This window comes from Paenibacillus diazotrophicus, from assembly GCF_042610465.1.
The window spans coordinates 519,043-576,713 of the sequence record NZ_JBGJZN010000002.1 but is presented as its reverse complement, the minus strand read 5'-3'; the positions used below and the strand labels follow the sequence as shown (position 1 = coordinate 576,713).

At 48.7% G+C, this 57,671-nt stretch carries 34 protein-coding genes and 1 pseudogene (2 of these 35 only partly in view); 7 read left to right on the top strand and 28 right to left on the bottom strand.

Features of this window, described 5'->3' with window-relative positions:
* From ACAN54_RS13905 to ACAN54_RS13865, 9 genes are all read right to left on the bottom strand, one after another.
* Positions 1-326 carry the 5' portion of an endo-1,4-beta-xylanase gene (locus ACAN54_RS13905; protein ID WP_379155660.1) on the bottom strand. It extends 694 nt beyond the left edge of the window, so 326 of the gene's 1,020 nt are visible here — the first part of the coding sequence; it begins with the start codon at positions 324-326; the stop codon falls past the left edge of the window.
* Between the two features lie 96 nt (positions 327-422).
* Positions 423-1,949, bottom strand: coding sequence for a response regulator (locus ACAN54_RS13900; protein ID WP_379155657.1), 1,527 nt, complete (start codon positions 1,947-1,949; stop codon positions 423-425).
* Positions 1,942-3,750: a sensor histidine kinase gene (locus ACAN54_RS13895; RefSeq protein WP_379155654.1), complete on the bottom strand. Its 1,809-nt coding sequence runs from the start codon at positions 3,748-3,750 to the stop codon at positions 1,942-1,944. The genes ACAN54_RS13900 and ACAN54_RS13895 overlap by 8 nt, the downstream gene beginning before the upstream one ends.
* A 26-nt stretch (positions 3,751-3,776) precedes the next feature.
* Positions 3,777-5,303: a response regulator transcription factor gene (locus ACAN54_RS13890; protein WP_379155651.1), complete on the bottom strand. Its 1,527-nt coding sequence runs from the start codon at positions 5,301-5,303 to the stop codon at positions 3,777-3,779.
* A 132-nt stretch (positions 5,304-5,435) separates the two neighbouring features.
* A complete protein-coding gene (locus ACAN54_RS13885) occupies positions 5,436-6,347 on the bottom strand; it encodes a carbohydrate ABC transporter permease (RefSeq protein ID WP_379155647.1) in 912 nt (303 codons plus the stop codon).
* Positions 6,348-6,361: 14 nt separating this feature from the next.
* Positions 6,362-7,348: an ABC transporter permease gene (locus ACAN54_RS13880; RefSeq protein WP_379155644.1), complete on the bottom strand. Its 987-nt coding sequence runs from the start codon at positions 7,346-7,348 to the stop codon at positions 6,362-6,364.
* 98 nt (positions 7,349-7,446) lie between these two features.
* The gene (locus tag ACAN54_RS13875; protein ID WP_379155642.1) at positions 7,447-9,117 is read right to left on the bottom strand and encodes a type 2 periplasmic-binding domain-containing protein; all 1,671 of its coding nucleotides are present in this window, start codon (positions 9,115-9,117) and stop codon (positions 7,447-7,449) included.
* Between the two features lie 155 nt (positions 9,118-9,272).
* Positions 9,273-11,519 (bottom strand): glycoside hydrolase family 95 protein, encoded by a 2,247-nt coding sequence (locus tag ACAN54_RS13870; protein ID WP_379155639.1) that lies wholly within the window; start codon positions 11,517-11,519, stop codon positions 9,273-9,275.
* A 125-nt stretch (positions 11,520-11,644) separates the two neighbouring features.
* Positions 11,645-13,072 (bottom strand): family 43 glycosylhydrolase, encoded by a 1,428-nt coding sequence (locus tag ACAN54_RS13865; RefSeq protein WP_379155636.1) that lies wholly within the window; start codon positions 13,070-13,072, stop codon positions 11,645-11,647.
* A gap of 263 nt (positions 13,073-13,335) precedes the next feature.
* On the opposite strand from ACAN54_RS13865, the gene ACAN54_RS13860 reads away from it, so the two are divergent.
* Complete coding sequence (locus ACAN54_RS13860) at positions 13,336-14,481, top strand: family 8 glycosyl hydrolase (protein ID WP_379155633.1); 1,146 nt, start codon at positions 13,336-13,338, stop codon at positions 14,479-14,481.
* A gap of 195 nt (positions 14,482-14,676) precedes the next feature.
* Here the strand turns inward: ACAN54_RS13860 and ACAN54_RS13855 are convergent, their stop codons facing one another.
* The 17 genes from ACAN54_RS13855 to ACAN54_RS13775 all read right to left on the bottom strand — a co-directional run bounded on the left by ACAN54_RS13855 (position 14,677) and on the right by ACAN54_RS13775 (position 48,019).
* Positions 14,677-15,099 carry a DUF3237 family protein gene (locus ACAN54_RS13855; RefSeq protein ID WP_379155630.1) on the bottom strand — a complete coding sequence of 141 codons (423 nt, stop codon included), beginning with the start codon at positions 15,097-15,099 and terminating at the stop codon, positions 14,677-14,679.
* Between the two features lie 11 nt (positions 15,100-15,110).
* Positions 15,111-16,010, bottom strand: a complete 900-nt coding sequence (locus ACAN54_RS13850; RefSeq protein ID WP_379155627.1) for an alpha/beta hydrolase fold domain-containing protein — start codon at positions 16,008-16,010, stop codon at positions 15,111-15,113.
* A 177-nt stretch (positions 16,011-16,187) separates the two neighbouring features.
* Entirely contained in the window at positions 16,188-17,945 is a 1,758-nt protein-coding gene (locus ACAN54_RS13845) for an MFS transporter (RefSeq protein WP_379155623.1), read from the bottom strand.
* Positions 17,946-18,791, bottom strand: coding sequence for an MBL fold metallo-hydrolase (locus tag ACAN54_RS13840; RefSeq protein WP_379155620.1), 846 nt, complete (start codon positions 18,789-18,791; stop codon positions 17,946-17,948).
* Entirely contained in the window at positions 18,791-23,593 is a 4,803-nt protein-coding gene (locus tag ACAN54_RS13835) for a type I polyketide synthase (RefSeq protein ID WP_379155617.1), read from the bottom strand. The genes ACAN54_RS13840 and ACAN54_RS13835 overlap by 1 nt, the downstream gene beginning before the upstream one ends.
* Complete coding sequence (locus ACAN54_RS13830) at positions 23,590-28,314, bottom strand: SDR family NAD(P)-dependent oxidoreductase (protein WP_379155614.1); 4,725 nt, start codon at positions 28,312-28,314, stop codon at positions 23,590-23,592. Before ACAN54_RS13830 ends, ACAN54_RS13835 begins: the two co-directional genes overlap by 4 nt.
* Before the next feature lie 20 nt (positions 28,315-28,334).
* Positions 28,335-29,609 (bottom strand): ACP S-malonyltransferase, encoded by a 1,275-nt coding sequence (fabD, locus tag ACAN54_RS13825; protein ID WP_379155611.1) that lies wholly within the window; start codon positions 29,607-29,609, stop codon positions 28,335-28,337.
* Positions 29,602-32,781 carry a non-ribosomal peptide synthetase gene (locus tag ACAN54_RS13820; RefSeq protein ID WP_379155608.1) on the bottom strand — a complete coding sequence of 1,060 codons (3,180 nt, stop codon included), beginning with the start codon at positions 32,779-32,781 and terminating at the stop codon, positions 29,602-29,604. The genes fabD (ACAN54_RS13825) and ACAN54_RS13820 overlap by 8 nt, the downstream gene beginning before the upstream one ends.
* Positions 32,782-32,807: 26 nt before the next feature.
* Complete coding sequence (gene fabD, locus ACAN54_RS13815; RefSeq protein ID WP_379155605.1) at positions 32,808-34,070, bottom strand: ACP S-malonyltransferase; 1,263 nt, start codon at positions 34,068-34,070, stop codon at positions 32,808-32,810.
* 13 nt (positions 34,071-34,083) lie between these two features.
* Positions 34,084-35,160: an HAD-IIIC family phosphatase gene (locus ACAN54_RS13810; protein ID WP_379155601.1), complete on the bottom strand. Its 1,077-nt coding sequence runs from the start codon at positions 35,158-35,160 to the stop codon at positions 34,084-34,086.
* Between the two features lie 29 nt (positions 35,161-35,189).
* Positions 35,190-35,432: an acyl carrier protein gene (locus ACAN54_RS13805; RefSeq protein WP_379155598.1), complete on the bottom strand. Its 243-nt coding sequence runs from the start codon at positions 35,430-35,432 to the stop codon at positions 35,190-35,192.
* Between the two features lie 45 nt (positions 35,433-35,477).
* Positions 35,478-36,326 carry a 3-hydroxyacyl-CoA dehydrogenase family protein gene (locus tag ACAN54_RS13800; protein ID WP_379155595.1) on the bottom strand — a complete coding sequence of 283 codons (849 nt, stop codon included), beginning with the start codon at positions 36,324-36,326 and terminating at the stop codon, positions 35,478-35,480.
* A 27-nt stretch (positions 36,327-36,353) separates the two neighbouring features.
* A complete protein-coding gene (locus ACAN54_RS13795; RefSeq protein ID WP_379155591.1) occupies positions 36,354-41,564 on the bottom strand; it encodes an SDR family NAD(P)-dependent oxidoreductase in 5,211 nt (1,736 codons plus the stop codon).
* 8 nt (positions 41,565-41,572) lie between these two features.
* Positions 41,573-43,993 (bottom strand): type I polyketide synthase, encoded by a 2,421-nt coding sequence (locus ACAN54_RS13790; protein ID WP_379155588.1) that lies wholly within the window; start codon positions 43,991-43,993, stop codon positions 41,573-41,575.
* A gap of 27 nt (positions 43,994-44,020) precedes the next feature.
* A complete protein-coding gene (locus ACAN54_RS13785; protein ID WP_379155585.1) occupies positions 44,021-46,591 on the bottom strand; it encodes a non-ribosomal peptide synthetase in 2,571 nt (856 codons plus the stop codon).
* A complete protein-coding gene (locus ACAN54_RS13780) occupies positions 46,588-47,307 on the bottom strand; it encodes a thioesterase II family protein (protein WP_379155582.1) in 720 nt (239 codons plus the stop codon). Before ACAN54_RS13780 ends, ACAN54_RS13785 begins: the two co-directional genes overlap by 4 nt.
* The gene (locus tag ACAN54_RS13775) at positions 47,294-48,019 is read right to left on the bottom strand and encodes a 4'-phosphopantetheinyl transferase family protein (RefSeq protein ID WP_379155579.1); all 726 of its coding nucleotides are present in this window, start codon (positions 48,017-48,019) and stop codon (positions 47,294-47,296) included. Before ACAN54_RS13775 ends, ACAN54_RS13780 begins: the two co-directional genes overlap by 14 nt.
* 439 nt (positions 48,020-48,458) lie before the next feature.
* Between ACAN54_RS13775 and ACAN54_RS13770 the strand changes: the two genes are divergently transcribed.
* Positions 48,459-49,592 (top strand): acyl-CoA dehydrogenase family protein, encoded by a 1,134-nt coding sequence (locus tag ACAN54_RS13770; protein ID WP_379155576.1) that lies wholly within the window; start codon positions 48,459-48,461, stop codon positions 49,590-49,592.
* Between the two features lie 349 nt (positions 49,593-49,941).
* The gene (locus ACAN54_RS13765; RefSeq protein ID WP_379155573.1) at positions 49,942-53,238 is read left to right on the top strand and encodes an endonuclease; all 3,297 of its coding nucleotides are present in this window, start codon (positions 49,942-49,944) and stop codon (positions 53,236-53,238) included.
* Positions 53,239-53,992: 754 nt separating this feature from the next.
* Here the strand turns inward: ACAN54_RS13765 and ACAN54_RS13760 are convergent.
* Both ACAN54_RS13760 and ACAN54_RS13755 read right to left on the bottom strand, forming a co-directional pair.
* Positions 53,993-54,514: a hypothetical protein gene (locus ACAN54_RS13760; RefSeq protein WP_379155570.1), complete on the bottom strand. Its 522-nt coding sequence runs from the start codon at positions 54,512-54,514 to the stop codon at positions 53,993-53,995.
* 143 nt (positions 54,515-54,657) lie between these two features.
* Positions 54,658-54,912 (bottom strand): annotated as a pseudogene (locus tag ACAN54_RS13755) (sigma-70 family RNA polymerase sigma factor); the annotation flags it as partial.
* Positions 54,913-55,053: 141 nt separating this feature from the next.
* Between ACAN54_RS13755 and ACAN54_RS13750 the strand changes: the two are divergent.
* The 4 genes in view from ACAN54_RS13750 to ACAN54_RS13735 are tightly spaced (at most 30 nt apart) and all read left to right on the top strand, a layout consistent with a single transcriptional unit that may run on beyond the window.
* Positions 55,054-55,551, top strand: a complete 498-nt coding sequence (locus ACAN54_RS13750) for a DedA family protein (protein WP_379155567.1) — start codon at positions 55,054-55,056, stop codon at positions 55,549-55,551.
* Positions 55,552-55,579: 28 nt separating this feature from the next.
* Complete coding sequence (locus ACAN54_RS13745; RefSeq protein WP_379155564.1) at positions 55,580-56,143, top strand: class I SAM-dependent methyltransferase; 564 nt, start codon at positions 55,580-55,582, stop codon at positions 56,141-56,143.
* A 30-nt stretch (positions 56,144-56,173) separates the two neighbouring features.
* Positions 56,174-56,854: a response regulator transcription factor gene (locus ACAN54_RS13740; RefSeq protein ID WP_379155561.1), complete on the top strand. Its 681-nt coding sequence runs from the start codon at positions 56,174-56,176 to the stop codon at positions 56,852-56,854.
* Between the two features lie 4 nt (positions 56,855-56,858).
* Positions 56,859-57,671 carry the 5' portion of a sensor histidine kinase gene (locus ACAN54_RS13735; RefSeq protein ID WP_379155558.1) on the top strand. The gene runs 264 nt beyond the window's last position, so 813 of the gene's 1,077 nt are visible here — the first part of the coding sequence; the start codon lies at positions 56,859-56,861; its stop codon lies beyond the right edge, outside the window.

Sequence of the window (57,671 nt, the reverse complement as noted above, 5' to 3'; positions counted from 1 at the left end):
TGCTCTCTGGTGCACGGCTCCCCCTCTGAATTACGGAACATCCAATCCCCTGTCTGATTATGCCAGAGAAGGGTATGGCCCCGGACTACGATTTGATTGGCCTTCGCGAATTCAAAAATACGGTCGGCTGCATCGAAGGTGTAGATTCCTTCCCGGGGCTGAACCTCCTCCGGCTTCATCACATTCTCGGCTGTAATACTGTTGAAATGTTTAGCAATGAAAGAGGCTTGTGCAGATAAAACGTCCATGCTGAGCGCTGCGCCAATTTTGAAGGCGTCCCGGAACACTTCATGCAATGCGGGTAACCCGTTATCTGTCTGTGCCATCATCGATAACCTCCTATTGTGAATATAGATAACAGTTAAGTCTATGATATCGCTTTTGTATGCGTTTACCATTACTATACTAAAGAAGGATACCCATCATTCTTCAGCCCCAGCTTCTGCCTGGTTGCGGTAAGCTACTGGTTTCAGTGCCGTTCGTTTTTCAAACTCTCTTAAAAAATGATGGTAATGAACATAACCCACATTCTCTGCAATCTTCCTAACCGTCTCGCCCGTTTCTATCAGCCGCTTCTTGGCTTGTTCAATGCGCAAATTATGAATATATTCAAGGATGCTGATACCATTCTTTTTAATAAAGGCCTGGCCAAGGTATACCGGATTGATATAAAAATGCTCCGCGATTTCTTTTACAGTTAAGGGCTTGTAATAATTATCCTTCAAGAAATATTCCACCTGTATCAGCGGATGCTCGGATCCGCGTTCCTTATGCTGCCTGATATATTCCATGCATGAATTCAACAAGTCCCTAAGGATGCCTTCCAGCACTGTGAGCGACTTCGGCTCGGTTTTAAAAAATTCAAAAGAGTCACTCCACTGCTCTGCTTTCCCTCCGAACTCCTTCACAAGCTCCATACTTTTCAGCATGATGTCGATGCTTGTCATCTGTACAACTTCAGGCGCGGTTCTATTCTGTTCAAACCCTCTGAACATTTCACTCAGTTTGTCCCACGCTTTCTGTGCCTGTAATCTCTCGACTGCGCCTATCAGTTCCTCTGTCAGATCAGCAGAAGGAAGCTTATAGCTAAGCTGGTTCTGTGCATCCATGGCAGTATCAATAGGTCCGCTTGCTTCTGAATAAAAAACATGGCGGGCGGCAGCCCCTGCTGCCAACATGTAAGATACGGGCAGCTCCCGTAGAGACTGCACACTTGGCCCTATGCTCACAGACCCCTTCACGCTGCTGTTCCGTGACAATTCGGTATACACCCGCCTTGCCAGCTCCGCTGCAGATGTTGAATTCTCCACGACAAGCCCCGCCTGATCACCGGGTAAATCTATAGATAAAGCGCCCACCGATCCGGCCAACTTCCGGCAGATTTCTGTGATATTGCTTTTGGGACCATCCACATGTATATAAGTCCACCCGGAAACAGCCTCGTCCAGACGGTCCATTTGCTCAGCTATCTCCTCTTCCGGCTCCGCCCACTGCCCTTCAAGCATACGGGCGATCGCAACGGGAAGAAGCCGGTTCGCCAGCATGTCCTGCTGCATCTTGTGTTTAACACGCTTTTCCAGCTCGTCCGCAATGTCAGCAAGCGCCGTCTCCCATTCGGCTTCAATGACAGGCTTCAGTAAGTAGTGTCTTACGCCATACCGGATTGCTGTCCGTGCGTATTCAAACTCGCCGTAACCGCTGAGAACGATAAATAGGGGTTGCTCCATATCCAGCTGGCGTACGTGCTTGATTAGCTCCAATCCATCGATACCAGGCATGCGGATATCTGTGATCACAAGGTCTGGAGAACATTCCTCCACTGCGCTTAACGCATCTTCCCCGTTCTCGCATACTCCGCAGATTTCGAAGCCCAGCTCCTCCCAATCGGTCAACGTTCTCAGTCCCTCTAAAGCAATCGTCTCATCATCAGCTAAAACCACTTTAAACATGGGATTCCTCCACTTTTGGGTCCAATGCCAAGTCTATCGGAATTTGAATGGTAATCGCCGTCTGTTCATACTCGGTACTCTGAATGGTAAATGTAGATCTGCTGTCATAATACATCATCAGACGTTTGTAGACATTTCGGAGACCGATATTTTTACCGGAGTCTTGCTCCGAATGCAAGTGGCACTCGATCCATTTCAACTTATCCTCATCCATTCCCTTTCCGTTGTCCGTTACAGAAATGAATAGATCTGTGTCGTTCCTGAAAGCAGACACATGAATCTTCCTCGGTCCTTTGACCGACTGCAAACCATGCTTGCAGGAATTCTCCACCAGTGCCTGTACGCTCATTTTTGGAATCCGGCAATTCAGCACAGAAGGGTCAATATCAATGTCGTAAGTGAACCGGCTCTGGAAGCGGAACTTTTCAATCTGAAGATACATCTCAATGAAAGATATTTCTTCTTCGATAGTAATCAGATCGTCCTTCCAGCTTAGCAGCCTGCGCATAATAAGAGCCAGATTCCGGATCACATCGGTGACCTCTTCATACTTGTATTTCTTACAAATGACCAATATGGCGTTCAGTGTATTAAAGAGGAAATGCGGGTCCACCTGACTTTCCAAATAGTTCAATTCGGCTCTTACCCGCTCGAGCTCAAGGTCCTTTTTCTGAATTTCCAGCTTATATACATCATTGATCAAATTGCGGATTTTCTCTGTCATCAGATTAAAGCTGCGGATGAGACCGCCGATTTCGTCCTTCCCCTCATACATGTCAATGCTCTCGAACTGTTCATATTTCACAAGCTTCATATGTCTGTAGAGCAATCTCACCCTCAGATTATAGGATCGTATAATCACAATGATCAACAAGGTAGGAATAATTACGGTCAGTACAGCGATAATCAGGGACACCCTCAGCGCACGGCTCATCTCATGATTGACTACTCTGCCTTCCGGAGTTCCGATCAGCCTCCAGCCTTTCGTATATCCTGCAGTGCCCAGAGTACGGACAATCTGCTTGGACGATTGACTGTCACCCGTGTCCACGTTTAATAATACGTCTTTATCCATTGAATAATAGGAATGATCCGATTCCAGCACCACACGGTTCTTCTCATCCAGAAGCTTGAACTGCAAATAGTCGTGTTCCTTCTTGAACAGCTCTTGCACATTGTTCAACCTCAGATCGATTCGCAAATACTTCTGGTAGGGCTGTCCCGTAAAGTTATCCAGCTTGCGGATAAGGCTGACAAACACTTCCTGCTGGGGCGGATTGAGCGGGTTAGTCCCCTGATAAGAGGTTAACAGCACCTTGTCCGAGCCACCGGTTATTTTGCGGTACCATTCACTCTTCTTATCGCTGTCTGACAAAATAAAGTAACTGCCGCCGTTCTGAATCGTTGGATTTGTAGTATACACGCCCATCCAATAAATATAGGAATGCAGGTTGTTATATTGCCACATCTTATCCCTCAGAACACTATTGTAGGCATCATAATAAGATTCGTTATCCGGATAGGTAGAATCCATGATTTCATTGTAAGCCCGGTCCGCAGCCACCGTGTTGCTTATCGCCACACACTCATTCACGATTTGCATGAGGTCATAGACCACACGGTCTACAGAAATTTCAAGATTCTCTCTTTCACGTGCATCCACGTTACGGCTAATCTGAACATAGAAGAGGGCATTAATGCTGAGTATAGGGACAAGAACGCATAGCAAATAGATGAATAGGAATTTGTATTTGAGCGGGATGTCATTAACGATGGCTGATGGTTTTCCTTTGCCCTTCATGCTGCTCCCCTCCTCTTCTCCTTGAATTAGCCCTTCTTGTACACCGAAGGTGAGATGCCATTCAGCGCTTTGAACTTGGCGGCGAACAAATCCGCATCCGAATAGCCCACACGCCCGGAGATATCTGAAATGCACATATCCGTCTGTCGCAGCAGTTTCTTGGCTTTTTCAATCCGGTATTCATGAAGAAAATCGTTAAAAGAAATGCCATAACGTTTCTTAATCCGTTGTCCCAGATAAGCAGAATTCACATGTAAATGCTTCGCAATGTCCTGAAGCTTCAGCTTCTCCTTATAGTGCTCACGGACATAGTCCATCGCCGCTGTAACGAGCAGGTCCTCCTGATTATTGTCCAAGGTGGCGAACCATTCGGCAACTTCATGCAAATCCTCTTTCGTCTGCCGCTCAAACAGCGCCAGACAGCAAGCGGTTACCCGGGATGGAAACCATTTCCCCGCCCATATTGAGGAATCTCCCCCTCTAACATCGATTTCGCGGAGCAGTTCAGCTTTGATATTACTCAGGAAAGCATCAATCCATGTACTTGAAGTACTATCCGCCGAGAAAATATTAAATACATCGCTCAGCTGTGAGCTTAATAGATCAACCTGCCCTTCGGTCACGGATCGGAGCAGTGATTTCTTCATCCCTGACGGAAGCAGTGCTACTTGATCCTTGTCTTGCTTCTGAAAGAAAACGATCTCGCGGTTGTTCAAATCTGGCCGGCATAGTTCAGCCGACAGCGCTTCTTGATATGCAGCATTCAGAGATGCGGTACCGCAATGCTCCAGACTGGCCGAGAACAAAACCTTGCCGCTATACGGAGCCCGCACTTCATTGATCCAGCTTGTCACCATTACGGGGTCAAGCTCCGGACCTTCCTGCGGTGAAACCAGCAAATAACCCAGCTTATGGCTTCCGGCCATAAAAGGATGAACGGATATATTGCGTAACGTTTCCTTAGCATTCATGGAATAGACCTGGCTTCGCAAGTGGGGGCTGTCGAATGAATCCCCCTGGGCTAATACGCAACATATCCGGGAATTCGGATGGATATCCAGCGCCTTCAGTGCCTCTTCCGCTTCTTCAGCAGAATTGTCCCGCATGAGAAGACGGGACACGGTTTCGGCTTGTATGAAGGCGGAGACCAGCTCCTGCCGTGATGCAAGCTTGCGCTCAGCGCGTATTTGTTCGGCTACAATCTGCAGTGCCTCTGTCAATTCTCTTTCATCCAAGGGTTTGGTCAAATAATTGGACACACCGTATCTAAGGGCTTCCTTGGCATACTCAAAGTCAGCATAACCGCTAAAGATGATGAACTTCGGCTGGAAATCGCTTTCAGCAAATGACTTAATGAGTTCAAGACCATCGATCACAGGCATGCGCACATCGGTTATGACCAAATCAGGCCGTGTGCTATGAATCAGCTGTAGCGCATCTTCGCCATCCAGGGCTTCGCCGCACACTTCAAAGTCCAGTCCCTCCCAGTCGACCAGGAATCGCAATCCTTCAAGCATCAGCGGCTCATCGTCGGCAAACAGTACCTTTAGCATTGGCATCACCATCTTTATTTCTGAATTTTTGGATTACAGAGAGCTAAGCCTTGTGGAACAGGAGAAACCGCTTCGGTCGCTGCCGAAACGGTTTTCATTATCATACATTACATTTAAATATTATTTATTCAGTTATTCTTTAACACTACCCAAGTTTAATCCTACCACGAAGTACTTCTGCAAAAAAGGGTATACGAACAAAATTGGCACGGCAGTTACAATGGTGATGGCTGCACGGATGGAAGCCGGTGTCACCAGGGCCTGCATCTGATTGTGCTGATTACCTGCCAGCGCAGAAGGATCGTTGTTCGTGCTCATGGTGGAACCGAGCAGCTTCATCATTTCATATTGCAGTGTGCTTAGCTTGATATCCGATGATGCGTACAGGAACGTATCAAACCAGGAGTTCCATGCGCCTACGGCGATGAACAAAGCAACCGTTGCCAGTACGGGCGTACATAGCGGGAAGATGATTTTCCAGAAGATTCTGAAATCTCCCGCCCCGTCGATTTTCGCCGACTCTGTGAGGCTTCCTGGAAGGGACCGGATATACGTCCGGAGAATAATCAGGTTGAACGCGCTGACCAAACTTGGAAGGATATAGACCATAAAGCTATGAAGCAGTCCTAACTCTTTAATAAGGAAGTAATTCGGAATCAGTCCGGCATTGAAATACATAGTCAGGATGAACAGCATACTTATTTTTTTACGGAAAATGTATTGCTGCTGCGCCAGTGTATACGCCAGCATCGTAGTCAGAAAAACGCCGAATAACGTTGAGAGCACCGTACGGGACACAGAGATAAAAGCGGCGTGGTAGATCGTCCCTGTAATAAAGACGGCTCTGTAGTTCTCCATGGTCCAGGCACGGGGCCAGAAATATATTCCACCGGCAAGAGTGTCACTGCCGTCATTAAAAGAAACAGCGATCGTGTGGAGGAATGGATAGAGCGTGATGGCAACCACAAAGAGCATAAATATCGTATTGATCGTATGAAATACCACAGGCTCAATGCGGCCTGAACTTTTCGTCACAGCTTTCATGTGGGCTTCCTCCTCTATACTAATCGCTCTTCGCCGAGGCGTTTTGCGACATAATTTGCGATGAATACGAGAATGACACTGACGATGGTTTTGAAGATCCCTGCCGCCGTAGCCAGTGAATAATTCCCCATAGAAATACCATACTTCACTACAAAGATATCAATGGTTTGCGACCAGTCCACAGTAAGCCCGTTACCGAGCAAGTATTGGAGTTCAAAGCCGGCATCCAGAATATGTCCAATGTTCATAATGAGCAAAATAACAAATGTGGCTTTAATTCCCGGAAGAGTGACATAGCGCATCTTCTGAAAACGTTTGGCGCCGTCAATGGACGCTGCCTCATATAGAGAAGGATCGATCGAGGTAATGGCTGCCAGATAAATGATGGTACCCCAGCCTACCTCTTTCCACACGTTCGAAGCCCCGATAATGCCCCAGAAATATTTCCCTTCACTGAGCCACATAATCGGTTCTTTAATTAAGTGAAGCTTCATTAAGACGATATTGACAATTCCGTCATCGATCGACAGCGAAGTGGCAACGATGCCCGCTGCGATAACCCAGGACAAAAAGTGCGGCAAATACGAAATCGATTGAACAACACGTTTGAAAAACTTGACTTTGATCTCATTTAGCAGCAAGGCCAGACCGATTGCCGTAACCGTACCAAGCACAAGGTTAATAAAGCTCATGGCGATCGTGTTGCGCAGCACCATCATAAAGGTCTCATCTGAAAATAGAAATTTGAACTGCTGCAAGCCAACCCATTCCTGCTTAGCGAAGGAAAGTGCCGGACGGTAGTTCTGAAAGGCCATTACCCAGCCCCAAATGGGAGCATAGTTAAAGATAATTAAATAAATGGCAATCGGTACAGACATAAAAATGAGCTGCTTCTGCATTTTAAGCGTCTTCCAGCTTAAACTTACACCGATTTCCGGATCAACTTTGCGTTTTCTGGTCTTCTGTGTTTTGACCTGTTTGTCCAGTACGGCATCAGACATTAGCGTTTCCCTCCTGTAAGATCATTCTCACCCAACCATCCGTATTGATGAAGAGCGGGAAACCCTGTTTCCCGCTCCATTCTAAGTCTTGAATTCGACTACTTCACACTCCAGTTTTTAATGCGCTGTTGGATACCTTCATTTATCCGGTCTTCATAAGCCTTGATGTCGAGCTTATGAATATGGTCGACATAATCCTTCCAGACCCCTTCGAAATCAGCCGGACTTGCCATAATGGCCTTCGGCAAATATTTGATCTGAAGGTCATTCAGCTTGGACTGCGCAAGCTTGGCTGCCGAACCGTCCTTAAGAACGATGGAGTAAGCAGGGAAGTAGATATAATTTTCTTTCGGTTCCTTGAAGAATTCGGACCATGTTTTCTTGTTATACGCTTTCAGGATTTTCTGATCAGAAGGTTTCAGACTGTCGAAGAATTCCTGCGGCTGAGTTCCGGCATCAGCTGCATTCCCGTCGCTGTAGGTACCTTGAATTTTCGGCATATAACCAAACATAGTCGTGATTTTGTTAGCCAACTGCCAGCTTGTTTGATCTGCATTCGCCCGCTCTTCCGGTGTCCGGTAGAACGTGCCGTCTTCCTTCACTTCATAGTCTTCGCCTTTGATTCCCCATTGGAGAGTTTTCTGCCAATCTTCTGTAATCATCTGATCCAAGAATTTGATAATCCGGACAGGGTCCTTGGCATTGATCGAGATCCCTAATCCGCGGTTGGTGCCGACCGCTCCGCGGTCACGATACCATTCCTCAGCGCCCGGATAGAGCAGAGGGAAGCCGATATACGTATTTTCTCTTTTGCCTTGAGAGATCAAAGAGGTTTCTCCATCCTGGAAGTTCCAGTGCTGGTCAAACATACCGATGACCTTGCCGCTTGCGATTTTGGCCAGGTACTGGTCGTAGTTTTGTACGAAAGCTTCTTTGTCCATCAAACCTTGAGCGTTAATTTCATTAAGCTTCTTATAATAGGTCTTGGAAATATCCTTATCGGCAAAAATCTGCGCTTTGTTGTTGTCTACAATAACGCCCCCGTCATTCGGATGGCCCGCCAAGTGCTCAGGAGCATTCTGAAGCGGGAATACACGCCAGTCGAAGTTGAGCGATTCAAATCCGATCATATCCGGGTGTTTGGCTTTATATTTAGCGATAATATCGAAATACTCATCCAGAGTCTTAGGCGTTGGATATCCCATTTCCTCAAGCACAGCTTTTTGAAGCCAGAAGCCTGGTCCCTGGTAAGTCGGTTCGGTAATTTTACCTTGATATACACCATAGCTTGGCAAAACGTAGATATGTCCGTCGGTCTCATCCTTGATCTGATTCCAGACCGCGGCATAATGTTTTTTCAGGTTAGGAGCATACTTTTCAATCAAATCTTCAAGCGGAATGTATGCTTTGGCATTGAGTAATTTGTCATCGCCCGACATAAGGTCCGGGTAGTCTCCTCCGGCAATCATAACCCCCAGCTTCTGCTGCAGGTCACCCACCAGAAGCTCCGTTTTGAAGCTGACACCGGTCTTTTCTTTAATCAGTTTGAGAATCTTGTTGTCCTCCGTAGGCGTCTGCCCGGGACTGGCCAAAAATACCGAGAATGTTGCCGGAGCATTGTCGTCTCCATTTGCCGCTGGGCTTGCTGTTGTTCCCCCATTGGCCGTGTTGCTGTTCGCGTTGTTTGAACTACAGCCTGTCAGTGCCAGAGCAAGCGCGAATGTACCAACTGCTAATGCCCGGGCGGAACGTTTTGCCTTTTTATGCATTTTGTTATGCCTCCCCTTTTTGGCTAGTTGCTTTTTGTTTGCTGTTAATCACCTGGTGACATCTATAATTATATCTTTCGAGAATGCGCTTACAATTCATAAACTATAGTTCTTCCCCCCTAAAAATACGACTGACAGTTCCTTCCTATTCATCCCTAACGGGTGAACATATAAGAGCATCCCGCTTCTCCTGCGAACGAAATGGAGTCAAGACCGGGAGCCTCCAGGCAGCAAGGACCCGACACCGTGCAAGTCACAACTGCTTCCGTAACCAGACCTTCCTCCCAGGCAAAATCGAGGGTATATCCGCCGCGGGCCCGTAGACCCTTGACGCTTCCCTTGCTCCAGCACTGCGGCAAAGCGGGTAGCAGCCTGATTGTCTCGGTATGACTTTGCAGCAGCATCTCAGCAATCCCCGCCGCTCCTCCAAAATTACCGTCAATCTGAAACGGAGGGTGGTTGTCAAACAGGTTAGGCAATGTAGAATGCTCCAATAGAGCGCGTACGTTGGCGTAGGCTTCACCCTGATCCTTCAATCTGGCCCAAAAGTTAATGATCCATGCCCGGCTCCAGCCGGTGTGGCCGCCGCCGCCGGCAAGCCGCCGCTCTAGTGTCGTCCGGGCGGCTTCAGCCAGCTCAGGCGTATGCTCCATGCTAAAGGCATCGCCGGGATAAAGTGCAAAAAGATGAGAAATGTGACGGTGCCCCGGCTCAACCTCTTCATAATCCTCCATCCACTCCTGAATCTGGCCATACTTCCCGATTTGCGGTTTGGGAATACGCTCCAGAGCGGCGGCGAGTTCTCCGCGGAACGCCTCATCCCTGCCGATAATCTCCGCACTGCGGATGCAGGCTCCAAACAGTGCATCTATAATCTGATAATCCATCGATGCTCCGGCGCAGAGCACCCCAGACTCTCCGCCCGGCAGTTTGTACGTATTCTCAGGGGAAACGGACGGGCAGGTAATTAGCCGGCCTTCGGCGTCTTCTATCAAATAATCAAGCAGGAACCAGGCCGCCTCCTTCATCGTCTCATACACCTGCCCCAGAAAAGAACGATCCTGGCTGAACTGGTAATGCTCCCAAAGATGCAGGCACAGCCATGCAGCGCCAAGCGGCCAGAAGGAAGCGGGCAGGTAGGTATCCTGCGGAGCCGTATCTGCCCAGATATCGGTATTATGATGCGCGGTGAATCCCCGGCAGCCGTACATGACCCTGGCCGTGACCCTCCCTGGCTCCCGCATCCGCTCGATCAGATCAAACAGTGGCTCATGGCATTCAGCCAGGTTGCAAATCTCTGCGGGCCAATAATTCATTTGTGCGTTGATATTGATCGTGAATTTGCTGTCCCAGGCCGGGGTGAAGCTGTCATTCCAGATCCCCTGCAGATTCGCGGGCAAGGAGCCTTGGCGGCTGGAGGCGATAAGCAAATAGCGGCCATACTGGAAATAGGCTGCTATCAGTCCGTTGTCTTCTTCTCCCTTACGAAACAGTTCCAGCCGTTCGTCGGTTGGTAATGTACGTTTGTGTGAGATCTCCGGAAGTGTCAGCTCCACACGTCCGAATAATTCACGGTAATCCGAGATATGCCGGGCCAGCAACTCTTCATAGGGAACCCGGCTCACCTTTTCCAACTGTCTTTTTGCGTAAAGCTCTGGATCGGTGTGACGGAACGAAGTTCCTGCGGCAAGCAGCAACGTAACCGAGCTTGCACCTTCCACAAGCAAATACTCGCCAAGGGTCCGGCAAATGCCGTTTTCCGTCACCGCCTTCAAGACAGCGGCAAAAGAGCTGCCTCCCTTACCGCCACATTCACCATTCATAGCCAGCCCGCTGTTCTGCCACTTCTCTGTTTTCTCAAGATATCTCCAGTTGTGGCGGTTAAACCTGGCCTTCAAGAAAAGCCCATCCTTATTATCGGTAGAAATTCGGATGGCAATGACTTGATCCGGATAGCTTGCAAACATCTCTCGGGTATACCAAACCTCGCCGATCCGGTATCTAACCCGGGACACGCCGCTCTCCAAATCAAGCTCTCTTCTGTAGTCTTCGGCCGGCTGTCTGTGGCCGCCAAAGGACAGCAGCAGTTCTCCAAGCGGCAAATAATGCCGCTGCGCTTCGGGAAGGCCTGCCATCGACATTGCAGCCAGTTCCTCCGCCTCCCGGAGCCTTCCCTCCAAAATCAGCTTACGAATTTCGTTCAAATGAGGCAGTGCGTCCCCGTTGTTGCGGTCACGCGGACCACCATACCATACAGAATCCTCATTAAGTTGCAGCTTCTCCTCGGCTACACCGCCAAAAATCATAGCGCCGAGCCGCCCGTTTCCAATCGGCAAAGCCTCATTCCATTCTTCCGCTTGTTGTCTGTACCACAATTGCTGCTTATGCTCCATGCTTGTCATGTTTGTTACACTCCTCCAACGACTTCTTAGTTGGTTCTAGATATTTCTCTAGATAAAAAAGGCAACACTGGAGTATACCCCGAGTGCTGCTTTCTTTAATACAATCCAATCAGATTTCCATGGGTTTATTCCAAAGTAAAAGAAGCCAGACTGGGGCCGCCATTGCCGGTATACGTGAAATATAGCGCTTGTACACCGTCCGGAATCGCCATATCAGCGGAGTATTCCTTCCAGACATTCGTAGAATTTACCGGTATCCGTCCAAGGGCTGGTCCGTCCCACGACGTTTTCACTTCAAAGGCACCCTTGCAATATCCGCGCACCTTGATTTTGACTTTCTGGATTCCCTCGCAATTAAAATATTTAAACCCGGCGGTAGCGGAATCTGTCATATTTGCGATATAACCGATCTCCACATCCCCATCCCTGCCGTCCTGGGTAATCTTCGGGAATCGGCTATCCATCCATGCTCCGGAAGGACCGAAGCCCCCGGTATAGATTTCCTCATCCTTACAGAATAAATGGCACGCCAGGTATGCCGGATATTCTCCCCGGCCTTCAAGCGGGCCACCGTTCGAACCGCAGGATGTAATTTCCACCTGGGGGATCGTTCCGTCCCCGCGGAAATCAATCCTCTCGATACAGCCCTGCCGGCAGAACGCAGTCCCGTTGGTGTGCCGATGATAAAAAATGTACCACTCCCCATTGATTTCGACAATACTGCCATGATTATTGCCACCATAATACATCGGCTTGTCCGCCGGTTTGTACGTATCAATATGAAGGTCGCAATTGCTTATAATGACTCCCTGGTACGTGAAGTCTTTAGTGGGATGCTGGCTGGTCGCATAACAGAGTTCATGCATAGCAATCGAGGAATAAATAAGATAATAGGTATCTCCTTTTTTGCGGATCGAGGGAGCCTCAAAAAATTCGTGCCCTTCAAATCCACTCCCCTTGCTGTAGGGTTCACTCGGTGCAACAAATACCGGTTCTTCCAATATAGTTAGCATATCCGGGCCAAGCACCGTAGCCATGGCGCCACTTCTGGATGTATCCCTGATGCCACAGAAGCCGGTGTACAGGTAGGTTTTCTCCCCTTCTGTCAGCACCCCTGGATCAAACTGCGGCTCGTCGCCTTCTCTTTCCCCTAAGCGCGTTCCATCGGCATATCTCACATAGCCGTAGAACTCATACTTGCCGCCCGGCGTATCGCAGACTGCTACCGAAACAACCGGAACCTTATCTAGAACATAGTAGAGATAGTACCGCCCGTCTGGCCCAACCGTGATATCGGGAGCATACAGACACATGTTTCCTTCATGATTAAGCGGGTCATCTGTAGTCTGGTAGATCACACCCTCATACCGCCAGTCGGCCAGATTATCCTCCGGTGCAGACCAGCACACATAGTCATTCAAGCAAAAGACGTGTCCGTTAAAACGGTCATGCGAGCCATATACATACACTCTGCCTTCGAATACATACGGTTCACCATCAGGGATGTACTCCCAAGACGGGAGATACGGATTTAATCCTTGTTTTTTTGTCATTGCCGTTTCATCCTTGTCATTTATTAAATTTGTCTATAAATTGCTCCTTCGTCCACTACAGTATAGGAAGCGGATGAACTGAAGTCCATGACATATAGCCACAAAACATTGATCTATTCTGATATTAGGAAAGATCTTATGCGAATGAATTAATGGAGTGGATAACCTATCCTAATCACCAATAATAATTAAGGAAAACGCTTTAATTTCTATACCTCCAGTTATGTTATGCTTTGAAAAACCAAATTTAATGGAGGATCATGATGGAAATCTTCAACGAGGGCTCTTTTTATACGGAAAAATACAGAAACCTGTTCAGTGAGAACGGAGTGCCGGAAGCAGCGATCCGTAAGAAGCTTGACGACACATGGAATGAATTATTCTATGGAGCACCCGATGTACGGATCTACCATCCCATGGGTGAAGATAAGGGATATATCGTAGATACCGGCAATACAGACGTGCGGACAGAAGGTATGTCGTATGGAATGATGATGGCTGTTCAAATGGACAAGAAGGAAGAGTTCGACCGGCTGTGGAAGTTCGCCAAGGTATATATGCAGCATACAGAAGGCCGTTACAAGGATTATTTTGCCTGGCACTGTAAACTGGATGGAACCCGGCTATCGCCCGGTCCCGCGCCGGACGGGGAAGAGTTTTTCGCAATGGCGCTGTTTTTCGCCTCGAGTCGTTGGGGTGACGGCGCTGAACCGTTCAACTATTCCGAGCAGGCCAGAATTATTCTCCGGGCTTGTGTTCATAAAGGGGAAGACGGGGAAGGCGATCCAATGTGGGACCCAGCGACCAAGCTGATTAAATTTATTCCTGAAACCCCTTTCAGTGATCCCTCCTACCATCTGCCGCATTTCTATGAATTATTTGCCCTGCAAGCAGATGAACAGGATAGAGCCTTTTGGAAAGAAGCCGCGGCCAAGAGCAGAGCCTATTTACAAACAGCATGTCATCCGGCTACCGGCCTTTCTCCCGAATATGCCAACTATGACGGAACTCCTGCTGAACCCCAGCCGCATGGAGACTTCCGTCACTTCTTCAGTGATTCTTACCGGGTTGCAGCCAACATCGGGCTTGATTATGAATGGTTCCGTAGCGACCCTTGGCAGGTGGGACAGTCCAACCGGATCCAAGCCTTTTTCCGGGATATTGAAATAAGCGATTACCGGCGCTACACTGTTGACGGCCAGCCTTTTGAGGAGCTATCCCTGCACCCCATTGGCCTTCTGTCGACGCTGGCCATGGCCTCGCTCGCTGCCGACGGGCCAGATGCCGGCCACTTCGTCAAGCTGTTCTGGAATACTCCGCTTCGTACCGGTGACCGCCGGTATTACGACAACTGCCTATACTTCTTCAGCTTGCTGGCACTGAGCGGAAACTACCGCATTTATTTATAAATATTAACTAGAGATCACTCCTTGGATATAAGGGAAGCACCGCTTTCCATCTTCTAAGGAGTGATTTTTTTTGCCTTTATCACGCATAAAGCTCAAGATAAAAAAGACGTAACAAAGCCTTTTCTTGAATAAATAAAAAAAATCAACCCATTCATGTCCATGAGTTGATTGCGTATATGTCCTGATCAGCCGTTATTAGGATATTGCGCTGAATATTCTAATATCAATCCCTGACTCTGTGAAATGCCCTTCCCCAACCAGTACACTGCCATTCAGGAAGGACAATGCCTTGCTATCTGTAATCACTTTGGGGGATGTGCGAAAAAAACCAATTTCCTGCTTCTTGCTGAGATCCCCGTTATTTTCAATATAGATTTTGCAGGGCTGCCCGGTATAGTCCTTTCCTTCCAGCATGTACCTTGCCGATAGGCTATGTCTGTCCCCGAATCTCCCGATGATTTGAGTATCTACCCCACCTTCAAGAACGATTCCTTCGAAATACTTTCCCGTCACCGTGCCTGTGAAAGAAATCATGACTACGGAATCACCATCATTGTTGCTTAATTCGGACGTTTTCTCTATTTTCACATGTACAGTGAGTACTTTCTCAAATTCCATACGTTTCCTCCTCAGCGCGGCCGGTGTAAGTGAGCAGATAAAAATTTCGCTGTAATGTCAAGCACCTGAGGACTCCAGAAGCCGGGTCCGTGATCTGCGCCTGCCACCTTATAAAATAAAACGTTCTGACCATGCGCTTTCAAAGCTTTGTACATCTCTATACTCTGGTTAATATGTACAACATGGTCACTGTCTCCATGCACGATCAAAAATGGCGGAAGCGCTTTATCAAAATTCTGATGTAAAGGGCTCGCCTTCTTTGCCAGTTCTGTATGTTCCTTTACTTTACCGCCAATCAACAAGGCTTCAGGAGAATCGGCTGCATCATGGTCCAGAATATGATTATACTTCCCTAAGGTCAGCAGATCCGTGACCCCATAATAATCGATAACTGCGCTGACTTCGTCTGACTGCTCACTGTAAAGACCATTATCATACTCACCCATGGTAAGTCCTGTCATTAAAGAGAGGTGTCCGCCTGATGAATCCCCCCATACCGCTACCCGGTCTACATCAATACCGTACTCCTCTGCATGCTTACGCATGAAACGGATCGCACATTTCACATCCTCAACGGCAGCCGGAAAACGGGCAATATCCGTGTCCCTTATTTCTACACTGGCAACCACATATCCCTTTGCAGCAAGATAAGAGAGATTAGGAATGCCGGAATATACATCCTGTTTTCTCCATGCAGAACCTTGGATAAAGACGATAAGAGGAAATTTATATCCACTGCGGCTTGGAGCAATAATCTGCAGTTTTCTGTCCAATTCGCCGTATGTTGCATACACTACATCAGGGCGGTACGTACAAGAATAATAGGAGCCTCCTTCTGCATAATCCCCATACAGAATCTGTGTTCCTTCAGGGGTTTCATGGGCTGCGATATCGGCTGCTTTAGGATCCACTAGCAACATCTCCTTGTATGTAATAGTAGCAGTTCTAAATCCATCTCTATCAAGTAGAGTATCATATTCGTGTAGGAAATAGTATTACGATAGTCAACTCATATACCGCTACATATAAACAAAAGCAACTCATCCGAAGACAAGTCGCCTTTTGTTTTTTTAGGTGCGCACTTCATATTACAATGCGTCTCTTTTCATGCGAAGACCGATAAATAATAATCCCAGCAAGCTGCTAAGGGCGACAAAGGGGACAGCCGAGCTGTACAGATTTCCGAAGCCTTCTGCCATTGTCTTTTTGGAATAGGGCTTGATGTCACTGGCGAACTGATTAATCTCCTTCGTAATCTCGTTAATTTTGAGGTCTACACTTGCAGTGACCGCCTCGGTAATCTTCTCCTTGGACGCTACACGCTGGGCTACAGGAAGTTTTTTCATTTCGCTAGCTACATTATCGTCGATCAAAGCTTTTCTCTGGGCTTCAGGGAAGACGTAACCTGTGTGATTCTGCACCGTAGATGATTTGGAGGATTGCAGTGAGCTCTGTTTCATCTGCTGCTTAAATGTAGCAAAAATCTGTTCCTTGGCAGACGAATCGACATCGATCTGTGCTATTCTGGATTGGGCAACCTCTAATACCTTGTTCTCTTGAACTTTCAAGTTATGCGTCAGCCCGGACACAAAGATAGCAATTGCCAGTACAATCCCCAACTGCCGGAGCACAGACAACACACTCTGTGAAGCGGTGAGCAATTCCCCCTCAAAATTAGAAGCCCCCATCTCCGTCATAGGACCCACTATTAAGCCGAATCCTACGCCTAGCATGGAGCTAAGGCCAATGATAGTGGAGGATTGAGAATCCAGATTCAGATCTCTCAGCAGCAGATAAGCACCGGCCATGACAATAAAACCGGCTATAATCATGAACTGCGCTCCAATCTTGCGCATAATAAGCGAAGACATCGGCGCAAAGATGAAAATCATCGCAGAGATCGGCGTTACCAGCAGGGCTGCTTTAAATTCAGTCTTTCCCTGAATCCGTGTTAAGAATGTCGGCAGCAGAACCGTGACCCCAATCAGAAAAATATTGGACATTACCGTTGTAATGGCTGCTCCCGAAAAGATACGGTCCTTAAACAGTTCCAGCCGGATCATCGGATTCTGCACCTTGCTCTCCACGAATAGAAACAAGGCCAATGCTATAAAACTGACAGCATAACATGCCCAGGACAACGTAGAGGTCCATCCCCATGAGTCGCCTTTAACCAAGACAAGGGTCATTAAAAAGATGGAAATCGAGGAGAAGATTACGCCCAGCCAGTCAATCTTAACCTGCACCCGCGGTTCATTACGGAGCGGAAGCAGAAAGAAGCAGGCCATGATGCCAAGCAGACATAACGGCACATTCACCCAGAATACCCAGGTCCAGTTCAGATATTGGGTGATCATGCCCCCGATTGTAGGACCGATGGCTGCGGAGAACCCTTGGGTGACGCCAAGCATTCCAAGCGCTATACCTCTTTTCTCCAGCGGGACCGCAGAGACCCCAATAATCATACTGATAGGAAAGAGAATGGCTGCACCAATGCTTTGTGTGAATCTGGATAGTATCAAAGCATCACCTGTGGTCGCGAACGCGCAAAGCGCCGAGCCAACGCCGAAAATAAGCAGACCGAGCACATAAAACTTGCCTTTCCCGTATATTTCCGCCACCCGCCCAAGCGGTATGGAGAGAACAGCGATAGAGATGGTATATGCATTGAGCACCCATGACATTTTATCCAGTGACTCATGAATATCCATTTGAATCGCCGGAAGCGTAATATTCATAATGGTTGTATCGATCATGCACAGGAATATCCCCAGACACATAAGGGCAACAACCTTGATTCCCTTCTGCTTCTCCCTCTTTAGTACTGCCTGTTCAACCTCAAGCATTTAATATAAACCCTCCTCCAATAGAGTAAACATTTGGCCATGTCCAGGGCAAACCAGTAATGAAGGGCGCAATCCTAACAAGCGCCGGTAGGACTTCAGCAGATCCGACGCATCTCCTGTCAAGTCCACACTTCCCATGCGCCCCTTGAACATTACATCCCCTGGAAACAAATAATGTTCACTTAAAATACTGATGCAACCCTCCGTATGCCCTGGAGTATGCATAATAGCCAGTTTCATGCCTCCAACTGTTAATTCATCATTCTCATCTACATACCGGTCCGGAACAGAAAAATGCTGCGGAGAACCCGCCATTTGCGATCCGTTAAGCAGTGGAGAATCAAGCAAAGGTTCATCCAGCTTGTGCATGACTATCGCCGCACCGGTTGATTGACGCAATCGTTCCATAGCAAATATATGATCCACATGGCCATGCGTGATCAGAATATGCCGGATATTAAGCTGTGACTTTTGCACAGCAGAATAGATCTTATCAAAGCTTGAACCGGGATCAATAATGACGCCTTCACCCTGATGGCCTAGAATATAGCAGTTGGAATCAAAGATACCCCGGCCAATCCTTTGAAAATAAATGCCTGCCTCATCCGCTTGCAGCTTGAGAGAGAGTGCAGAATCATCTGCACTCTCTCCCATCGCCTTCCAATAGCTAGCTATCGAATACAAATCCGGCTGATCCGACTCGTGCTCTAAGAGCAAAGCGCTTAATGCGGAAGGACTGATTCCTGCAAGGATTTCCTTCAGTAAAGGATAGACATCCTCTTTAGCAACAAGCTTTTGCTGAACTTGCTGCAATATATACTGAGTCATATCGGCAGTTGAAGACATTACACTTCACTCTTGAGAACATTCAATGTTCCCAGCCCTTCCTTAACGGAAATTTCTCCCGCTTCTACAGCATCCAGCAAGGTAAATAATTGATCTGCAGATGCTTGTGGCTCCAGCTTGGAAGCTATATAGCGGGCTTGATCAGCAATTGTCGGATACGAAAAGACGTCAGACACATCCATTACACCCGGGAATGCGGTGTTAATCTGTTTATGTAACTGTATGGACAGTATCGAGTCTCCACCCAAATTATTAAATTGCTCCCCAACATCCAACACATCCAAGTCAAGTACCTCTGCCCAGATGAGGGTTAATTTTTTTTCAACATCGGTAAGTTCGCCTTTACCTTTAACCGTAATCTGCTCCCATACCTTCTGGGTCGAGGAAGCCTTTTTCTTGCCTTTGAGAAGAACCGCATTCTTCTCCATTTCCGTCCGAATCTCCTGGGATAACCGAATCGGCAGATGATCCATATGTTCCAGAATCAGTGGAGTGTTGACCTCTGCCGGGATGATATGCCCCATTCCATAAAGAAGAGCCATATCCATGATATCCAGAGCATGGGCGGTTGAAATAGGCTGAAACATGGATTCATCATGAACCGCTCCATAGTCGACAGCCATCCCCGTCTCTTTCCATGAAGGCCAGTTAATTGAAATCGTCCGTCTGCCAAGCTTATTGGCATAGTCGCTGAATGCGTCAAGAAAAAAGTTGGCTGCTGTATAGTCTCCCTGACCCGGGCCACCCATTAGCGAGGCAATCGAAGAAAATTGAATGAAGAAGTCCATCCCGTCTTGCGCAGTCACGCTATGAAGATTCAAGGTTCCCGTCACTTTTGGAGACATAACCGGTACAAGGTCTTTAACTTCCTTATGGATCAAGAATCCATCCCCTGCAACGCCGGCGGCATGGATAACCCCTCTTACTTCTCCGTATTTGCTTCGGAGTCCCGATACAGCAGCTTGCAAAGCCAGACCATCGGCAACGTCTACAGAAATACACTCTACTGTTGAGCCGAGGCGCTCCACTTCAAGCAGAGCAGAAATTTTCCGGCACAACACAGGATCTTCTCCCGCTGCAAGCACCGTCTCCCAATAACTACGTTCAGGAAGAGCGGTTCTGTTAAACAGGGCCAGCCGCACCTTGTTTTTGTGGGCGAGATACTTCGCCATCTCCAATCCCAGTCCGCCAGTCCCTCCTGTTATCAGGTATAGGCCATCCCTCCGGATCTCAAGGGACTGCTGTTCAAGCTGTTCCAGATTAAGCATTCCAAATTCCTGAACGTACCGTATACCTTGTCTATAGGCAGTGGAGTAGGCACTACCGGAATGATCAAGCTCAAGCATCAACTGCTCTATCGGCAGCTCGCTATCCAGGTCCAAAGAACGTGTCTGCATATGCTCATATTCGTCTTTCAACACCTTTCCCAGACCGAAAGCCGCTGCAAGCAGTGGATGCAATTCCATTTCGCGGGCATTCACTTCATGTACATTCCTCCCAATGAGCACAATATCAAGGGGGCGAGAAACCTTGTTGAGCAGAAGAGCCTTCACTAGCTGGAACACGGCGATCATCTCATTGTAAGGATTATCCACCACAGTGTATAGTGTATTTATCTCTCTTTTCTCCTCAATTGTAAAGAAATTAATAATTTGGGTGAATTCCTCAGTTTGAATCTCTTCGATCAGCCGTAAAATATCTTCATATTTATCAGTTATGGTAAAATGATGGCTATCCTTTTTGTTATATTGGGGACCCCGCCCAACGACAATAACCACACGGCCTTCCTCTTCCATACGTTGAACCAATGAATCACTGTATTGCTTGTTATCGCTGAATACCAGCACATGCTGATGGCGGTTAGGCGTGGTATGTGCCTGCGGCTCTTCGACCCAGTTCAAGACATAAGGCTTCACCTTCTGATTGCTCATTTGCTTGAACTTCACCTGTTCCATCATACTGATGCGTTTAATAGAATAGTCTTCAATTTCAGCAAATACGCGGCCTTCCAAATCCATAAGAACCACGTCATATTCAAGCGTTTCATTGGATTTACGGTGGTTGGTTTTCTTTTGGAAAAAGCTATAGAATTTCTGTGGCATGCGCCCCCGAACGGTGAAGCTTTTGAAGGTAAAAGGCAAATACACGTCTGCCAGCTTTTTAATCATCGGGTTGACGGCATTATCCAGAAGCGACGGGTAGAAAAAGAAGTTATCCATTTCCCCCTCATAATTCTGGGGAATCGATAGCAGCAGCAATGCTGTGTCTTCACTTTCGTCTGTCCGTGCTTTCAGCAGATTATCCCAGCGCTCACTTAAGTGAAATTTCCCGGACACTGAATTGAACGGCTCCATAGGAGGAAATATCGGGCATAATTCCTGAAGGTCGCTTAGGTTTTTGAATTTTTCGGTTGGCTGCTCTATAAGATAGGCCCTGCCTTCTGCATGAACTACCCATGATTTTCCGGATTCCGGCTGACTGGTGACCATAAATCCCACATGATCCCGTTCTTTCTTCAGCACAGTCTGAACTAATCTTGATTCATCGGGCTGGAGGATCAGCGGCGTCAAGAAAACAATGTCCTTAAAATGCAAATCGTTGCTGTTAAAGTATCTGGAGCATGCTTCCCGTCCCCACTCCACGTAGGTCACACCCGGAACAATATGGGCATCCATAAATGTATGATCCTTAAGAATCCAGTGGGATTCTACCGATAATCGGGTTTCAAAGATCAACCGGTCGTAGGAATCGGTCACCACCCGGTCCAGTAGCGGATGCGGGATGTCTTTGGATGTGGCAGTTGGTGCGGCGGACAATACTTTGGAGCCAGCCCAGCAATGCAATTTATCAAAAACATATACGGGAAGCGGCAGCATCTGTCTATTCTGGTCTTTGTACATTTCCGCCCATCTCAGTTCTGCTCCTTGAACATACATTGAACCGAGAAGGCACATTTTGTTCAAACTAGTTCCATCTTCATCCCCTGAGGCCAAGAGCTGATCTGCTTCATTGCTCACACGATAACGCTCCGCATGGCTGAGCGCACCCTCCTTCTCTACGCCCCGGGTTCCGGCAACTGCCGCATTCCCACCATACCAGACCTGCTGAGCGGAAAGCTGCGAGAGGGATGCGGCTCTGGTGATACTCTCCAGTTGATGAAGCAGCTCTTCGCGGCTGCGGAAGACGAGGGCCAACCGGTGGGAGTAATGACCTCTGCCCACGGCTGCTGTATAACAAAAATCCGCCAAAGGGAGTTCTGTCGATTGTTCTACGTAATTACGGTAGCTTTCTACCAGATTTTGAAGGGTCCCCTCGTGAATCGCTGAGATCGGAAGGAAGTACACGGTATCCGCCAGCTCACGGTCCGAAGCTCTCGGAGGCGCTTCTTCAATAATCAAATGCGCATTGGTTCCGCTGAAGCCGAAGGAGCTGATGCCCGCTCTCCGCGGAGCCTGACCCTTCTCCCACTTTCTTTGGATGTCATTCACATACAGCGGGGAATCCGGGAAGTTAATATAGGGGTTAGGCTCCATAAAATGAATGCTGGCCGGCATAATCTTGTGCTTCATGCTTAAAATCACTTTGATTAACGCGGCTACCCCGGAAGCAGCTACGGTGTGACCGATGCTCGTCTTCACGGCTCCAATTCCGCAGAACTGTGCGGCATCCGTGTAACGTCTAAACGCATTGGTGATCCCTTTAATCTCGATCGGGTCCCCAAGAGCCGTACCGGTACCGTGTGCTTCAATATATTGAATCGTCTCAGGCGATATTCCAGCGGCTTCCCACGCCCGGCAGATTACATCTTCCTGAGCTGAAGCGTTAGGTGCTGTAATTCCATTAGAGGCCCCATCGTTATTGATGGCACTGCCTTTAATGACTGCATGGATATTATCTCCGTCTGCCAGCGCCTGGGACAGCGGCTTAAGCAGGACTGCGGCTACAGCTTCTCCCCATACTGTTCCAGTAGCATTGCGATCAAAAGTACGTACCATATGGTCATCTGATTCGACCATATTCAGATCCATTGGTCCGCTTTCTCCTTCAATGGACATGCATTGAACTTGAACTCCACCAGCGACAGCAAAGTCGCATTCCCCCTTACGCAAGGAATCACATGCCAGGTGGATGGACACGAGACCGGCAGAGCAAGCGGTGTCCACAACTATGCTCGGTCCCCGAAAATTATAGAGATAGGAAATCCGGCGGGATAAAATCCCAGGCCAGGAGCCTGTCAGATGCATCGGATCAGGTTCTGTTAGCAGCCTGTATATCGGCAGGTTGGCATGATCCTTTCCCACAAATACTCCGGTACGGGTTCCCATCATTTTTTCCCCGCCATATCCGGCATCCTCGAAGGCTTCATGACAAGTCTGCAAAAATAGTCGCTGTGAGGGGTCCATAAATTTGGCCTCTCGCGGAGATAACTTGAAAAAGGGGGCGTCAAAGGCATCTATCTCGCTCAGAAAGCCGCCAATGCCCGCTACGATTCCACCGTCCTTGTCGGTTTCCATAGAACCACCCGCCAAAATCTCCTGAACAGTTGGGTTGAGCAGCAAAGATTCCCATTTGATGCGGGATTGAGGGAACCTCCCGATACAATTCCGCTCATTCTCCAGATTTTCCCAATACTCATCCAAATTCTCTGCGCCAGGAAATTTTCCTGACATTCCAATGACTGCGATGTCTTCTTCGGCGGACCCGGACGAACCCTGCAGGTCATTAAGCAGTTGCTTGGCCTCCGCTGGTGAAAGCTGCCGGGCGGCCACTTGCTCGAATATATAATTCTGTACCTTTTTCATCGTTTCTCTCCTTCTCCGAATAAGCTACCGGCCATTTCAGCCGAAATCTCGCCTTTCGCCAGACGTTCCAGCACATCATCCATGAATTGTTCCTCCGTACCGGAAACTGCCGAATCACTGACGAGGCGCTGATTTCCTGTTTTGCCGTCAATGAACCTGGACATTTCATGAATGGTAGAGTAGGTAAATACATCGGAAATATCCAGCATGCCCGGGAAAACCAAATCCAGTTCACGCAACAAATGCGTAGCAAGAATGGAGTCTCCGCCCAAGTGATTGAAATGTTCAAAAACGTCTATCTGCTCCAGTCCAAGAACCTTGCCCCAAGCGTTCCCCAGCTTTTGATCAATAGCTGTCCATTCCGCCTCCATTTTTCCTGTAAGCACGACTGGACGGTCCAGCGGCATGGGCTGGCTCTTTCTTTTCGTGGCCCGGCGTGGATTTCGCATCGAATTCACCCTATTGTGCAGCATAGGCAGAGTGACCTCTAATTGCCCGAGCGTTTCCAGATCCAGTTCACCAACAACGATGTTCTCCACCCTGGCATGGAGTATTTCGTCCAGAGCCTCCATCGCTTGGCGGGTCGTAATCGGCAGGAATAGTCCTCTGGCCTCACTTCGGCCGAAATCCGCTGCCATGCCGATTTCCTTCCAGGCTGTCCAGTTAATGCTTACAGTCCTTAGCCCCTTAAGGTTACGAGACTGGGAAAAAGCATCCAGATAAGCGTTCGCTGCAGTATAATCACTTTGACCCGGTGCCCCGGTCAACGAGGTGATACTCGAATAAGTAATAAAGAAATCAAGATCGTCCTGACGCGTCAAACGATCCAAATTCCATGTTCCCCTGGTTTTGGGTTGAAGGGTAGCCGCAAAGTCTTCCTCCTGACGCTGAGACAGAAATCCGTTTCCAGCCATACCCGCACAATGTATGACACCATGAATCGGCCCGTATTTGCTTCGAACCTCCTTCAGCACTTGCTCCAGTTCATTCCCTGACGATACATCGGCATAGTAATAATGGGCTTGTTCTTCCCTCAGGCCAACCATTTCGCTGTTCTTATTCTCTGGCCGCGGATTGCGGCTGATTAGGATCAGGTGCGCCCCGGAACGGGCGGCTAAAAACCGGGCGGCTTCCATTCCCAGACTACCCGTGCCGCCAGTGATCACATACGCTCCGCTATCCTTTATCACCAGTGGTTGTTTTTCTTTTGACGCCACATCTCCCTCTATCAATTGAGGCAGGTAACGGATGTGATTCCGATAAGCAGCTTCATAGGAGTACTCTAAGGGACTGAGAATCTCCTGCACCAAAAGGCCGGCCTGCATCACATCATCAATATCCAGACTGCGGCATTTGATCTGGGGATGCTCCAGCTCAATTCCTTTGAGCAGACCGCACAAAGCGCCATGAAGAGGATTAACGGTCAAGGAGTCGGCCGTTACCGTACGGGCGTAGTCACTAACCAGATTCAACCGGACCGGTTCCGTCCAGCCGTTCTTGAGGAGGGCCCTGATCAGGTAGAACAAGCTGAACAATCCGGTGCTCTCCTGCCCCTGAAATTCTGTAATATCCTTCGGTTCAGTTGCCTCGCCTATAGTCAGCATGTGCAGGACATCTGTTATTCCTTTGCCAGATAAATCCCGGATTAGCCGGTTATATGCCTCCTGGTCCGGGCTTACTTCATACAATCCTTCATGATGCTTGCGATACTCCAACCCGTGTATCACCTCGGTGCATGTTCTACCGGTACGCTTCAGCTCTGCAATTACTTCGTGATTCAGGGGCGAGGATCCCCGGAAAATCAATACCGGACCATTAGTCAGCGGTATAGAAGGCAATGCATCCATGAGGTCAGAACGGCTCCACACCACCTCATGGTATATAGGATTCCGGTTTGCCGGTGCAGAGACCTCACTGACCTTCTTAATCACATAATCCTCAATTTCAGCAAAGACCTGTCCCTCTTCATCCATGAGGACAATATTCCACTTTGCTGTCTCAGCCTGGCCCTGCTGCTGCTTCACGGAAGCATAACTGTAAATCCGGGAAGCGGCACGCCCGTATATCCGCAACGATGTATAAAAAAACGGCAGGAATGTATCACTGCCTGCAATCAAATTCGAGGCATTGATCGCACAGTCCATCATCGACGGGTGCAGCGCATATGTCTCCAGATCACTAATAAAGGAATCTGGCAGCTCCAAATATAGGAGCGTGCTTCCATCATCCCCTGCAAATGCCTTCTTCACAGTATCCCAGCGGGGACCCGTAACGATGACCCCTTGTGTTCTCGGCTCGGAATCCAGATGAATTTCAGCTGATTCTTCCATATATTTGTTGAGATCAAAACGAGGAGGTTTGCTTCCGCCATTAGGAGCCAAGAGGGCTTCAGCGTGTACGATCCAATTCCCGTCGCCGGGATTTTGGCTTGTGGCATAGAAGCGGGCTAATTCCTCTCCTTGCTTTTCGATTACAAAATGTACCTCACGCGTCTCCTCCTGTGCCATCGACAAAGGTGTTAGAAAGGTCATCTCCCTGATCTCCAAATATCTATCAGGGTATTGGCGGATTCCAATTTCCCGTGCAATTTCAAGATAGGCCGTACCCGGCAGCACGTATTGTCCAAAAACCTTGTGTTCTTCCAGCGCCCACAAGTGCTCAGGACTGTAATCGGCGGAATAGATAATAAAGTCCTTAGAGGCAGCAAGTTGGCGTCCGACAAGTGGATGCTCATGTTCTTTCACGGGAGAAGCTGAGCGTTCGAACCATGCACGGCGCTGAATCCAGCAGCGTTTGCGGTTGAACGGGTACGAAGGAAGGCCTGACAATCTGCGAATCCCTTCCTTGTACAACCGCTCCCAACTGATATCCGCCCCCTGAACATAGAGTTCACATAGCAGGTGAAGATCCTCTCCGCTCTGAACCGCACCTAGAGCAGCTTCACCGAGAGAGTTCAACCTTTGCTGTTCTGCTTCGCTCAGCTCTCCTGCCAGACGATGCTCTTTGTTCCTGGAAGCTTCTTTATGAAAGCCGCATAACAGCTTGCCTGCACTGCTGCGGACACCGGCATCCCCCATGGCCAATTCATTCAGACGTGCACACAACTCCTTCTTGTCCTCAAAAAGAATAGCGGCGCGGTGCTCGTAGTGCCCGCGTCCTGTATTAGCCGTATAACACAAGGAATCCAACGGGTAATCCCGTTCCGCCAGCAGCTCTGCATATTCCTCTGCCAATTTAGCCAGCCCGGCCGAATACTGGGCGGATAATGTCAGGATATAGGGCGATACCCCCGGCCCTGCAGCATAACCGGCTGAGGCCGGAAGTGCGGAGGCACCGCCTTTCAAAGGGCTTTCTTCCAAAACCAAATGACAATTAGTACCGCTTAAGCCAAAGGAGTTGATACCGCAGCGGCGGGGCTGCTCCCGCTTATCCCACTTCATGAGGCTGTCATTGACAAATACCGCTGAATTCTCAAAGGAAATTTGCCGGTTAGGCCGGTTAAAGTGAAGGCTTGAGGGGATTTCCCCATGGCGCAGGGCCATCACACACTTCACCAGCCCTGCGATTCCTGCGGAGCTGTCCAGATGCCCTATATTCGTTTTGACTGAACCAACGGCACAGAACTGCTTGCCTGACGCATAAGGCCGGAAAGCCCGGTCAATACCGGAAATTTCGATTGGATCACCTAACCGGGTTCCGGTTCCATGAGCTTCTATATAAGTCACGCTGTTCGGATCAATTCCCGCCTCTCTCCAAGCGCGTTGAATCACTTCTTCCTGGGAGCCTGGGTTCGGAGCGGTAAGTCCAGCCCCTGTTCCGTCCTGGTTCACTGCACTCCCTTTGATGACAGCATAAATATCATCCCCGTCTTCTATGGCCTTTCGCAAAGACTTGAGCATTACGGCGGCAACTCCCTCACCGATACCTGTCCCGTCAGAGCTGTCGTCAAAGGTACGGGCTTGCCCGTCTGAGGATTGAATGCCGATGGCCCATTCCTTCTCCCCCTGCACTGGTGTCAAGAGCACCTTTACGCCACCGGCCAAGGCCTGATCGCATTCTCCATGACGGATGGCCTGGCAGGCTTGATGCACGGCGACAAGTGACGAAGAGCAGGCCGTGTCAATAAGCATGCTTGGGCCCTTCAGATCAAGCAGGTACGCGATCCTGCTTGCTGTAATGGATTTGATATTTCCGGATGTTGCCATGCCGAAGTGCTCCGGCTCATTATGAAGAATATGACGTTTGTATTCGTCATAGAAATCGGTGCTGTAGCCCAAAAATACGCCTGTCCGGCTTCCGTGCAATCTGCCCCCGCCATATCCGGCATCTTCAATCGTCTGCCATGCGGCTTCCAGAAAAAGCCTCTGGTTTGGGTCCATCAGGCTTGCTTCTTTGGGAGAAAGCCGAAACAGTGAGGCATCAAATTGGTCCACTTCCGGCATGAATCCGCCGCGTGTATATTCCAGTGCTGCATCACTGATTCCCAAGGAGCCCATATAACGTATGTAAGGCTCCGCGTCTTTACGGCGCTCTTCGGGGAAGTCGCCAGTCATATCACGGCCGCTGCGCAGGGCTTCCCAGAATTCAGTCAGATTGCCCGCACCGGCAAAACGGCCGGCCATTCCGATAATAGCAATATCCTTCTTGGAGACGTTCATGACACTCTTCTGCATATCCGAACCCGTTTCGGGAGCACAACTTTTCAAATCCGGCCAGTTCATCCTTTTGTCCCCTCTTCGGCTTAGTTGGCGCTCAATTGCCATTCATGCAAATAGTCAGAAGACAAATCCTGCCTTCCTGTTTCCCTGAAAATTTGTTCAAAACGTTCGATTTGCTCTTCAAGTGGCGTTCTTTTCGTACGAAAAGCTAACCGCAGCATATCCAGCGAGCGTCTCATTTGATCAAGTGTTGGCTCGGTTCCCTGCTCCTCCAGACTTTCCTGCATTTTGGCGATCTCCCGGTAGGGCTCCTGAAATCCCGTACGGTACTCTTCCAGATCAGGATTGCTATTCTTCGTACATACCGCAACCGCCAAACAACGGGTCACTATTGTCACAGCCTTTCCCTTAACGCTTACAGGATCAACAAGAAGAGAATGTGCCCGCTCCCGCTCCGCCTCTCTGTCAAAAGCATAGCTGTCGATTAATGGCGTATTCTTGCGAATGAGTGTACGCAGAACCGTCTCAGGCCCCATCTCCAGGGCTAACGTTATCCCCTGTTTCCGCATATAGGTAACTGACTCTGACCAACGCACCGGTGCTGTCATCTGTTCGACCAGCAGCTGTATGATCTGCTCCGGTCCGGCATAAGGCCGCGCTGTAACATTGGACAGCACCGGGTAACGTAGCACCTTGAAGCTGTATTTCTTAAGCTCTTCCTCTAATTGAATGGCTGCCGGTTCCATCAATGGGCTGTGAAAAGGAGCACTTACTTTCAGAGGAGTGACACGGGCACCCATCTTCTCCAGCATCGAGCTTGCCTCTTCAACCGCTGGCTGGTGACCGGAGATCACAATTTGATTGGGGGCATTGTAATTGGAGATGACAACCCGGTGATTCTCGCGTGAGACCCGGGCAAGAACCTCGCGGATCTCTTGTTTGGACAGCTGGCCTACTGCCGACATCGTTCCGGCTGGTTCCGACAGGATGCTCCCCATAAGCATCCCCCGTGTGCGCACAATCCGTACCGCATCCGCAAATTCCAGACAGCCTGCAGCGCAAAGAGCGCTGAATTCTCCCAGACTGTGTCCGGCAACCATTACAGGCTCTACTCCTGTTTCCTGCATATACACACGGTAAGCAGCGATACTGGTTGCCAGTATCGCCGGCTGGGCATTCTCAGTTTTTCTTAATTCCATTTCGCTTCCTGTAAGAATCAGTTCCTGCAGATTGAAGCCGAGAGCGTCGTTCGCTTCTTCAAAGGTATGCCGCGCCACCTTGAACTCGTCTGTCCATTTCTTGCCCATGCCCGTCTTTTGCGAGCCTTGTCCTGGAAACAATAAAGCCAGTTTATGCATTAAACCCGCCTCCTTCAGTTTGAATAATCCATTCCAATGTCTTCATAAACAGACTTGTCCACTTCTCTGCCGTATCTCTGGCCAGACGGTCGGCCTGATAGTCGGCATGAAAGCTTATCCTGTCACCCGCTGGCGCTATATGTGCGGTTACCACAAAATCCATCACATGCCCATAATCTCCGTAAGCCCACTCCCGGAGCGAATATGCGGGGATGATCTGATTCGTGGCTTTGGTTATGATCATGTCCGTGAGCCATGCGATTGGATAACTTTCGCCACGGGAACCTTCCTGCCGCTGAATCGCCACACGTTCAATCAATTCATGGAACCCCGATAACCCCTCCAGTTCAACCGTGAAAGGAATAACCCCGCTCCCTTCTTCCGGCAAAAGCTGGATAGTAACTTCAGATTGTGCTGAAAGACTTGATAACACATAGAGATATGCACTAAGTCCGAGATCACTGATGGTACTGCGCTGCTGCGCTGCAAACCGGCTCAAGCTCTCGAAATCGGTTCCCCCTATCTCGAAGCTCCAGCCTTCACCGCTGCTGTCGTAATCCGTGACTGACAAATTATCCGGAAAGTCTAGCAGAGCCAGTTGCAGTTCTCTGCGTTCCCCGGTTGCCTTATCGATCCATTCGGCCAGTCCGGCGACTGTCGGGGAGACGAAAATATCAGCCACGTTCAGCTTGCCGGGATAGTGGGCTTCAAGCCTGGAGTGCAGCATGACGGCCAGCATGGAATTGCCGCCCAAATCAAAAAAGTTGTCATGAATCCCGATAATATCCTTGTTCAGCAGCTCTCTCCACTCCTGAATCAGCAAGGATTGCGTAGGAGTACCCGATTCTGCGAAAGCCTCTGCAAGAAGCGGCCTTTGTGTATCCGGTGCAGGCAGGGCATTCCTGTCTATCTTCCCACTCGTTGTTAGCGGAAGTTCCTGCAATTGCACAAAATAAGAGGGGATCATATATTCAGGCAAATACCTGGACAATTCCGCTCTTAGCGAATCTACCGACCATACCTGATCGGAAGTATAATAGGCAACCAGGTACTGCGCATGCTCTTCGGCAGTTCCCTTGGCTACAACTACACAGTGGTAAATCCCGGGTAGAGTAAGCATCCGGTGTTCAATTTCACCGGGTTCAATACGGTAACCTCTAATTTTCACCTGGAAATCGGTCCGGCCGAGAAATTGCAAATGTCCGCCATCCCATCTCACCAAATCTCCGGTCTTGTAGAGGAGTCCCCCGGGATGAACGGGCAGTGACACGAAGCGTTCTTCCGTCAGTTCAGGCCGGTTCCAGTATCCCCGCGCAAGCCCGTCTCCACCAATATATAACTCACCGGCCGCGCCCATCGGCACCAGTCCACCCTGTGAATCCAAAACATAAAACACAGTATTGGCAATAGGCGTTCCAAGCCCCGCTGCACCAGGAGATGTCACTTCCTGCACCGATGACCATACCGTCGTTTCTGTAGGGCCATACATATTGTAAATTCTTGCCCTGGTTAACATCCGCAGTTCCTGGATCAAGGTTGCCGGCAGCAGTTCCCCGCCAATTAGAAGACCTTTTAAGGAAGCCAGAAATGATGGTTTATGCACGCTTCCCAGTAACATCTGCAGCCGTGAAGGCGTTGTCTGCAGCCATTTCCCTTTTTCCCGGATAATCAGATCATCCAGCTTCACAGGATCAATCTGGCTAACCTCATCTGCTATAATGATCCGAAGTCCCTGAGATAGCGGCAGCAGCGATTCGAGCACGAAAATATCGAATGAGATGCTGGTCACGGACACTATGGAATCCCCGGGATCAAAACTGATCCGGTCCGTAATGCCGAGAATGAAGTTATGCAGGGAAAGATGCTCAATCATGACTCCTTTGGGTTTGCCGGTAGAACCAGAAGTATAGATCATGTAAGCCATATCACGTTCCGTGAAGCGAATCTGCGGATTCTCAGGCTGTGTGCCCTTTAATAAAAGCTCCGAGAGGACAATCAGCTGGATCTCGGTTTCAATGAACTGTTCTGGAAGGCAGCTTGTGTCTGCAATCAGCAGCTGTACTCCGCTGTCTTCCAGCATGTAATTCATTTTTTCCGCCGGAGTGGAGGGATCAATGGGCAAATAGGCAGCACCGGTTTTCAAAATTCCCAGCTGCACCGCGAGAGTGTCTGCACTGCGGGGGATCAGCATGCCAACCCGTTGTCCAGGTGCAGCCCCCCTGTGTATTAAGTGTTCCGCTATGGCATTTGCTCTTTCATTCAACTGCTTATAGGTGTATCTTAGTGTACCGTCGGTCACTGCTTCTTGATCAGGATGCCTTATACTCTCAGCTTCAATTAATTCCACAACATTCAGCTTCCGGTCATAGGGACGGCTGGTGCGGTTGCCGAGCTCCATCCGCTCCCGCTGTTCCGGAGTAAAAAGATCACACTCCGATAGGGCCAGGGAAGGATTATAGATGCATTGAGCCGTCAAATGCATAAGATGAGCCACAATGTCCCGTACCCTGCTCTCACTATAGAGGGTGGTGTGATAGGCGGTTCTTATCCCAACAGTCTCTCCGGAAATGTAGAAGGTGAACTGAATATCTACCCCCGTCTCCTCACCGCCGTAACAGTCATCGTGCAGCCCTTCCATGCCGGCGGCTGTACGCAGGCGGAGAGGCAGGGGCTCTGCAGCTGTGTCATCGGCTAATAATTCCCGTATGGCGGAAAAGGGAAGATTTTTATATTTTTTCGCTTCATTCACGGTTTTCTGAACGGCGGACAGCCAATTCCTGAATGAGTCTGAATCTTCCATATAGCTCCGCAGCATGAACAGCCCTTTCAAATCGGCATCGTCAGCTTCTCCCGCAAAGGGCGGCATACCAAGAACAACATCCTGTTCACCAGTATATTTGTACAACAAATAGCCAAGTGCTGCCGTTAACAGCAAATACACGGAAAATGGCGAGCCACCACCAGTCTTCAGAAGCTTCTCCGAGACAGGTGAGTCAAAGCGCGATTCGAAGAATCCCTCTAGTACACCATTCACCGTATCTTGCGGCTGCATTGGTTCAAATCCGCAGATCTCAGCAAGGCCACCCAGCTTGCTCAGCCAATAGTTCCGTTCTTCCTCCCATTCGTTGCCCGTCCGTATCAAATTAAGCGCAACCTGATTCAAGACCTGCATTCTCTGTCCCCCAATCCCTTATACTCTCAAGCCAGTGCGACAGAGTAATCCGCCAGCGTATAGTAGGTTTGAGTCTCTTCACGAAGAAGATGGACCCATTCCTGTTGCTCCTCTTCGGAGATGCGTTTGGTTCTAAGGATAGTCAACAGCAGATCCAGAGCCGTCCGCATCTGTTCATAGCTCAGAGGAACCCCCGAGCGCTCCGTCTGCTCCTGCATTTGTTCCAACCGCTGGTAAGATTCCAGAACCCCTTGCCGGTAAGCCTCCTGATTATCATTAGCATTGGGAGTTGCTGCAGCAATAGCCAGGCAACGACCCAGAAAGGTTGGATTATGCTTTTTGAGCTCCTCCATCGCATTCAAGCTCCCGATGAGCTGCTGGCGATCCATACGCTGATCGAAGCTGTAGGCCCGGGTGCCGCTGACATTCTCTTCAACCAATGCACTGAGTACATTCTTCGGTCCTAGCTCAATCGTCGTAGTCACCCCAAACCGCTTCAAGTATTGCATCGTCGCTTGCCACTGCACCGGCTGAATCAATTGCAGTGCTAGCATTTCCGCAATGGAACTATGACTTGGGTAAGGCCGTCCCGTAACATTAGAAATGACCGGCCAGCGTAGCGGATAATATGGAATGGACTGCAGCGTTTCTTTCAATTTCATGGCGACTTCCGCCATCATAGGGCTGTGAAAGGGAGCACTCATGAATAATGGTGTTGCTACCCCTCCGCTTTGGCCGATTCGTTCCTCCGCAGCCGCCACTGCAGCGGCTTGGCCCGAGATAGCCGCTTGCTTTGGAGCGTTCCGGCAACTGATGGATAGCTCATCTCCGTAAGGGGAAATTTCCAGACACACTTGCTCCAGCTCTTCCATAGAGATGCTGTCAATGATGCTCATAGCCCCTTCTCCACGGTCGATCAACAATTGAGTCAGTTCGCCGCGTTGTCTGACCAGTCTAAGCGCATCTGCAAAGCTTATAGCTCCGCCAGCCGTAAGCGCGGTATACTCACCCAGACTGTGTCCGGCGGAGAATTCCGGTTCTATGCCAACCTCCTGCATATAGACCCGGTAAGCACTAATGCTGGCCGTCAGCATTGCCGGCTGAACAATCCTGGACTTACCCAGGTCACTATAGCTGCCATCAAAGCACAGAGCTGACAGATCGAACCCAAGTACATCATTAGCCTCTTCAAAGGTTTGCCTAGCAATGGCATATTCCTCGTGTAGACTCTTGCCCATCCCGATATATTGCGAGCCTTGTCCAGGAAATAATAATGCGATTTTTTCCATATAACGCTTCCCCCTAATCTATTACTCTTACGTTCACATAGTCGGGGAAGGGCTGAACATTATCGAGGTTATTCCTCAATATAGTTACCTCACCGTTGACTTCAACTTCCTCAAATCCGGCAAAACGGTAAGTCACATACATCATCCGGTTGCGCTGGTTAGCCACAAACTCAGCGCATAGCTTACAGTTAGCCTTCTTGGCCTCCTGCATTACATAATTTAACATTATGCTACCCACCCCGCGCGACATCACCCGGCAAGACATAAGCAGCAGCTTCAAGGTCCATTCCTCTTCCCCGCACTCTACAAGGGTCAATCCGATTTTACCGTATTGCCCGTACTTATCCTCCAACCCCGAAATGAATAGAAGATGCCGGTCTGAACGTGAGAAAGCATCCAATTCGTCATAGGAATAGGTGTACCCTGTTGTATTCAACTGATGGGTCCGTACGGTTAATTCCTCCGCTCGCTTCAAATCATCGGCCCCCACACGGGAAATAGTGAACCGCATATCCAAGGTTGCAAGGAACTCCTCCTGCGGACCCTGGAACTGATCTTCTACCTCCTTGCGGATGATATCCGTCATATACATTTTACGGCGCAGCTTCGAATCTTCCGTCAAAAAGAGGGGGGTCATATCCGCTCTTTCCAGCAAATGCTCAATATCATCGGCAGAAATGCAGCGGACCTGAGGCAGCTCAAATTCGACTTCCTCTCTTTCAAAGGCCTGATCATCAACGAAAGCAATCGTATCCAGTCCGATATTAATCAGCTCAGCAATCTTTCGGATCGATGAGGATTTGGAGCTCCAGTGGATCTGCGGGTACAAGAAATACTCATCAATCCCAAGCTGTTTCAGAACAGTCATAGCATGCTCATGATCATTTTTGCTGGCGATGGATTGGAGAATCCCCCGTTCGTCAAGCGTTCGGACCACTTGAAGCACATTTTCCCTAAGCTCTACTTCCCCGTCTTCAAGTAACACTCCATTCCACATCGTATGATCCAAATCCCAGACCAGGCATTTCACCTTGGCTTCTGTCTCCTTATGGCCCGGCTGGTTGACCGATTGCGCTTGAGTCGCTTCCAATTGAATTCCTTCTCTCCGTGGTTTAGGTTTTATTGCACTGGCACCAAACGATCCACCAGCTCGGCGATAGCATCAATAGTCCGGAAATTATCAAAATTCATATCATTATTCTGAATACGGATTTTGAACTGCGATTCCAGGAACATAACCAGCTGCATCGCAAACAGCGAATTCACAAAGCCGGATGCAAAAATATCGTCATGATCCTCCAGCGTAACATTCTTTATATAACGGGACAGAAACTGGCGAATACTAGCTTTGACTTCATTCATGAATAATTCCACCTTCGCTTATTTTTTTTGGAAATACATTAACAATTAGGCATAATTATAGAACCCTTGCCCCGATTTGCGTCCAAGCTTCCCGGCATCCACCATTTTTCTGAGAAGCGGGCAGGACCGGAACTTCGGATCTTGATACGCATCGTATAACGCTTCAACGGAGTACAGGATCGTATCCAGTCCGATCAGATCCCCTGTTTCCAAAGGACCGCTTTTATGTCCAAAACATTCTTTGAAAATCGTATCAACCTCTTCCGGCAAAGCCACCTGGTCCTGAACCAGCCAAATAGCTTCATTAATAGTCAGCATTAACACGCGGTTGGATACAAAGCCGGGCATATCGTTCACAACCACACATTTTTTGTTCATGCTGGCCAGCAATTGCTTAGCGTTATCAATCGTAGCCTCAGAAGTGTATGTTCCACGGATCGCCTCAACCGTCGGTATAAGGGGGACCGGGTTCATGAAATGGATGCCCAGGATCCGGTCTGCCCTTTGGGTCAGCGAGCCGATGCGGGTAATCGAAATACAGGATGTATTTACAGCAAACACCGTGGATTCCGGGCAGATCGCGTCTAGTGCCGGATAAATCTCTTTCTTGATCTCCCATTTTTCCGTAGCATTTTCAATCACAAAATCTGCATCGTGCATAATATGCAAATCTGTACTTGTCTCAATTCTGCTGAGTACTTCATCCGGATCGAAATGATCTCCTCCCTGGGAATAAAAGCTCTGAAACCGGACATTTTTATAAATTTCTTCTTTAGCCTTATCCAAAATATCCTTGTTGATGTCCATCAGCAGCACTGAATACCCGGCCTGAGCTAGACTTTGCGATACCCCGATTCCCATTACGCCTGCACCTACAACTCCGATACGCTTCATATTCCCTTTCCCCTCTCGAATCCTAAGTTAAAAATCAAAATCGACATGAAGCTCCTCACCGAAGCTCGATATCATCTGGCGGCCGCTTTTCAGCTCCAGTTCATCAATTCTCCCGTTACTGTTCAGCCGCATGGATTCCAGCAGACCGACATAATCCTCCTTCATCCGGCTGATTGTTGCTTCGCTAAATAATTTCGAGGCATATTCGAAACTGCATTTCAGTTTTCCCTTAACCTCCTCTACCTCAAGTGTGATATCAAATTTAGAAACGTAGGTCGGAATATCATCATTTAGCGTCAGGATTAAATCCGAGGTTTGAATGATGCTCTTGCCTACATTGTGAAAAATAAAACAAACATCAAAAAGCGGATTTCTGGAAGGATCGCGCTTTACCTTAAGCACATCCACAATCTCATCAAAAGGAATATCAGAGTGGCTGTACGCTTCCAGTGCAGTCTGGCGGACTTCCTTAAGAAAATCTTGCAGTCTCTTGTGCGGTTGAGGATAATTGCGCATCGGCAAGGTGTTGATAAATGCGCCTACTACCGCTTCCAGATCACTGCTGGGCCTGCCCAGAATAGGAGAGCCAATAACAATGTCTTCCTGACCTGAGTACCTGTAGAGCAAGATATTAAAAGCAGCCAGCAGCACCATAAACAGCGTGGTGTCGGAGTCTACCGCCAAGCGTTTGATGTCTTTCACCTGATCTTCTTCCAGATAAAACCGGAGCAGCCTTCCCTCAAGCCGCTTGCTATCTGGACGTTCATAATCCAGCGGCAGCTCAAGCACCGGAATCCCACCTTTGAAGACATTGGACCAATAAGCGGATTGTTCGGCGATCAGACTGCCCTTTGCCAGTTCATTTTGCCAAAGCGCATAATCCTTATACTGTACCTTCAACTCCTCGAGAGGCTGCCGCTCGTAGCAAGCTACCAGGTCACGGATAAGAATATCCATCGAAACACCGTCGGTAATAATATGATGCATATCGAACAGCAGCAGGTGCTTGAGCGGACTAAACTTCAGTATCTTTATTCTCAAGAGCGGTGCTTCGCTCAGATCAAAGGGACGGATGAAATCACTGACAAGGGCTTCCACCCTGTCCTCTGTTGTTTCCTCATAGCCCATTTCAGGTGCTACGGTTGGATGAATGATCTGCACGGGTCCATCCGGCGACAATTGAAATGAGGTGCGCAGCGCTTCATGCCTGTGGATCAAGGCCTGAAACGTCTCTTCCAGCCGCTGAATATCGAGCGGACCCTCTATATCCAGAAAGCGGGTAATATTATAGTGTGTGTTATGTCCCTCCATGCGGTCCACCACAAACATTCGCTTCTGTGTAAAAGAAACCGGGTACTGCTCCATGAGCGGGGCCGGAATAATTGGCGGATAGCTCCACTTGGCAGCTACTTCCCCGGCAGCCTTTGCTTCTTCAAGGAATGAAGCAAGCCCGGAAATCATGGGATGCAAGAACAGTTCATTCACACTTAGCAGGATGCCGAGCCGCTTATTGAGATTGTTCATGATGCGGATACCTAGTACGGAATCCCCGCCCAATTCATAATAATTGTCGTGTATGTTCAGGACGGTGAAGCCCAGCGTATCCCCCCAAATCTGGCCAACCGTCTGCTCCATCTCTGTATAACGACCATCTTCCCGGCCCACAAGACGGATGGGTACAGCTTCCTTCACACTGCGCACAGCTTTATCTTCAGCGGCCCCATCCGGGTGCAAGATAGCGCTAATCTGCTCATCCCATTGATAGGGGAAGAGACGCAGCAGATGTATCATAGACGGATTGAATTCAAATACAGCGACCTGTTCGAGTCCGGTATGGAATACTTGCCGGAACGCATTGACCCCCTGCTTCGTAGGCAACGCTTTAACGAGGGTGTCCGCAGTAAATCCCGTATCGCAGGCCATCCCTGTCTCCTTCCAGGTAGACCAATTTATTACCATTGTCCGCTTTCCCTTTAGGCTCCGGTGGGCTGCATAACTGTCCATATAGGCATTAGCCGCCACATAATCAACCTGGCCCGGGGCACTGAAATATGTCGATACAGACGAGAACAGAATCATGAAATCAAGAGCATCTCCGGCTGTCAGATGATCAAGGAGCCAGGTACCAGCTACCTTAGGCGCACTGATCTGATTGAACTCTTCCTCTGATTTGCCGATAATCAGCTCCATCCCGGGAATTCCGGCACTATGGATAACTCCGTTGATTCGGCCGTAACGCTCCCGTAGTCCGTTCACTATCTGAGTCATTGCCTGCTCATCCTGCAATTCTGCCGCGAAGTATTCCACCGAAGCTCCTTGCGCTTCCAGCAACCGGATCCCTTCAAGACGCGCACAGACCTTGGCCTCTCGGCCCTCATCGAGGATTTCGTTCCATCGTTCCCGCTCAGGCAGCGATGAACGGCCGATAAAAGCCAGCTTCACCCGCTGTTCGGCCGTCATGGCTTTGGCAATCTCAAGTCCGATACCACCGAGTCCTCCGGCGATAATATATACACCCTTCTCTTTCAGTTCCAAAGGCCGTTCTGGGGATTCTTGAACAGAAAGAGTACGTAAATACTCGCCATATCTCTTGCCCCTGCGATAAGCAATAAACCCTCCATCCTGGATATAACCCAGTTCCGCCATAATCTGTTCTATCCCGGAGCTGTCGTCCAAGTCCAGGCATAGACAATGGATTTGCGGCAACTCCCTGGCAATTACCTTGCCCACTCCATATAATGAAGCATTCTCTGGAATGATCTCCGGTTCGGAGCCGTCTACAGCTTGTGCAAGCCGTGACACCAGCAAATAATCCACCTGCTCCCAGCCCAGTCGGGCAATGGTCTTGGCAATTAGATATGCACTGGAAGCACCGCGCGCATAAGCTGCGTCCAGCTCTCCTAAGGAAGCTGCTGGTACCGCTACTCCTGTTAATGTAGACATATGGACCACCAGGCTGGGCGGATTGGAACACAGCGTTTCAAAAAAGCTCCCGATTGCAGCTTCTGTTGGGGCCGCGATATAACGAAACTCCTGTTGTTTCGAGAACGGACCGAAGTCCATTTCGTAGACCACTCTGCCCTGTTGTCTGAATGCTTGGACTAAGGAGGCAGACCTTTCGCAATCCCCTCCACCAACAATCAGAACACTTCCAGTATCCGTCCGAGCTCCCGAAGTAGCAGTGCTTAACGGATTCTCCCGCCATTCAAGCCGGTAAAATAAAGATTTCGGCTGCTGCGTTTGCTCCTGCTTCCCCCCTGCAGTCTTACCGCCTGCCTCCAACCAGCAGCGGTAATTGTCGAATGGATACAGGGGTAGTTCCATCCGCTTGGAATTTACACCTTCATACCAACGGTCCCACGACACCACAGCCCCGGAAGTATAACAACGGGCAAGCTTGAGAAGCACGGCTGTTCTGCTGCCGCCTCGATGCAGCTCATCCAGAAGTTCTTCACTCTCTTGGCTGACGGCCTGCTGCTCCTCCTCGGTTATTTCTCCGGGTACCGCTGTTCTTCCGGCAGTGATAACGCGGCAACAGCCGTAAGATATGCCTTTCTCCTGAAGTTCGGCAAGCGGAGCACCTTCCGTCAGTCCATACAATCCATCCAGAATGTCTGCAGTTGAATGGGCAAACACCGCGAGTCTGTAATCAAAGTGCCCCCGGCCGCAACTGGCAGTGAAGCACAGATCCTCCAGAACGGGCTGGTTCTCTTCCAGAAAATCAATATATGAAGAAATGAGTGTCTCCAGCGCTTCCTGACTTTTGGCAGACAGCGTGAACAGCATAGGTTTATTTCCTGCAGCCGCATGAACTTGCGCCGGATACACCGGGGGCTCCTCCAGCACAACATGCGCATTGGTGCCGCTCAGTCCCAGTGAAGTCACCCCGCATCTGCGCGGCGTATCACCCTGCTCCCAGTAGCGGCTCCGGGTGTTCACATATACTGGAGAATCCAGAAAAGGGATGTAACGGTTCGGTGTTGTGAAATGGAGTGTCTTCGGCAAGCGTCTGTTTCTCAGCGCCATAATGGCTTTAATTAAATTGGCCATGCCGGCCGCTTCGTACAGATGTCCGATGTTAGGCTTTACCGAACTGATCGCACAGAATTGCTTGCGGTCCGTGTACTTGCGGAATGCTTTCTCAATGCCTTCAAGTTCAATGGGATCTCCCAGGCGCGTACCTGTTCCGTGGGTTTCAATGTAAGACAGGGATTCGGGCGAAATACCTGATTTCTCCCAAGCCTGGACCATTAACTGGGTATGTGCTTCAGGATTCGGAGCAGTAATGCCATTCGAGGCTCCGTCATTATTAATAGCTGAGCCCTTAATTACCGCATGAATCGTATCCCCATCCCGCAGCGCGGCGGACAGGGGTTTAAGCAGAACAGCAGCCGTTCCCTCACCGAAACCCGCTCCGTCGGTTGAATCGGTGAATGTCCGCGTGCGGAAGTCGGAAGATTCTATGCCTGATTTATATTCTTCGCCCAGAAGAGGGAGCAGATGAAGCTTGACCGCACCGGCAATGGCTGTATCGCAGTCGCCATTCAGAATCCCCTGACAGGCCAAATGTACCGTAACCAAGCCAGAGGAACAGGCGGTATCCACAACCATAGTTGGACCCCGCAGGTTCAAATAGTAGGCGATTCTTGAAGGAATCATTGCCGGCAGATTGGACGCCACAGATAGAGGGACACTCATAGGCTCGACATCAAGAATCATCTTCTGGTAATTGTCCTTTATCGTTCCGGCGTATCCAACATAGACCCCGGTTTGGGTGCCAGCCAGCGCTTTCCCTCCATATCCCGCATTCTCCAGCACATGCCAGGAGGTCTGCAGGAACAGACGCATTGCCGGATCCATCAAGCTGGCCTCCTTCGGGGACATGCGGAAAAATTTATAATCAAATCCGTCGATATTCTCCAGAAACGAACCCTCGGCGAATCCGATCTGATCTTCAGGATAGTCCGTATAATGAAGATATCTGACCATGTCCTGCATACGTGCTTCCGGAAACTTCCGGGTAGCGTCTACTCCCGCTTCAAGATTCGCCCAGAATTCCTCCACGCTGTCAGCACCCGGAAACTGGGCAGCGACACCTATAATCGCAATATCCTTGGAGGCTGAATCCCCATGATTATTGCCGCCGTCCTGAATCATTTGCAGCAGGCTGGCAGCCAATTCGCGGCTCATTGCTCCATCCTTGGCACTGTTCAGAATTAACCTTAATAAGGCTTCCATTACGTCCCCTACCTTCTCAACTGCTTGATGGCATCCTCTATCACTAATGTTCCATTGGCGAATCCTGCAACCAGATCTTCTAGCGTTTCTGTTTCATCGGACGCTTTCGGTAGATGTCCAGAATGGTCACCTTGTGCCTGCAGCACCTTGCCGGACTGTGCCAGAATCTGCTTGCCTCTGGCCAAGCTGCGGGCAACGGATTCTCTAGGCTTGCGGAAAGGCGAAGGAGCAGTTGCCGCCTCAGCATACTGCATCAGCTCATCCCGTTTCAGAACAGGCTTCGCATCCGCTTCTGGCCCAGCTTGCGAGAGGGACTCGCTGGAACCGGCAAGGAACCGCGCCAGCCTCGAAATGGTCGTGTACACAAAAAGATCGGTCATCTTCAACTTGCCGGGGAAGGCCTGCTGGAGACGGGCATAGATCGTATTCAATAAAATCGAATTCCCGCCGGCCTCAAAAAAGTTGTCATTTAGCCCGATATCAGGCTTGCCCATTCCTGTCCGGTAAATGTTCAGGAGTACATTCTCGATGTCTTTGCCGTCTACAGTTACAGCTACAGGCTCAGGCGTGTTCTCCCTTGCTTCCGGGGTCAATACCTTCGTCTTGGTTGTAGGCATGGGCAACAACTCTTCAGAAGGAAGCTCCACCCAGTACGACTGCCTATTGAAGAAGTAGGCTGGCAAATGAAGGCGATTGACACTCCCTACAGGGTACAGCTCATCCCAATTCGGCTCGCCTCCCTGCAGATACATTTCAGCCAGCGCCGACTCTGCACTGCCATCAGATAGCAGTGTCCAGGCTTCAGGCTCCTTGGCATAGGCCGCCAGTTGGGACCTTAAGTCAGCTACGCTGCTGCACACTATAGCCAACCGGCAGGCATGATGATCCCGGCCTGTATTCACAGTCCAGCATATATCTGTAAGTGATTCATTGGCATGCTCTGCCAAAAAGGCTTCATATCGCAAAGCCATGCCTCTTAGCGAAGCCGGATGGGCAGCGGACAAAGTAAATATTTCTTTGCGCCAGCGAAGTGCCGGATTGCTTGCCGCTTGACGCGGGGCTTCCTCAAGGACAACATGACAGTTGGTGCCGCTGAAGCCGAAGGCGCTTATGGCAGCCCGGCGGGGTGTATCTCCCTCCGGCCAGCGTCTCAGCCTGTTGTTCACATACAGGGCCGTTCGGATGAACGGAATATGCGGATGCGGACGCTTGAAATGAAGAGTTGGAGGAATTTCCTGGTGCTGTAGGGCCAGGCAAGTCTTAATAAGCCCGGCAATGCCGGCAGTCTGATAACAATGTCCAAGATTCGATTTCAGCGAACCTATCGCACAAAACTGCTTATGGTCTGTGAATTTCTCAAAGGCCTTCTGCAGACCATCCACCTCGATAGGATCTCCAAGCCTGGTTCCAGTCCCATGCGCCTCTATAAGTGAGAGACTCCTTGGATCAATACCAGCCGAATCCCAGGCACGCAGCACTACATCCGTCTGGGCTTTACCATTCGGGGCGGTGATGCCGATAGAACTGCCATCCTGATTGACTGCGCTCCCCTTAATCACAGCATAGATCGGGTCTTTGTCCTGCATAGCAGCCCTAAGCGGCTTTAGCAGCACACAGGCTACCCCTTCCGAGGAAGCGGCTCCGTCAGCCTGTCCGTCGAAGGTTCGGGTGATCCCATCCGATGATTCCATCCCGACTTTTGCTTCCTTTACATCCAGCGGGGTTAGATTCAGACGAATTCCGCCTGCAAGTGCCATCTCGCAATCTCCTGAGCGTATGGCATTTACCGCCAGATGAACGGCCACCAATGATGAGGAACAGGCCGTATCTATCAGCATTGCAGGCCCATGCAGATCGAGTAAATATGAGATGCGGCTAGCTGAGATTGAATCCAGATTACCGGGCACTCCCAAGGGTTTGGCCAGTGTATCCGCCGTTTCGGAGACCATCTGTAAATATTTCGTCTCTCCCATATAACCGACATGCCCCACATATACACCGGTTCTGCTTCCTCTCAGCTTCTTTCTGCTGCAGCCTGAATCCTCAATAGCTTCATAGGCGCATTCCAGAAAAATACGCTGTTCGGGTGACATCATCCGGGCCTCTATTTCCGAAAGCTTGAAGAAGCGGGGATCAAATTCGGCAATGCTGTCCAAATAACCCCCATCCATATATCGATATGGCCCCTCCTGGCGTTTGGTAAGCCGAAGATATCGGTCTCCCAATTCCTGTCTCTGCTCAGGAAAAGGTCCTGTACTGTCTACGCCGCTTCGCAGCATCTGCCAGAATTGCTCCGGGTTGTCTGCACCAGGCATCCGGAGTGACATGCCGATTACCGCGATCTCCCCGCTGTCCTTCTCCTCCAATATGGGGATGTCCTTCAGCAGATTACGGTTAAATGCAGGAAGCTTCATCGTCTTTGGTTCCATCGCTCATTCCCTCCTTCTTCCGCTTGATCAACCGTGAATAATGGATAGTTCTGCCGCATGCTCAAGCATGTGGATGTAGTTGGCAAAGACAATACGGATTTCCTCTTTGTTCAGTAGTCTTTCATTAAAAATAAACGCAATCTCCATTCCTGCTGCCAAACTGCCCACTTCAACAATCAGGTCATACCCTTTCAGCAAGTCATCTGTTGATTCGCCAGTTTCCCTGTTTAGGAAGAGCGGTGACACAAATAGCCTTGATTGCACCTGCTGCCGATTAAACATATCGGTTAGCCGGAAGGACGGAAGCTCCCGCCTCCGCAGAAGCTGAATCGCCTGTAGCGCAATGGTCAGGTCCCTCAATTCAGAGTGGGCAAGGGTAATCCCTTCCGCTTTGTTCCGCAGCAATTGGGCGTGCAGTTCAATTTGAAGCGAATCAGGGGCCACCTGAGATAAAAGAATCATATATATTCCTAGCAGCAGTTCGTCTACTCCGGCGTTCAGTCCAAGGGCTGCCTGCCGCAGATGCTCCGACTGAATTCCGGTTAACCCATATCTAAGCACACAGCGCTTGACCCCGGCAGAATACATCCCGGTATCAGCCATATACAGACCGGGAAGCTCAAGTGCGGCAGGCTTCCGGGAAGCCTCGGACTTCATAATATATTGGGCCAGATCATGAATGGTGGGATAGGCGAAGGGATCGGTGATGCTTACTACGCCGGGATACTCGGCTTCAATGTCCTCTATCATCTGCAAGAGCAGCATAGAGTTCCCGCCAATCTCAAAAAAGTGGTCGTAAATGCCAACCTGAGCTAGTCCAAGCGTGTCCTGCCAGATTTCGGAGAGACGAATTTCAATATCCGTCTGTGGCAGAACGATTTCTTTGTTGTGATGCTCCTGCTCCAGAAGAGGGGCCAGATCACGGATGATTTCGCTGTACTCCCCCTGCTTGTAAGACTCTCCAAGAACATATCGCTGTACTTTACCGCTGGTTGTCTTCGGAATCATTTTGACCGGGATGACCTTGTCCACATCAATCGCCATACGGCGGTTAATCTGGCGGCTCACCTCAGCCGCTAGCCCGGCAAAGACCGCCAATGGCTTTTTGTATTGGATAAAGACCAGAATCATGTCTCTTTCAAGCACTTCATCATACAGGCCAGCTACGGCAACCTTGCCCAGTTCCACCCCTTCCGTGTCTTCGGCGATCCGTTCGATATCATGGGGATAAGCATTCCGTCCATTGACAAAAATAATATCTTTAGCCCGGCCAGTAACCACTAGATTGCCGCCCTGCAGAAATCCCAGATCCCCGGTATTCACCCATCCGTCTCCGGTAATCAGCTTCGCAGTTGCGGCCGGGTTATTGTAGTACCCCCCGGTAACGTTCTTGCCTCTGATCTGAATGTATCCTATGCTCGACTCCGGCAGGCTTGCTGCCGAATCCGAGCTTATCCGGATTTCGCAATCGTTCAGGGCGGAGCCTAACTCCACCAGTGCCAGCGCATGCATGCCGGCCTCTCCTTCTGGAATGAATCTGACTTTCTCGCCGACTGCAAGGAACCGTCGGTCCACAGTTACGGTTACAAGCTCGGTGTCAGGCGGAGGAAATGAAACACCAACGCTGGCTTCCGCCAGTCCATAGACCGGAAATACAGACGTCCGCTTCAGGCCGTAGTTCTCAAGCAGATCCATAAATCGATGGCATAAATTAGGGGCAATCGGTTCAGCTCCATTAAAAATGGTACGAATGCAGGACAAATCCCAGTCTGTCGCATTTCTCGGCTTAAAAGCCGTCATTAGCAGCTTATACCCGAAATTGGGAGAAGCGGTCCGGGTGACGCGGTGCTTGTTTACCTTGTCCAGCCAAATCATCGGCCGGCGGGCGAATATATCCGTCGGAATCAGATAGCTGTTAATTTGCCGGTACATCGGAGCTAAATACATTCCTATCAGTCCCATATCATGCGTTAGGGGCATCCAGCTTAAATACGAGTCCTTTTCGGTAATAGCAGCTTTGTGAATAATCCCACTAACATTGGCGACAAGATTGCCATGAGTTAGCGTTACCCCTTTTGGTGCCCCTGTGGAGCCGGAGGAAAATTGAATAAAAGCGATGTCCTGCTCCCGGACTTCATGGATTACACCGGTATTATGGTGAATGTCTGCCTGCATTGCGTCTTCCAGCCAAATCAGTCTGTCCTCCATGAACGGATTCAGTTGAAGGAAGCCTTCCAGCTTCCCGGAGATCCGGCGTTCTACAACAAGATGGGGAGAAGAGAGACTGTTCCAAATATGCGTCAGCTTAAGCCGGTAATCCTCTGTGGTGCCCAGGGAACAAGGAACGGGAATAATCCCTCCCAAAATACAAGCCCAGAACAGTGAAAGGAAGTGGAGATTATCCTCAATCTGGAATAGCAGCTCTTCACCAGGCCGGATACCAAGCTCCTGCAGGTAACCCAGAAGAAGGAGCGATTTGCCGTACAATTCCCGATACGAAATAAAATTCTCATCCTGTGAGGACTCAATGAAGGTTACTCCCACATGATCCAGCACCGAATTATTGATAAAAGCTTCTGTAAGCGTATTGCCGTTCAATGCGATCCCTCCAAACAGCTTAATAGAATCTGATTAATCAGCTTTGACACTTCTTCCGGGTACTCGGTAATGAAAAAATGCCCTCCTCTCATCTCATAGATATGAGATGACGCATTACCCAGCTCTTTCCATGGCAACAAGTCCCTGAAGCGAATATGGTTGTCGTTTCTTCCCGTCAATACCGTCAGCCCGCAGGTTACAGAAGCCTGATTCTGCTGATATTTATAATTCTCTGTGATTTGAAAATCGCTTTTTAGAATGGGCAGAAATACCTTTAGAACATCGGGATTATCCAGCACATCCTCGGAGGTCCCCCCATAATCTCTCAATGCCCCAATAAAATTGCTGTCATCCATTGAGGAGTATTCCGTTTCCGATTCCAATTGAGGTGCTTGTCTGCCCGATACAAAAAGATGTAGCGGCAGCTCCCCGCCTCTGCGCCGGATCGCATGATACACTTCGTAAGCCAGCCAACTGCCCATGCTGTGTCCGAACAGGGCATAGGGTCCCTCTGCGATCTCATCCTTAATTTGCTCATAGATATCCTCAACAGCAGTATCAAAATCAGTGTACAAGGCTTCCTTGAACCGGCTTCCCCTCCCCGCCAGTTCAACCGGCAGCAGTTCGATGGAAGGATGAATAAAGGTCCGCCACTTACTGAAGACCATAGCAGAGCCTCCCGCATAAGGAAGACACAGCAGCTTAATGGGTTGCATAACTCTCTCCTGACCTTTCTCTGAACTCTCTGAGCAATTCCTGGCAATCTATGTTCTGAATCTCCTTCGGATAATGGGGACTTTCTGAGCAGAGTGTGACTTTATAGTTAGCGGAAAGATGAAATGACTTGAAGTAGCATTCCACCTGAGCTACCGGAGAGCCGTCCTGTTCAACAAGCTCTATGCGTTCAGCGGAAATATGCAGGGAAAAAGAATTGAGTGGCATGGACAATCCGGTCCCCTTGAACTTAATGTAACTCTCCTTGGCGGTCCACAGTTGATAGAAATGATCCAAGCGTCTGTCCTCTGGCATCCTCTGAATCTCTTGATTCTCACCGGGGGTAAAGAAGCGGCTGGCAATGGACAGATCTATAGGTTTGATCTCTTCCACATCAATGCCTAGCGGCTTCTGGTCAATAGCGCAAAGTACGTAGTCTCCCGCATGGGAGAGATTGAATTGACAGTCTGGCAAATCGGCAAGATAGGGCTTCCCGTAACGGTTAACGGCGAATCGGAGAGAACGGTTATCCAAGCGGTGCTCCCTGATCAGCAGTGTGCGAATCAGAGCTTCCGCGAGTACGCTGCGGATGCGGTCTTCTTTTCTCCGGAACCGAAGTGTCCTCTGTCTCCGTTCTTCCGACAAAAGATTCATCACTTCCTGAACATTCACAGTGCAGGCTTTGGGAATTTTGACGCTGAAAATCCGGACCATTTTCTCAACTCCTTAAAATCACCAAAATCTATAAATCAATTTTTCTATATTTTTACTCCAAAGACATGCCCATTCTAAATCATATTTTTTAGAGTGTCTACTAAATTATTCCAACAAATAACGACAATTTATCCCTTTATATCCCTTTATATCCCTTTTAATTCCTTATAATTCTATCTGGTGAGAGTATTTCTGACATTATTTCATTCACATGTGCTATTTCTGTATCAACGCACGATCAAATCGGTAGTTATATTTTCATAAATTTTGGAAAAAGAATGTCTATTCTATGAAATAACATTCATTTCCTTTAGTAATAATATCTATTTTATTTTTCGACAATTTACACCCTTTCCAATTAAATCTTTTTGGACTATAACTATATAATGTATTGGGAGATAATTCGTGGGACAACGAAAAAAATGAAGGATGTGCGACGATGGATTTTAGACTTTCTCTTGAACAGTTAGAGTACCAGCAGGCTTTCAAAGATTTTAGCGACCGTGAAGTCATGCCGTATGCACAGAAGCATGATGAGGAAGAAAAGCTTGATGAGCATGTTCTAGATGCGCTCAAATCTTCCGGCTATCTGGGCTCCATGATTCCAAGAGACTATGGCGGCATGGGGATGGACTTGGTTAGTCTGGGACTGTTGAACGAAGAAATCGGAAGGGGCTGCGCCTCTGTGCGAAGCCTGTTGACTGTTCATGGGATGGTTGCACTCGGAATTCTGAGATGGGGAACTGATGAGCAGCGCTCTTACTGGCTTCCTAAGCTAGCCTGTGGCGAAGTGATCGGTGCTTTTGGCCTTAGCGAACCCAATGTCGGCAGTGATGCCAAGAGCGTGGAGACCAAAGCAGTTCTGGTCAATGGTGAATATGTACTGAACGGTGTCAAAAAGTGGACAACTATGGGCCAAATTGCGAATATTTTCACAATCATTGCTGAGCTTGACGGCAAACCGACTGCATTCTTAGTCGAGCGCAGCCAACCCGGACTCACCGTGAAGCCAATGCGTGGACTTATGGGAGCCCGGGCAACCATGATCGCTGAGCTGCATCTGGAAGATTGCCATATTCCTGCTTCTTCGATGATCGGCGCATCTGGTACAGGTCTCTCGCATGTGGCCTTGTCCTGTCTCGATTACGGACGTTATACCGTTGCCTGGGGCTGCGTCGGAACAGCCCAAGCCTGCCTGGAAGCTAGTATCAGGTACGCAAGAAAACGCAAACAGTTCGGCAAGCCCCTTCGGGAGAACCAACTTATTCAAAAGATGGTTACTGAAATGATCGTAAATATCAGAGCTGCCCGTCTGTTATGCTTGAATGCGGGGTATCTGAAGGAAATAGGCGATCCTGACACGATTATGGAAACATGGAACGCGAAGTATTTTTCCTCCATTATCGTAAACAAAGTTGCTGGCGATGCTGTTCAGATACACGGAGGAAATGGCTGCATTAGAGACTATCCCGTGGAACGCTACTTCCGCGACGCGAAGATTAACGAAATCATCGAAGGAACCACACAGATGCACGAAGTCCTGATCTCTCTGAACGGTTTCAGAACCATATAATCCTTTTGAAACATCCATTTACCTCAATAAAAAGCACCTCTTACCATCCATCCGGCCACCTGAAGGGGCACACCGGAGCGAATGCTTCAAGAGGTGCTGTTTTTAATACCAACGCCCCCTGCTTTGTCATACACTAAGCTCCATTTCCGCCACGATTTTTGTGACTTTTTTCATAAAAGATCTCGCGATTCGACTAAACCCCCTTACGATTTATAGGTCAAAAGTATAATTTTACGCCTGTTTACATAAACCGGTGTATTTCTTGATTCTTGAGAGTTAGGATATTAGACAACAAGCAGCTGGGCCATTCTAGGGACGTCTGCTGATCGATCTCTTGAGGAGGAAGAATATGAAGGAGAAACACTCAGGTTGGAAAAAGAAGCTGAAGAACGGCGCACTTGTTGTAGCGGTAGCCTTACCGCTGCAGTTGTTCACATTCGGAGCCGCCCCGGCGGTACACGCGGAAGGCCCAAAGAATCCTGCTCCTTTCATTGAAGCCAAAGTCGTCAACGGGCATGCTGGCCAAAAGATTCTGTTCGACAACGCTCATGAACAGACCGCGGGAGCGGCCGACTGGGTCATCGACGGCGCTTTTTCCGACTTTGGCAATGCGCTCGCACAGGAAGGTTACTATGTAAGTGAACTGCGTAAAACCACTCCTATTACTTTAAGCGATCTTTCAGATTATGACATCTTCATAGCAGCCGAAGCTAACACTCCTTATAAAGTCAGCGAACAACAGGCGATGGCAGAATATGTGGAGAACGGCGGCAGCATTTTCTTCATCGGAGATCATTATAATGCGGACCGTAACAAGAACCGCTGGGACGGCAACGAAGCCTTCAACGGCTACCGGCGTGGGGCCTGGGATAATCCGGCCAAAGGAATGAGTGCCGAAGAAGCGGGTTCCGAAGCGATGCAGGGTGTGGTCAGCTCTGACTGGCTGGCAGAAGAGTTCGGCGTCCGCTTCCGTTACAATGCGCTCGGTGATCTCAACGCGACCCACATTGTCGCTCCTGACCAAGCTTTCAGTATCACATCAGGAGTATCGTCAGTAGCGATGCATGCCGGTTCCACGCTGGCTATCCTCGACCCTAACCGGGCGAAGGGGATCGTCTATCTGCCGAACACTAATACTGCTTGGGGCAACGCTGTAGACCAGGGTGTATACAACGGCGGCGGTGTGGCGGAAGGACCTTATGTGGCAGTTGCGAAGAAAGGTGCCGGCAAGGCAGCCTTCATCGGTGACTCCTCACCTGTAGAAGATGCGACACCGAAATATCTACGCGAAGACACAGGTGCCAAGAAAACGACCTACGACGGATTCAAAGAGGCGGACGACGCCAAGCTGCTTGTGAATACGGTCAACTGGCTCGCTGAACAGGAAAATTATACAGATTTTACTCAAGTGAGCGGGCTGATACTGGATCAGCCAACGGCGCTGCTTCCGTTCGAGGAGCCGGCATTGTCAACCGAACCGACGCCGGAGCCTTGGGCCGCGCCTAATGCAGGCTACAAATGGTATGATCCCAGCACCTTCAAGCCGGGTTCCTACGGCGGACCGGCTGCTACAGAGAGCGCGGCGTACAGCTTCACGCACCAGGCGGTGCTGCCGAATGCGCAAAATTTCCTGATCCGTGTCAGTGCGGATCATCTTCCTGCCGGCACCAGTGTATCCGGCTTCCAGTTGGGCATCTACCAAGTGAGCGGAGGCGCCCAGATCGCCAAGATTCAGAACAGCGACGGGACATGGCCAAGCAACTACGGTTATAGCAGCAACTTTTTACTGACGGCTGACCAGAACGGACATGCTTCCAAGGATTTGACAGTCCAGATAAAGCCGGGCACCACGGCCGCATCCAACTTGCGCCTGCGTCTGAACGGTACGAACCTGAAGACGGAAGCAGTCACGCTGGGCAATGTCCCGGCAGAACCGCTCCCGGCTGAGGAAGATCCGGTTCCGGCGGTCATCTCCATCAGCGAAGCCAGATCCAAGACAGCGGGATCACTGGTTACCACTCAGGGGACTGTAACGACCGAGCCGGGCATTTTCGGCGGACAGACCTTCTATCTGCAGGATGAGACCGGGGGGATCTATGTCTACCAGACTTTGAACGGCTTTCATGCCGGTGATACAGTCAAGGTAACGGCATCCACCGCAATGTATAATACAGAGCTGGAACTTGCTGAGGTAGTAAAGATCGAGAAAACCGGCACAGCGGAGCTGCCACAGCCCGTTACGGTTGCAGCGGTGAACGATGTCAACCAGGGCAGGCTGATTAAGCTAGATGGCGTGACCGTGACGAACATCATCAGCGCATCCCCAAGCGGATCATTTGAATTCGATGCTAATGCTGCGGACGGAACCAGCAATCATGTACGGGTGGATGTGCGGACGGGCATCTCGATAGACAGCTTCCCCTATGCAGAAGGACAGAAGCTGAATATTACAGGTGTCGCGGCGATCTTTAAAGGTGTCTATCAGCTCAAAACCAGAAGCCTTGCAGACTTCGCTGCTGTTGAAGAGAATGCTGCTCCGGTGACGACGGCTTCGCTGTCGGCCAATCCTAACGCTTCCGGCTGGCTGAATCACCCCGTCGAAGTTACCCTTACAGCCAATCCTGGCACGGCTACCATCTATTACGCGCTGGATGACAAGGCAGAAGCTGTATACAGCGTACCGGTAGCCGTAATCGAAGACGGCCGGCATACACTGACATACCATGCGGTGTCGGGAAAGGATAAAGTGGAAGCCGCCCAGTCGCTCAACATCCATGTTGACACGACTCCGCCCGCTGCCGAGCTGACGGAATCCGGCCATGCGATCGGAGATGTGGAGGAATCAGCTCAGCTTCACTTTGAACTTACTGCCACCGATGCCTTGTCGGGTGTTGCCTCCAAACAGCTTCTGCTGAATGGGCAGCCTATTGCCGAACGCCAGAGCTTAAGCGCCGCCGAGCTGGGCGCCGGGTCTCATACCATCGGGTACATCGTAACTGATGCCGCAGGCAATACCACAGAGAAGAGCTATTCCTTCCGAATTATGAGTGGGACCGTACTCGCAACGGACAAGCCCGGCCAGCCGGTGTTATCCTCGAACAGCGGCTATGCCCATGGCCTTAGTGACGGCAATTATACCGTCAGCATGAACCTCTTTTGGGGTAACAATGGCACGGGCTATAAGCTCTATGAGAACGGTGTTCTTATCGATAGCCAATCCCTGAAGGATGTATCTCCGTCTGCGCAGACTGCCAGTACGCAAATTCACGGTAAAGTAAACGGCACTTATGTATACACGGCAGAGTTAACTAATAAATACGGCACGACAAAAAGTAATACACTTACGGTGACCATCCGCGATGCGAGTCCGGGCAAGCCGGTGTTGTCCCAGGACAATTGGGACGGAGACGGCACCTACAAGGTGACGATGAATCTGTGGTGGGGCACTAACGCCACCGAGTACCGCCTGTATGAGAACGGACTGCTAATCGACACACAGCCGCTGAATGCTAGTACGCCCGAGGCGCAGAGCGCAGAGACTGCCATCAATAGCCGTACACCCGGCGTGTACGAATACCGGGCAGAACTGGTTAATCCCGCAGGAGCGACTGTTAGTGATACGATTAATGTAACCGTCAACCGCTAGTGGAGACGTACAAAAAAAGAGCAGCCAAGGCTGCTCTTCAGTGTTTCGAGAAACCCAAGGTCATATATGACCTTGGGTTTCTTCGTTGGTTTCTTCGACATGCAAAAAACAAGCCTACAAGTAAACCAAAATATCACGTATCTTGATACAATCTAATTTTCCTCAGGGCATCATTAGCGATGATAAACACGTTACTCAGCGCTTCCGGTACATCCTACGCTACATCGCCGCTTATAACATATACCTGCTCAGCTACTTCCGAAATTGGTTGTAATAAATCCATGCACTGAGCGTAATATTCTGGGTTCGTTTCAATACGCGACGATACCCAGAGCCTTCGGTATCAGTAAAATTCTTGGAAAATTAAATGCATGTGTACACCAGCATCCAGCTTAAGTTGCAGTAGGTTGCTATAAATTTTTTTGAACACAACCCACTTTGCCATGCGATTTAATACTTTGACAATTGTTTTTTCTCGGAAAAGAAAAAAACGAGTGTTAGTTGGTGTTAAAAGGCAACTCGTTATCAGATGTAAAATCAGTTTCATTGAATTTACAATTTTCGAGTACATACTAGTTTATTATCCGGAATATAATCCGCAAAAGCATACAAGAATACCAAATAAACAAAAAACCACATGGAACTTGTTACATTCCATGTGGTCAAATCTGGGGAGGCTTCTTCGCTAAAACTGCTGTTTTTTGATTACTACTCCATGTCTGCCCATTCTATAAAATGGCAATGTTCATGACAATTATTTTAGCCATATTGTTTGTATTACCTTTCTCAGGTCATAATCATAAATGTTGAGGTAACTTTTAGGCGTAAAGTATTGTCTATAAGATGCTCGTTTGATTGGGTATAATAACTTCCATTTATCAACGTTTAAATTGGCATACAATACCGTCTCTAGTTCCTTGTCTTCCTCAAACCTTCCAACTTTACCTATTAATAAAAATCTATTTTCTACTTCAAACCTTTTAAAATCGAACTCCTTTTCGGATAAATATTTGTTGGGGCTGTTTCCAGACACTCGTACAGCGAGATTTTTTTCTAAATGCGAGTTAATGTCTGTTTTTGCAATCCATCCTGTATCATCTACATATTTAGACTCTGTTACACAAATATAACTTCCGGCTTTTAAAATTTGTTGTGCATCATCAAGATTAACTGCGAACTTTATAGGAATAAAGTTCAGTAAAATTAGAATTACTATTAAAAATAACACACATAAATATATTGTTCTCTTCACTCTCCTAACTAATTTCAGTACCATATTATATCCCCCTTACCTTGTAAATTTTAATAAAGTCGCTCCACTAGCAGCTTCGGGATACCTTGCTGATCCAGTACTGGAAAATCCATAGGGCATCCTCGCTGATTCAGCAAACTTTGCATAAGTTATTCTAACCTTCAAACTCACCGCTTCACCTTATAAAACTCATGATACAGCTTCATCAGCGCCCTCTTCTCAATCCGCGACACATAACTCCGCGAAATCCCCAGCTCCTTCGCAATCTCCCGCTGCATCCGCTCTTCCCCGCCGGTATCGAGCCCGAACCGCCCCACTACAACTTCCTTCTCCCGGTCATCCAGAATATCGAGATTACGATATATCTTGCTCTTCTCGATCTTCAGATCCACTTCCTTCACAATATCATCTGCGTCAGAGCCCTACTATGCGAGTTTCGATCCGATCTCGGGCTCTAAATCCCCATCAAAATTTCTTCAGAAATTCTTTAGATTTCTCCCACCTGATTCCTCAGAATTTTTAGTTACTATTTCTGTATTGAAGTAAGCGAAGGAGTTGGCATGTTGGCTAGTAATACGATCTTAGAGCTAATTAATCAGTATGGATATCTGATTTTTTATCTTGCTTTCACGTTTGGCCCTTTTGGAATTCCTATCCCTAATGAAATAACGATCCTTACCGGTGCTACTCTGAGCCATATGGGAGTGATTAATCCGTGGATGACTTACTGCTGCGTTTTATCAGGATTATTAACTGCCTTTACGCTTTCTTATTTTGCAGGTAAATTCTTTGGTCAAAAACTGAAGAACAAATTTCTGAAGAATAGACATTTTCAAAGGGCCGAGCAGATTCTCATCAAACGAGGACATACGGCTATGTACATAGGTATGTTTATTCCAGTTGTACGATATATCATCCCCATGTTAATCGGACTGAGCGGTACAAGCTATAAACGGTTCGCCCTTATATCATATTCTAGTGCTTTAGGTTGGACCTTACTTTTTTTCTCCGCAGGAACGTTCTTTGGAAATCATATTCTCACCAAGTTGTTCACCACCTAAAATTCAGAAATTCATGGAGGAAAATCAGATGGGATTTAAAGAAAGTTATTTATTCTTACGAAGCTTTATCCAAAATCCAAAACGGGTAGGTAGCGTTACACCAAGTTCCCGATTTCTGGCACGCAGCATGGTAAACCAAGCACCTTGGCATGAGATTAAAGCAGTCGCAGAGCTCGGATCAGGCACAGGTGCGATTACTCGTTTATTTAATGCTAAGATAACTAACACAACTAAAGTTCTGCTATTTGAGATGGATAAAACGATGAGTAATAACTTAAAGATGAGGTATCCTAACTTTTCTTGCCATCGTAATGCTGCTTATTTAGTAGAAACAATGAACAATTCGAATATTCATCAGTTAGATTGTATTTTTAGCGGATTGCCCTTTTATAATTTTGAACCTGAATTAAGAAATACTTTGGTTAAACAGATTTATGAGTCCCTTAAACCTGGAGGATTATTTATCGCCTTTCAATATTCACTTCAAATGAAGAAGCAACTTACCGAATATTTTAATATTGATACAATAAAATATGTGCCACTTAATTTCCCACCCGCTTTCGTCTACGTCTGTCGTAGAAGGGAAACATAATAAAATAAATATAAAAGGGAGCCGCAGCCATTGAATACAATCCTTGTTGTAGATGATGATTCGGAAATTCGCGATGTGATTCATGTTTATTTACGGAACGAAGGTTATCAAGTGCTTGAAGCAGAAAATGGGCAGGAGGCACTGAATGCAATAAAAACAACAGCGGTTCAACTGGTTATTCTAGATGTCATGATGCCTCAAATGGATGGTATTACAGCCTGCCTCAAAATAAGAGAAATCTCCAATACTCCAATCATCATGTTATCAGCCAAGCAGGAGGACATTGATAAAATCACAGGTCTAACTACCGGAGCAGATGATTATATGATCAAACCGTTTAATCCGCTGGAACTACTGGCTCGTGTAAAAGCACAGTTACGGCGCCAGTCCTTAATTGGAAAGGAGGAATTCAATTCACTGCTTATTATTAAAGATCTGATTATAGATAAAAGTAAACATTCTGTGAAGGTTAACGGAACTGATGTTTCATTGACTCCACTAGAGTTTGCGATCTTATCGCTGCTGGCAAGCCGGCCTGGGCAAGTGTTTAGCTCGGAGCAAATTTATGAGAGTGTATGGAAAGAGCCCTACGGGTATTCCGATAATACCGTAATGGTTCATATTCGTAATTTAAGAGAAAAATTAGAGAAGAACCCAAGAGAACCTCTGTATATTAAGACTGTCTGGGGAGTTGGATATAAAATTGACTAACCTTATGCGAAATCTGCAAATAAATAAACGTATTCAGACCAATATCTTAATCCGGATGGTACTCAGTTTAGTAATTACCATTACGATAAACACCTTACTCAGTATCTTATTCTTTTATCTTGGTAAAATCACGAACCTGAAATGGTTGTTCGACGCTCTCGCCTACCTCCTTACACCAATGTTTTTAATTATTTATGTAATTACATTTTTTACATTGACCCGGCGGATCGTCAAAGACTTAGTTGCGCTGGAGCAAGGACTTCAGATTATAGCTGAGGGTGATTTGGGTTACCGGGTAGCTGTTGAGCGGCAAGATGAACTAGGATTGGTCGCGGTAAATATCAATCGGATGGCAGAGCGCTTAGAGCAGCAGATCATCAGGGAACGTGAAGCCGAAAAATCCAAGATGGAAATGATCACGGGAATTTCGCACGACTTACGTACCCCCCTTACAAGCATTATCGGATATATTGAGCTTTTACGTACAGAATCGTACCAAGATAAAGAGGAATACACACGTTTTATTCAAAACACCTATAACAAGGCTATTCATTTGAAGAAACTACTCGATGATTTGTTTGAATATACCCGGCTTTCCTCGGCTGACTCCCGGTTAAACCTGGAGAGAATTGATTTGTCACAGCTTTTGAATCAATTGTTGTTTGAATTCGAACCGCTCGCTCAAGAAAACAACGTTCATCTCGTCAAAGATATTGCTAAAAGTCCTATGATCACGCTAGTCGACAGTGAGAAAATCGCCAGAGCCATTGATAACCTGCTCATGAACGCTTTAAAGTATTCTCTCAAACCGGGAAAC

Excerpts from the sequence above, each read along its gene's own strand:
- ACAN54_RS13765 (WP_379155573.1), top strand. The coding sequence starts at position 49,942 with ATGAAGGAGAAACACTCAGGTTGGAAAAAGAAGCTGAAGAACGGCGCA.
- ACAN54_RS13885 (WP_379155647.1), bottom strand. The coding sequence starts at position 6,347 with ATGAAAGCTGTGACGAAAAGTTCAGGCCGCATTGAGCCTGTGGTATTT.
- ACAN54_RS13890 (WP_379155651.1), bottom strand. The coding sequence starts at position 5,303 with ATGCTAAAGGTACTGTTTGCCGACGATGAGCCGCTGATGCTTGAAGGA.
- ACAN54_RS13820 (WP_379155608.1), bottom strand. The coding sequence starts at position 32,781 with ATGCAGGTCTTGAATCAGGTTGCGCTTAATTTGATACGGACGGGCAAC.
- ACAN54_RS13860 (WP_379155633.1), top strand. The coding sequence starts at position 13,336 with ATGGAAATCTTCAACGAGGGCTCTTTTTATACGGAAAAATACAGAAAC.
- ACAN54_RS13780 (WP_379155582.1), bottom strand. The coding sequence starts at position 47,307 with ATGCAACCCATTAAGCTGCTGTGTCTTCCTTATGCGGGAGGCTCTGCT.
- ACAN54_RS13855 (WP_379155630.1), bottom strand. The coding sequence starts at position 15,099 with ATGGAATTTGAGAAAGTACTCACTGTACATGTGAAAATAGAGAAAACG.
- ACAN54_RS13800 (WP_379155595.1), bottom strand. The coding sequence starts at position 36,326 with ATGAAGCGTATCGGAGTTGTAGGTGCAGGCGTAATGGGAATCGGGGTA.
- ACAN54_RS13790 (WP_379155588.1), bottom strand. The coding sequence starts at position 43,993 with ATGGAACCAAAGACGATGAAGCTTCCTGCATTTAACCGTAATCTGCTG.
- ACAN54_RS13875 (WP_379155642.1), bottom strand. The coding sequence starts at position 9,117 with ATGCATAAAAAGGCAAAACGTTCCGCCCGGGCATTAGCAGTTGGTACA.
- ACAN54_RS13770 (WP_379155576.1), top strand. The coding sequence starts at position 48,459 with ATGGATTTTAGACTTTCTCTTGAACAGTTAGAGTACCAGCAGGCTTTC.
- fabD (WP_379155605.1), bottom strand. The coding sequence starts at position 34,070 with ATGGAAAAAATCGCATTATTATTTCCTGGACAAGGCTCGCAATATATC.
- ACAN54_RS13840 (WP_379155620.1), bottom strand. The coding sequence starts at position 18,791 with ATGTCTTCAACTGCCGATATGACTCAGTATATATTGCAGCAAGTTCAG.
- ACAN54_RS13880 (WP_379155644.1), bottom strand. The coding sequence starts at position 7,348 with ATGTCTGATGCCGTACTGGACAAACAGGTCAAAACACAGAAGACCAGA.
- ACAN54_RS13835 (WP_379155617.1), bottom strand. The coding sequence starts at position 23,593 with ATGAAAAAGGTACAGAATTATATATTCGAGCAAGTGGCCGCCCGGCAG.
- fabD (WP_379155611.1), bottom strand. The coding sequence starts at position 29,609 with ATGCATAAACTGGCTTTATTGTTTCCAGGACAAGGCTCGCAAAAGACG.
- ACAN54_RS13830 (WP_379155614.1), bottom strand. The coding sequence starts at position 28,314 with ATGAACTGGCCGGATTTGAAAAGTTGTGCTCCCGAAACGGGTTCGGAT.
- ACAN54_RS13865 (WP_379155636.1), bottom strand. The coding sequence starts at position 13,072 with ATGACAAAAAAACAAGGATTAAATCCGTATCTCCCGTCTTGGGAGTAC.
- ACAN54_RS13900 (WP_379155657.1), bottom strand. The coding sequence starts at position 1,949 with ATGTTTAAAGTGGTTTTAGCTGATGATGAGACGATTGCTTTAGAGGGA.
- ACAN54_RS13745 (WP_379155564.1), top strand. The coding sequence starts at position 55,580 with ATGGGATTTAAAGAAAGTTATTTATTCTTACGAAGCTTTATCCAAAAT.
- ACAN54_RS13760 (WP_379155570.1), bottom strand. The coding sequence starts at position 54,514 with ATGGTACTGAAATTAGTTAGGAGAGTGAAGAGAACAATATATTTATGT.
- ACAN54_RS13845 (WP_379155623.1), bottom strand. The coding sequence starts at position 17,945 with ATGCTTGAGGTTGAACAGGCAGTACTAAAGAGGGAGAAGCAGAAGGGA.
- ACAN54_RS13795 (WP_379155591.1), bottom strand. The coding sequence starts at position 41,564 with ATGGAAGCCTTATTAAGGTTAATTCTGAACAGTGCCAAGGATGGAGCA.
- ACAN54_RS13895 (WP_379155654.1), bottom strand. The coding sequence starts at position 3,750 with ATGAAGGGCAAAGGAAAACCATCAGCCATCGTTAATGACATCCCGCTC.
- ACAN54_RS13805 (WP_379155598.1), bottom strand. The coding sequence starts at position 35,432 with ATGAATGAAGTCAAAGCTAGTATTCGCCAGTTTCTGTCCCGTTATATA.
- ACAN54_RS13775 (WP_379155579.1), bottom strand. The coding sequence starts at position 48,019 with ATGGTCCGGATTTTCAGCGTCAAAATTCCCAAAGCCTGCACTGTGAAT.
- ACAN54_RS13870 (WP_379155639.1), bottom strand. The coding sequence starts at position 11,519 with ATGACAAGCATGGAGCATAAGCAGCAATTGTGGTACAGACAACAAGCG.